A 57,671-nucleotide genomic window follows, 5' to 3' on the forward strand; every position below is an offset into this window, starting at 1 on the left:
ATTTGCAGAGTCAAACAGTGACTGCTGCAGAAAATGATATAGTAAGTTGGTTATGGCCTGAGAAAGGCATTAAAGCGGGAACTAACGATTCATTTAAAGTGAAATTCCGCTTTATTGAAAGAAATGCACCTCAAAATGAATTCCAAGGCGATAAACTTCAATTAAAATGGACATTTGAAGCGCAACAAGGCGATGGAGTGGAGAAAAAATAAGCAGAAAAAGAGACTATCAAAAATGATAGTCTCCTTTTCTGTTAAAAGGGAAATGTAAAAAGAAAGATAATTTCTTATATCATTTTATAATTCACTTTATTATAATAAAGATATAGTTCTTGATAAAGAACGAGTTGTTCGATAGGAGAGATTAAAATGCTGAAGCAACCTCGTAAATTCAAAAAGATGCTTATATTGCCATGTTTGTGTTCTATTACTTTTTATTTAGGCTCTCAAATGATGACTTATACAGAAGCAGCTTTCATTCATAAAACGAAAGTAGAGGCCACTATTTCTACAGCAAGTATTTTTCCGAAAACAGTTGATCAATTAATAGAACAAGCTAAGCAGCATAAGGAAGTTATTTTGCATGAGTACGAAGGGATGAAATCAAAATTAACTGTTAGATCCACTCAGGAATTAGAACAGGCGCTTGTTATATGGAAGCAAGGGCGTGAGAAGATAGCTACTGAGAGAGAATCGTTACAAAAAGTATATAAATCAATAGAAGAACCTTATAATCAAGTACAAGAAGAGTTAAAAGGAAATGGAACTGAATCGAATAAGCAAGTATTCTCGTATGTGAATGCTGGCTTCCAAATAGTAAAAGACAACTGTCAGTATGTCGATAAAGAAGTAAATTTACAGGCGATCGATAAACAAATTCAAGATTTTGAGAAGTTACTAGTAGATGAAACAGCAAAACAAGTGAGTGAGGCTGAGAAACAAAAGGAATTAGAAGAGAGTAAGAAACAAGAGGAAGCGAAAAAACTAGAAGAGAGTAAGAAACAAGAGGAAGCGAAAAAACTAGAAGAGAGTAAGAAACAAGAGGAAGCGAAAAAACTAGAAGAGAGTAAGAAACAAGAAGAAGCGAAAAAACTAGAAGAGAAGAAGAAACAAGAAGAAGCGAGAAAGCTAGAAGAGAAGAAGAAACAAGAGGAAGCAAAAAAGCAAGAAGAGAGTAAGAAACAAGAATAGCAATTAAAATGCAGTAACATATAGAGCGAATAGTGGTTATAAAGCCGAGTAGGTGAGAGAATATTGCGACTCACCTATTCGGCGTGCCCTCTTTATTTTAACAATCTACGTCAAAAAAAAGATATGAGAAAATTAATTGGCAATATGATGGTGAAGATTAATAATTAGTATAGATAGGGAATATTAATTAAAGTTTTTCTTTATTTCTCAATATTATTCCGAAATTTCGGAATAATATTGAGAAATAAAAATAACTGAAAATATTAATAAATATGTGTTGTATTTCTACAGTTATGTTCGTTATAATGAACATAAGGTTTTTAAAAAAGAACAAATATTAGCTAAGCTAATATAGTTTTAGTTACATCTCTTATTTTAAATAAGAGATAGCAATAAAAATATAAAAAACAGCTAGGGGGAATTGATTGTGAGTCTGAAAAAGAAATTAGGTATGGGAGTTGCATCAGCAGCATTGGGGTTATCTTTAATTGGTGGAGGAACGTTTGCATACTTTAGCGATAAAGAGGTTTCAAATAATACATTTGCAGCTGGGACGTTAGATCTTACATTAAACCCTAAAACGCTTGTGGATATTAAAGATTTAAAACCAGGGGATTCTGTTAAGAAAGAGTTCTTATTAAAGAACGACGGTACGTTACCGATTAAAGACGTTAAATTAGCGACAAAGTATACTGTGAAAGATGCAAAAGGTGATAATGCTGGTGAAGACTTCGGTAAGCATATTAAAGTGAAATTCCTTTGGAACTGGGATAAAGCAAGTGAGCCTGTATATGAAACAACTTTAGCGGAATTACAAAATTTAGATCCTGACGTTATAGCTAAAGACGTTTTTGCTCCAGAGTGGGCAGAGAATGGTGGTCTAGCACCAAAATCAGAAGACTATCTATGGGTACAGTTTGAATTCGTAGATGATGGTCAAGATCAAAATAAATTCCAAGGCGATTCATTGAACTTAGAATGGACATTCAATGCGAGCCAAACAGATGGCGAAGAAAAATAATATATAAAAAAAGCGGGAGATGCCCGCTTTTTTTTAATAAAGAAAAAAGGAGCGCTAGTTTTATAGGCTCCTTCATATATTTATTATTTTTGATCTTGCTTCCATTTTGTAAATTCAAGAAATTCACGAAACTGTTCTTTGGAGACGCCGGAGTTCATTGCATCTTTGACGAGCTGTGTCCATTCGGAGTCTAGGTTAGCTTCCTTTGTTGTTTCATCATGAAGTAAAGTATCAACTGGAATTTGTAGAACTGCTGCGATCTTTTCAAGAAACTGAATGGAAGGGTTCTTTTGTAAATTTCGTTCTATAGAACTAATGTAAGATTTAGCAACACCAGCTTTTTCGGCAAGTTCAGTTAATGAAATACCTTTTTGTAAACGCAGGCGTTTTATACGTTCTCCAATCATATTTGCGCACCTTTCTATCAATATGTCGTCGTCTTATGATGTCATTATTATAACATAAACTTCGTTAAAAAGAACAAACCTATTGAGCCTGAGTGGATGGCTTCATACGTTGGAAAAAATGTTCGATATCTTGCAGGGCGATACCAGCGTCTAGAGCTTCAAGTATTAAATCAATCCATTCTTGGTCCAGTGCGTCAGTCTTATCTTTGTACAAATGTAATTCCTCCCTAATTATCGGTCATAACTGCTGCTACAGAATACGTGATAATACAATCAGATTTTGTATTTTTATGTAGTGAATTATCAAATATTTTGTAGATAAAACAAAGATAAAATCCCCATTAAATTCCCTCTATGGCGATTATAAAGTTTCTGACAAATATTTTCAATATTTTCAGAAAACATTGTTGAATTGTGATATATTCGTATGCTAACTATGGAATTTTTACAAATATATTAAAAACATTACATAATATGACTAAATATTGAAAAAATATTGAATTTTTAATAAAATTCAATTTGTAATACATATTATTTATTAGGGGAGGAAATAAGGGATGAACAAGAAACCGTTCAAAGTTTTATCATCAATCGCTTTGACAGCTGTATTAGGTCTTTCATTCGGAGCAGGTGGCCAGTCTGCATATGCTGAAACACCTGTAAATAAGACAGCTACGAGCCCAGTTGATGATCATTTAATTCCGGAAGAACGTTTAGCGGATGCGCTAAAAAAACGTGGGGTAATTGATTCGAAGGCTTCAGAGACAGAAACAAAGAAAGCTGTCGAAAAATATGTAGAGAACAAAAAGGGTGAAAATCCTGGAAAAGAAGCAGCGAATGGGGACCAACTTACGAAAGATGCATCTGACTTTTTAAAGAAAGTGAAAGATGCGAAAGCAGAAACGAAAGAAAAATTAAATCAACCAGCAACAGGCACACCTGCAGCGACAGGCCCAGTTAAAGGCGGTCTAAATGGTAAAGTACCAACTTCTCCAGCGAAACAAAAAGACTATAACGGTGAAGTTCGTAAAGACAAAGTACTCGTTTTACTTGTAGAGTACGCTGACTTTAAACATAATAATATCGACAAAGAGCCTGGATATATGTATTCTAACGATTTTAATAAAGAACATTATGAAAAAATGTTATTCGGCAACGAGCCATTCACATTAGATGATGGAAGTAAAATTGAAACGTTTAAACAATATTACGAAGAGCAATCTGGTGGTAGTTACACAGTGGATGGAACAGTTACAAAATGGTTAACAGTTCCTGGTAAAGCTGCTGATTACGGTGCAGATGCTCCGGGCGGAGGCCATGATAATAAAGGACCAAAAGGGCCACGTGATTTAGTAAAAGATGCATTAAAAGCAGCTGTAGATAGTGGTATTGATTTATCAGAGTTCGACCAATTTGATCAATACGATGTAAATGGTGATGGAAATAAAAATCAACCAGACGGTTTAATCGATCACTTAATGATTATTCATGCGGGTGTTGGACAAGAAGCAGGCGGTGGTAAATTAGGCGATGATGCAATTTGGTCGCACCGTTGGACAGTTGGACCAAAGCCATTCCCAATTGAAGGTACACAAGCGAAAGTACCATATTGGGGTGGAAAGATGGCAGCATTCGACTACACAATTGAACCAGAAGATGGAGCAGTTGGTGTATTCGCACATGAATATGGTCACGATTTAGGTCTTCCAGATGAGTACGATACACAATATAGTGGTCAAGGTGAGCCGATTGAAGCTTGGTCTATTATGAGTGGCGGAAGCTGGGCTGGTAAAATCGCTGGAACGACGCCAACGAGTTTCTCGCCACAAAATAAAGAGTTTTTCCAAAAAACAATCGGTGGTAACTGGGCAAATATCGTAGAAGTAGATTACGAGAAATTAAATAAAGGTATCGGTTTAGCGACATATTTGGATCAAAGTGTTACGAAATCAGCAAGACCAGGCATGATCCGTGTTAACTTACCGGATAAAGATGTTAAAACAATTGAGCCAGCATTTGGTAAACAATATTATTACAGCACAAAAGGTGACGATCTTCATACGAAGATGGAAACACCGTTGTTCGATTTAACGAATGCAACGAATGCAAAATTTGATTTCAAGTCATTATATGAGATTGAAGCAGGTTATGATTTCCTTGAAGTACACGCTGTAACAGAAGATGGTAAACAAACGTTAATTGAAAGACTTGGTGAGAAAGCAAATAGTGGAAATGCCGATTCGACAAATGGAAAATGGATTGACAAATCATATGATTTAAGTCAATTCAAAGGCAAGAAAGTAAAATTAACATTTGATTACATTACTGATGGTGGTTTAGCATTAAATGGATTTGCTCTTGATAATGCTTCATTAACAGTAGATGGTAAAGTAGTATTCTCTGATGATGCAGAAGGTACACCGCAATTAAAATTAGATGGCTTTGTTGTATCTAACGGAACTGAGAAGAAAAAACATAACTATTATGTAGAGTGGAGAAACTATGCTGGTGCAGATAACGCATTGAAATTTGCACGCGGTCCAGTATTTAACACTGGTATGGTCGTATGGTATGCGGACTCTGCTTACACAGATAACTGGGTTGGCGTACATCCAGGACATGGTTTCCTTGGCGTAGTTGACTCTCACCCAGAAGCAATTGTAGGAACTTTAAATGGTAAACCGACAGTTAAGAGTAGTACACGATTCCAAATCGCTGATGCAGCGTTCTCATTCGACACAACACCAGCTTGGAAAGTTGTATCTCCAACGCGTGGAACATTTACGTATGATGGCTTAGCGGGTGTACCGAAATTTGACGATTCGAAAACGTATATTAACCAACAGATTCCAGATGCAGGACGTATTTTACCGAATCTTGGTCTGAAGTTTGAAGTAGTAGGACAAGCTGATGATAATTCTGCAGGTGCTGTTCGTTTATATCGTTAATACAGTAAAACTACCGAGAGATTTTTTTTCGGTAGTTTTTTTGTGAGCAATGAATTTTATATAAAAGAAGAAATTATATATAATGTAACTTTACGAATAGAAATTTATTATATATGAAGTCTATATAAATAATGAAAGAATTGGATAAAAATAGTGGAAGAAGGTGAACGAATGAGTGTTTCTTCTATTGTAAATAAACAAAAGGCATATTTTTATAATGGCTATACGAGAAGTATAGAAGTGAGAAAGAATAATTTGAAGAAGCTTTATGAAGGCGTTCAGCGTTTTGAAGAAGAAATATTTCAGGCGTTGAAATTAGATTTAAATAAGTCAGTTCATGAATCGTTTACAACGGAAGTTGGATATGTATTAAAAGAAATTTCCTTTCAATTGAAGCATATTTCATCGTGGAGTAAACCGAAGCGTGTTCGAACAGCGCTCACTCATTTTGGATCAAAGGGGAAAGTAGTGCCTGAACCATACGGTGTGACACTTATTATTGCACCGTGGAACTATCCGTTTCAATTAGCAATTGCACCGCTTGTAGGAGCGCTGGCAGCTGGAAATACAATCGTTTTAAAGCCGTCGGAGTTAACGCCAAACGTTTCCAAAGTGCTTACAAGGATGTTAGAGGAATTATTCCAAGAGGAGCTTGTAGCGGTAGTAGAAGGCGGGGTTGAAGAGAGTACAGCTTTGCTGAAGGAACCATTTGATTATATTTTCTTCACAGGTAGTGTGGGCGTTGGGAAAGTTGTCATGGAAGCAGCAGCAAAACAGTTGACGCCGCTTACGTTAGAACTTGGCGGAAAAAGTCCATGTATTGTACATAAAGATGCAAAAATAGATGTAACAGCAAGAAGAATTGTGTGGGGGAAGTTTTTAAATGCAGGGCAGACGTGTGTAGCGCCTGATTATATGTATGTGCATGCTTCAGTGAAAGAACAGTTAATTGAGGCACTGCGACATGAAATTGCGGAGCAGTATGGCAAAGAGCCACTGCATAATGATAATTACGTACGAATTGTGAGTGAACGTCATTTTGAACGTTTATGTACGTTTTTGAAAGATGGTAAAACTGTAATTGGCGGGAACTATAAAAAAGAAACTTTACATATAGAACCAACAGTGTTAACTAATGTTACATGGAAAAGTTCCGTTATGGAAGATGAAATTTTTGGTCCGATTTTACCAATTATAGAATATGAAAACATAGAAGATGTAATTGACACGATTCAGCAACATCCGAAGCCATTAGCGTTATATGTATTTTCTGAAGATAAAGGAGTGCAAAAGAAAGTAACGAGTAATATTTCGTATGGTGGAGGTTGTATTAATGATGTCGTCTATCATCTTGCAACGCCATATTTACCTTTTGGGGGCGTCGGAAGTAGTGGATTAGGGAGTTATCATGGGGAAGAAAGTTTTCGGACTTTTTCACATTATAAAAGCATTTTAGCCCAATCTACGGCATTCGATATGAAAATTCGTTACTCTTCTACAAAAAGTGCTTTAAAATTCATACGAAAGTTGTTAAAATGATGATGGTGTTTATCAGTAGGCGTAGCCGTATGATAATAGCCCCTTCGCAATGGAAGGGGTTTTTCTGTTCGACATTATGTATCATGCGAAAATGAATCAAACATACTACATAAAGAATAGAAGTGAACGCTTGCTAAATAACCATTTTTGTTTGGATCGAAACAAAAAATAGTCTATAGAACATAAATATTTATTCATGAATATAAAAATTAAAATTTAAGGTAGATTGGACGGGAAAATGAAAAAGATTATTAAAGTTGAAGCAGTAGAAAAACATTTTGGAAATCAAGTGATTATCCCACCGCTTTCTTTAGATATTAAAGAAGGGGAATTTTTAACTATTTTAGGACCGAGTGGTTGCGGGAAAACGACGTTACTTCGTATGATCGCAGGATTTGAAACTCCAACTAAAGGGAATCTTTTATTAGATGATGAAAAGATTAACGATTTGCCACCATATAAGCGTCATATGAACTTAGTGTTCCAACATTATGCGCTATTCCCACATATGAATGTGGAGAAAAATATTTGTTTCGGCATGAAAATGCAGAAAGTACCGGCAGCAGAGCAGAAAGAGCGTGCTGAAGAGGCAATGCGTTTAACGCAGTTACTTGAGTTCCGTAATCGTAAACCTGCAAAGCTTTCTGGTGGACAGCAGCAGCGTGTAGCAATTGCGAGAGCGATTGTAAATAACCCGCGTGTATTATTACTAGACGAGCCACTTGGGGCGTTAGACTTTAAGTTAAGAAAAGACTTGCAACGTGAATTGAAAAACTTACAACGTAATTTAGGAATTACGTTCATATACGTAACGCACGATCAAGAAGAAGCGATGAGCATGAGTGATCGTATCGTTGTTATGAATAAAGGCCATATTGAACAAATCGGAACGCCGAAAGAAATTTATAATAAGCCGAAAACGTTGTTCGTTGCGACATTTATCGGTGAAAATAATATTGTGAAAAACGGGGAAGGCTATGTAGCAATTCGCCCTGAAAATGTAAAAGTGCGTTCGGTTGAAGAGCCAATTTTAAAAGAATACCACCTTGGACATATTGAAGACATTGAGTTTGTTGGAAATATGGAAAAGCTTTATGTACGTGATGAGAAAACATCAGAATTACTAATGGCATATCAAACTGCTGAAGAAGCAGCACAGTGGAGCATTGGAGATAATGTATACGTAGGCTGGGAGCAAGAGGACGAGGTGACCTTAAATTGAAAAAAGGGAAATTACTCGCACTACCTACAGTCGCATGGCTGTTAATCTTCTTCCTAATTCCCCTTCTGTTTGTATTGGCATTTGCCTTCATGCAGCGCGGAGCATATGGGACAGTGGAAATGCAATTTACATTAGAGAACATAGCACGTGTATTTGACCCATTATATATGGGGACGTTATGGGAAACAGTGAAAATTGCGGTTATTACGACAGTAATATGTTTACTGATCGGTTATCCATTTGCATATACAATTACAATTGTTGATCGCAAATATCGTTCGATTCTTTTATTATTGGCAACGATCCCGTTTTGGATTAACTTCCTTGTTCGTTCTTACGCATGGATTGTTATTTTACGTTCACAAGGTCTTGTAAACACATTGCTATTGAAGCTAGGTATTATTAGTGAACCTTTAAATTTACTATATAATACACCTTCTGTCATACTCGGAATGGTATATTCTTTATTACCATTTATGATTTTACCAGTGTATGCAGCGATTGAGCAGCTTGATAAGCGTAAGCTAGAAGCAGCTTATGATTTAGGGGCAACACCAGTAAAGGCATTTTGGAATGTTACAGTACCAATGACGATGTCAGGGATTGCTACCGGTTCTATTTTAGTGTTTGTTTCTTCTATCGGAATGTTTGTTGTATCAGACGTTATGGGTGGATCGAAAGTAGCATTAATCGGAAACGTAATTCAAAATCAATTCTTAGGAGCGCGTGATTGGCCGTTTGGATCTGCGTTATCTATGATTGTTGTTCTATTCTCTGTTCTGTTAATTTACTTATATTATCGTGCAACGAAAGTATATAAATATGATGGGAACGGAGGGGAATAGGCAAAGATGAAGAAGTTTTTAGTTTCTTATTCTTGGTTAATTTTATTGTTCTTGTATTTTCCAATGATGGTTTTAATGGTGTATTCCTTCAATGATTCTCGCATTAATGCGGAATGGGAAGGATTCACATTCCATTGGTATACAGATTTATTTCAAAAACAAGATGTTATTGATGCGTTTGTAAATAGTATGACGATTGCGGTCGTAACGACGATTGTAACGACTGTTCTTGGTGTGATTTTCGCAATTGCATTACATCGTTATAAATATCGTTATGAAGGTGCGATTAACGGTCTTGTATATTTACCAATTTTAATCCCTGATATTTTAATGGGATTATCTTTACTTATATTATTTAGTCAATTAGGTATGGAACTTGGTAAAACAACAATTATTATTGCACACATTACATTTAGTATTTCATTTGTTGTCGTTATTTTAGCAGCACGCCTTTCTGGTATGGGACGTGATTTAGAAGAGGCTGCGAATGATTTAGGAGCAACGCCGTGGCAAACGTTTCGTTATGTAACGTTCCCAGCAATTGCACCAGGAGTTATTTCAGCTGCATTATTAACATTCACATTATCAATTGATGATTTTGTAATTAGTTTCTTCGTATCAGGACCAGGATCAACAACATTGCCATTATACATTTACAGTATGGTTAAGCGCGGAGTATCACCAGAAATTAATGCACTTTCTACAATTTTAATTGTAGCTATCGTAGGATTAATGGTTCTATCTGAAATCTTCCGTAACAAAGGTGCAGATGGTGAAGAAAACTCTGGAGGACACCTTCCTTTATAATACGAACGATCTAGAAAGTACGAGGGGGTAATAAACCGATGAAATTAATGAAAAGATTAGCCGGCGCAGCAATTAGCTTTAGCCTTGTTGCTGGTGTACTTGCTGGTTGTGGTGAAAAAAAAGAAGAATTAAACATTTATAGCTGGGCTGACAATTTTGATGAGCAAGTGCTAAAAGATTTTGAAAAGAAATATAACGTGAAAATTAACTATGATAAGTATGCAAGTAATGAAGAAATGCTTGCGAAATTACAAGCAGGTGGCGCGAAGTATGATTTAATTCAGCCGTCTGATTACATGGTTAAAACAATGGCGAAAATGGATTTATTAGAGCCGTTAAATAAAAAGAATATCCCAAATATCGAAAACATGATTTCTAATTTTAAGACACCTGCATTTGATCCGGAAAATAAATATTCTTTAGTATATACTTGGGGCGTAACAGGTATTGCATACAATAAAAAGTATGTGAAGGAAGCACCTACAAGCTGGGCTGATCTATGGAATGAGAAATATAAAGGGCATGTAACTTTATTAAATGATTCTCGTGAAGTGTTAGGAATGGGTCTTAAGAAGCATGGGTTCTCAAACAGCACGAAAGACGATGCACAGTTAAAGACAGCAGCAACTGATTTACAGAAGCTACTTCCAAACTTATTAGCATTTGATACAGATAATATTAAACAAAAATTCATTACAGAAGATGCTTGGATCGGAACAGTTTGGTCTGGGGATGCAGCATTTATCGCAAAAGATAATAAAGATGTAGAGTACGTTGTACCAAAAGAAGGCGGCACAATTTGGGCTGATACGTTAGCAATTCCAAAAGGTGCAAAAAACAAAGAGCTTGCAGAGAAGTTTATGAACTACTTACTAGATGAGAAAGTAAGTGTGAAAAACTACGAGTCAATTGGATACAGTAATCCAAATGAAAAAGCTCATCCTCTTCATAGTAAAGAATATCGTGATAACCACATGATCTTTTTAACGAAAGAAGAATTAGATCGTACGGAATGGCTTGTTGATGTAGATGATAAGTTAAAAGATTATGATCGTTACTGGACAGAGCTAAAAACAAAAGGTAAATAAGTAAGGAAATGCGGTTTCTAAAGTAGAAATCGCATTTTTTCATAGTAGGAGGAAATCGTTTGAAAAAGTTGCATCAATATGAGGTAATGTGTATCGGTTTATTATTTGCTGTATTTGGCATTGTTGCTTGGCGCGTACATGCTGGTGGTGTTACAGTGATGGATACATATGTCAGAGGGTTAGTAAAAGGATTACAAACAGAAAGTTCGCTTACATTTTTCTCACACTATACAAAATTAGGGTCTGCCATTGGAATTGTAACTGTGCTCGTTATAAGTTTATTTGTTTTTTGGAGAAAACGTTATTATGCCGCGATGATCGTGTATCCAATGGGCATTTTAATCACACATCTTGTGAATAAAGGGATAAAAGAAATTGTGAAAAGAGATCGGCCTTCGTTAAACGAAGCATTGGATGCACTTGGATATAGTTTCCCTAGTGGGCATGCAATGTTATCTATTATGACATTCGGGTTTCTCGCTTATATCATTGCAGCAAATTTGAAGAGTGTAACAGGGAAATATGTTATAACAATTTTGATGGGAATAGTAATTGTGTCGATTGGATTAAGTAGAGTTATTTTAAATGTACATTATCCAACTGATATTTTAGCTGGTTATTGCGTAGGTGGTATTTTGTTAATTATGGTGATTTATTGCCATCGTTTACTTACTGAGAGACTTGGTCTTAATAAAGAGAGATAAAAACGTCTAGAAAAACTATTATTATAGTTTTTCTAGACGTTTTTTGTTTCCATTAAGATGTGATACAGTATAAGTGACAATTGAATGATGTAAAGTAGGTGAAAATGTATGAAAACAAATGTACATAAAGTAGATAAGTGGGGAAAGTTAGGAGCTTTTTTATATCAGTTTCGTTATACAGTAATTGTAGCTTTACTATTGGTTGCGATAGCACTCGGTATATTCGCACCAAAGCTACCAGGCGTATTAGGTGGTGATGGCTTCCAAACGGAAGGGGACTATCAAAAAACGAAAGAAATTTTAGATAAAGATTTTAAGAGGTCTCAAGATACACTTCTACTCGTTTTTGAAAAAAATAAGGGCGTTTCACATGAGGAATTTCAAAAGCAAGTAGAGGTTATTGTAAAAAATGTACAAGAGAAAGAGACATATGAATCTTTCCATCATCCAGTGCAAAATAAAGAAATGTTACAAGATGATATCGGCTATGCGACAATTTTATTTTCCGGGAAAACAAATAAAGAACGAATGGAAAAGACATTACAATTTGCTGATAAAATCGAAAAGAAAAGTAATGCAGCATTAAAAGTAACACCTACAGGGTTTCCGAAAATTAACAAAGAGATTAATGAAAGAACGCAAAATGATTTAAAAGTAGCAGAGATGATTGGGTTACCAATTGCATTTCTCGTATTACTATTTTCATTCGGTAGCCTTTTGGCATCTATTTTACCAATCGTAAATGGGGCACTTAGTGTTATTAGTACGATGGGCATACTATATTTTATAGGTAGCGATAAGGAACTATCTATCTTTGTGTTAAATGTTGCACCGATGATTGGACTTGCATTATCTATTGATTTTGCGCTATTATTTGTAAATCGCTTTCGAGAGGAAGTTGCAAAGCGAACGGTAAAAGAAGCAATAGCAATTACATATCAAACAGCAGGGCGGGCAATCGTATTTTCAGGATTATGTGTATTCGTTGGCCTATCCGGTTTGTTTTTCTTTAAAATCGATTATATTCAGTCTGTCGCAATTAGTGGAATGATTGTTGTGATTATGAGTATTTTATTCTCGCTCACACTTCTTCCAGCGTTATTATCGTTAATCGGTAAACGAATATTAAAAAAGAATCAAGTAGCACATACACCGGCAAAGGCGTGGCGTACATTTGCACAATTTGTAATGAAACATCCAATTGTGATGATTATTGTTGTTACAACATTTATTGTGATTTGCTTATTACCATTACGTACAGCTAATTTGCAGTTCCCTGATGTGGAGGCTTTACCTAAACAAAGTGATACAAGAATTGCATATGAGAAGTACGAAGAGGCATTTAATGAAACTGCAAAAACACATGCCGATGTTACGTTAGTCGTAGAGACGAAAAAAGATATGAAAGAAAAGGAAAGTTTACGAAAGGTAGAAGAAGTCGTTCAAAAGTTAAAAGATGATAAGAAAGTATATGAAGTAAGAAGTTTATACGACAGTTTAAATGGAATGAAATCAGATCAAGTTGCTGGGATGTTACAGTCGCCAGAAGCTGTTAAAATAGCTCCGGTATTTGAAGCGTATACGAAAGGAAATAAGACAACAATCGAAGTCTTTTTAGATACAAAACCACGTACAGAAATTGGGAAACAGTGGGTTCGTGATTTTAAACAAAATTATAAAGAAACGAACGTTACATATTATCTAGGCGGAATGACGACGTTCCAACAAGAGTTAGAAGATGAAATTAAAGATAAAGTTGCAATTGGTATGTCTGTTATATTTGGATCGACGTTTGTTATATTATTATTTGCATTTCGATCTATACTCATTCCAATTAAGGCGATTATTATGAATATACTTAGTTTAAGCGCAACAATTGGAATTGTTGTTTGGCTATTCGAAGGTGGTCATTTTGGTTTAGAAGCAAGTCCAGTTCTATTTGTTTTACCAATCTTCATTTTCGGCCTCGTCTTTGGGCTTAGCATGGATTATGAAGTATTTCTTATTTCGCGTATCCATGAACTGTATGAAGAAACAGGGGATAACGATCAAGCGACGTTAGAAGGACTTGTTTCAACAAGTAGAATTATTACATCAGCTGCATTAATTATGATTGTTGTAACTGGTGCTTTCGCCTTTACTGATATTTTACCAGTACAGCAAATGGGGCTTGGCGTTGCATTAGCGATATTTCTTGATGCAACAATTATTCGTCTTATGCTCGTACCAAGTTTAATGAAATTGTTTGGAGACTGGAACTGGTGGTTACCATTTCGAAAGAAAAGAGAAAAATCATCGTAAAAAATACTCATCTATAAGATGAGTATTTTTTTATGAATAGCAAGACCTACATTTTGCAAATAGTATGTGATAAGAACATTACATATAAGTAGGTGAAGACAATGTTTCGTTATTTTAAATTTAAGCTAAATGATACAGTACAGTTTGCAGAAAATGATGGGCATATGTATCGCATTGTCGGTTATCGGTTAGAAAAAGGGTTTTATCCAAAAGATGAGTGGACTCATATCATTTATGAATTGCTTAGAGATTTTGATGGGTATACGATGGATGCGGAAGAAGAGGAACTTGTAAAGGTCATTCAAGTAGAGGATGAGTATTACAAAATACAAGAAGTATCGGGATATCGTTATCCGGTAAAAATGAAGCAAAAACAACAAGTGATGAAAACAGAAAAGATGGATGACTTATTAGATACGTATAACGATTATAAGAGATTGGCGGATTTCTTTAAAGATTTATCGTATGAACAAAAAGCGGAAGAAGTGTTGCAGGAAATGAGAAGGCGTAGAGCGTGAGGGGCAGTCTATTATAAGACTGTCCTCTATTTTTGACGGTGCATCAAAGTGTATTTTCCGTTACAATGAGAGAATCAATAGAAATAAGGTGATACAGTATGGAAACGAAGAAGAAGGGCGAATGGTGCGAAATTACTGTGCCAGCGAAATGGAATGGTATAAGCATTGAGTCGCTATTAAAAATAGAATGGGAAATACCGAAAAAGTTGTTACATCAGCTTCGTATGGAAAAAGGTGTTACTGTTAACGGAGAACAGAGAAGATGGAATGAGCTTTTAAAAGAGGACGAAAAGTTACAAGTTCATATGTTTATGGAGGAAGAATACGGTGTAGAGCCTGAATATGGTGAATTACATGTAGTATATGAAGACGATCATGTACTCATTGTCAATAAGCCTGAGAAGATGGATACGCACCCTGCTGAAAAAGGCGGGATGGGAACACTTGCAAATCTTGTTGCCTTTCATTTTCAAATGCAAGGTTTAGAGACGAAGGTTCGTCATATTCATCGGTTAGATAAAGATACGACAGGTGGTGTCGTGTTTGCTAAACATAGAATTGCTGGTGCAATTATGGATCGTTTATTAATGGAACGAAAAATTAAAAGAACATATGCGGCTCTTGTAGAAGGGAAAGTGAAAAAGAAGCAAGGAACAATTGACGCGGCTATCGGAAGAGATCGCCATCATGCGACGAGACGACGTGTTTCTCCAAAGGGGGATCAAGCAATCACATATTATAAAGTAGAGAAGTATTTTAAAAAACAAAATGTTACGCTCGTAACGTTACAATTAGAAACTGGTAGAACCCATCAAATTCGTGTTCATATGAGCTATAATGGTAATCCGTTAGTTGGGGATATTTTATATGGTGGAGGAACGAAATATATGTCTAGGCAAGCGTTACATGCGATGAAGATAAACTTTTTACACCCCATTACGAAAGAAGAGATTGAAGTTGATGTACCATTTCCTACAAAATTAAATGACACAATGAAAGAATTTCAAAGAGTGAATGCGTAAAGTGTAAGTTTAAATTTGAGAAAAGTAGATTTTTGCAGGAATTTCTCTAAAAGAAGCGAAGCCGTTAAGAGAAAAGAGAGGTGAGAATCACTTGATCAAATATAAATATATACTAGGAATATTTTTTGCTTGTCTTTTAGTGACTCTATGTCTCTATCCATATTTACCAGAGCATTTGGCGGTACATTGGGATGTAAATGGTCGGCCAAACGAGTTTATGAGTAAACAAGTTGTTATAGCACTTATTCCTTGTCTTATTATTTTCTTACATGGATTGATGTATATTATTTCACATAATATATATAAGTTTAATGAAGACGAGCATGTCATTATAAGTGGATTTCTAAAGACGATTACTTTATTTATGTTGTTTATCCATATGCTCATTCTCTTTATTAATTTTGGAAGCGTGATATCCTTTCAAACAGGACTAACAATAGGGATTAGTATGTTTCTTTTTATGCTTAGTAAGGCGTTTAAAAAAGTTCAGAGTATGGAAAAAGACTCAATCAAATTAACAAAGATCCGTTTAGTGAGTAGACGGATTTTTCAAGTGATGGCATGTAGTATATTGTTTTCATTGTTTTTGAACTTGAAATGGGGATTTTATGTGTTACTTAGTGTAATAAGTGGTGGATCTATTTTGTTTATGTTCTATGCTTTATACTCATACATAATAGAAAGTTATGAAACGTAAAAAAGAGTCTTCTCATTATGAGAAGACTCTTTTAATCTATTTACTTCGTAATAAATTGTTGTGTCCAGTAGTTGCCGCTTTCTACATAGCCAACACCGATGTGAGTGAAGCCGTTATTTAAGATGTTTGCACGGTGTCCAGCACTGTTCATCCAAGCTTGTACTACTTCTTCAGGTGTACGTTGGCCTTGGGCGATGTTTTCACCTGCAGATGTATAAGAAATGCCAAACTTCTTCATCATGTCAAACGGAGACCCGTATGTAGGGCTGTTATGGTCAAAGTAGTTATTTTTTTGCATATCTTCAGATTTAATGCGTGCTACTTTGCTTAATTCAGTGTCAATTTTTAAAGCTGGTAAACCTTGTTTTGCACGCTCAGCGTTTGTTAATTCAACAACACGTTGTTCGAACTCACTTAAAGATTTTGCTTCTTCAGCAGGCTTTTGCTCAGCTGGTTTTTGTTCAGCCGGTTTTTGCGTATTGTTGTTTTCAGCAGGCTTTTGAGCTTCTGGTTTTTGAGCTTCTTCAGCAGGCTTTTGCTCGGCAGGTTTTTGCTCAGCAGGCTTTTGAGTTTCTGGCTTAGCTGTTGGTTGCTCAGTTACAACATTTTCAGTAGCTTGTTGACCAGGAATAATGCAATTTGGTTGGAAGTTTCCTTGTTGCCATTGTGCTAATGACTCAACACCCATAGATTGTAAGAATGCTTGTAATTCTTGTTGGCTCATTTGCTTCATCATCACTTTTGAATGCTGAATATTTTGAACCTTTATGTTAGATGGTTGTACTGTTGCAGCTTGTGCATCTAGAGAAGATACTCCTAAAGTAAGAGCCGTTGCAGCAGCTACAGATAATAAAACACGCTTTTTCATGATGTGTGTCCCCCTATATAAAGTTTTAATTTGTTTTCACACGATTTGTTTTTGACAGCCTGTCTGACTGACAAATTCATCGTAGCATAGATTTTGTGAGAAAAAAGATGGAAAAAAATTCATAGACTTAAAATTTACCTAATTTATCCTAAGAGGGGAAAAGGGGAAAAATAAGAGAAACATAGAGTATAAAAGGAATTTTCAGCATTTTTATACGTGGTTATAAGAGGGGGTTTTTGGATAAATGTACCTATATTGAAAATGAAGAATCCTATTGTATCAATGGTTTGAGCGTTTTTTTGAGGAATATACTGGATTGTTTTTTACAAAACTGTAATGTTTCTGTTGTTCTTTTTTATAATAAAGTAACATATTTTTAATGTTGTAGCGGACAAAAAAGCGGCTATCTCTTTACATAGACGAAGGAGATAGCCGTTTTCCTATTATTACGTATGTTACGAGTTATTACGAGTTGGTTTCAATTGCTTCTAATAATAAATCAACAATGTGAATTCCTCTCATTTTATGAGAAATACCTTCTCGCTCAATGCCTAATTTCATTTGTAATAAACAACCTGGATTTGCAGTAACAATGGTTGCGGCTTCTGTTTCATGCACACGATCCATTTTATAATCTAGAAATTCCATGGATAACTCTGAATGAACAATATTGTAAATACCAGCAGAACCACAGCAGCGATCCGCATCTTTCATTTCACGGTATGTTGCGCCTTGAATTGCTTCTAGTAACATACGAGGTTCTGAAGATGTTCGCATAACATTGCGTAAGTGACATGAGTCTTGATACGTAATAACTTGTGGTGTGAGTCGTAAGTCATTACGTTTATGGAAATCTAGTTCTACTAGAATAGCAGTAATATCTTTAATTTTAGAAACAAACTGCTTTGCCCGTTCAGCCCACTGTGGATCATCTTTTAACAGGTAATCGTAGTCTACGAGGTAAGCTCCGCAACCACCAGCATTCGTAATAATATAGTCGATGTTTAAATCTTCGAATGCTTTTATATTGCGTTTTGCTAATTCTTTTGCTCCATTTTTCTCACCAGCATGCCCATGTAATGCCCCGCAGCAACTTTGTGTTTTCGGAATAACGATATCACAACCAGCTAACTGAAGCAGTTTCATCGTTGCGTTATTTGTTTCTAAAAACATTGTATCCATTAAACAACCTGTGAAGAATGCAACTTGTTTCTTCTTCGTACTTTCAGCATGTAAAAATTCAGGACGATCTTTCATTGCTTTCATTTTAGGAACCTTAGGCAAAACGAGATCCATTGTTGCAAGTGTTTCAGGGAATAACTTCATAATCCCTGTTTTATGTGTTAGCGTTTGTAAACCAGAACGCTGATAAAAACCAATTAGTCCGGTTAATGTTCTCATTCGATTTTGATGCGGGAATAATCCTTCAAAAACGACTTTTCGAACAGCTTTCACTGGCACTGAGAATTTTTTGTTTTGATTTATAATATCACGGGCTTCTTCTAATAAATGTCCATAATTTACACCAGATGGACAAACAGGTTCACAAGCACGGCAGCCGAGGCAAACATTTAATGTGTTTTCAACATCTTCATCTGGCTCAATTAAACCATCAACGACCGCTTTCATTAATGCGATACGTCCTCTTGGTGAATGTGATTCTTTATATCCAGATTGAATGTAAGTAGGGCAAGTTGGTAAGCAGAAACCACATCGCATACAGTTTAGTAGTTCATCTTCACTTAATCGTTCTTTAAATTCTTTTTGAATGTTTTCTTTATTTAATGTTGTCATCGCTCAACCACCACTCTTTTGCGAGTGTCCTTCGCGAACATCTTTCCTGGATTCATAATGTTATTTGGATCGAAGGCGTGTTTAATTCCTTGCATAGCAGCAATACCTTCTTTACCTAATTTCATTTCTAAATACGGAGCTTTCATTGCACCAACACCATGTTCACCAGTAATCGTGCCACCAAGTTCGATTGCTTTTGCAAATATTTCAGCGAAAGCTTGTTCAGCTCGGTGCATTTCTTCTTCGTTGCGAGCATCTGTCATACAAGTGGGGTGTAGGTTACCATCGCCAGCATGTCCAAACGTACAAATAGGAATATTATATTTTTTAGCAATGGCATTAATGGCTTCAACCATCGGAGCAATCTGTGATCGTGGTACCGTTGCATCTTCTAATATTGTAGTAGGCTTTAATCTTGCCAGTGCTGACAGTGCACTACGGCGAGCTGTACGAAGCGCATCGGCTTCCGCTTCATCTTTTGCAACGCGAACATCAACTGCATTCATAGAACGACAAACGTTAGCCATTTTTTCAATATCTCGATTCACAACTTCAGGCGGGCCGTCTTGTTCAATTAATAAAATTGCTTTTACATCAGTTGGTAAACCGATTTGTGCAAACTCTTCTACTACTTCAATGGTCGGCTGATCTAAAAACTCAAGTGTCGCTGGAATGATTTTATTTGCAATAATAGAAGAAACAGCACGTGCAGCTTCATTAATATCTTCATATAGTGCTAGCATCGTTTTCTTCGTTTCAGGCATAGGAACAAGTTTTAATATCGCTTCAGTCACGACGCCAAGTGTTCCTTCAGAACCGATAAATAAACGAGTTAAATCGTAACCAGCTACATCTTTTGCCAATTTACCACCAGTACGAATCATATCACCATTTGGTAAGACAAGTTCAAGACCCATCACATAATCACGTGTTACGCCATATTTTAATCCACGTAATCCACCTGAGTTTTCATTAATGTTACCGCCAATTGTAGAAATTTTCATTGAGCTTGGATCTGGTGGATAAAATAAACCTTTTTCTTCCACCGCTTTAATAATATCAAGGGTAATAACACCAGCTTGTACAGTAATTGTTAAATTTTCTTCATCAATTTCTAAAATGTTATTCATATGGCGGAAGATAAGGACGATACCGCCTTCAAGTGGACATGTCCCTGCACAAAGGTTTGTTCCAGAACCACGAACATATACAGGAATATGATGAGTGTTACATACTTTTAACACTTCAGCTACTTCATTTGTATTACGAGGAGCAATGACTGCATCAGGCATTGCTTGGAAGTTTGGAGTGGCATCATAACTATACGTTAAACGCCCCATATTGGATGTATCCACATTATCTTCGCCAACAATGGATACGAATGAATCAATAATTTGTTTTTCTAACATTGGAAATCCCCCTCAAACTGTTAACGTAATTAGTCATCATAAAAAACGTTGTCACAGTGCTTTCGTTATAATGATAAAAAAGTTGGAGGATTCTTTCTATGTATAATCATCTAAAGATTAATCTATTTTATCATTCTTTTTTGTATGATTATCTAATAAGAGGAGCGAGAAGTATAAAATGTTTAAGTCTTTGAATTGTTTCGGATCAAGTCCTGTATACTCCTCAATTTTTTTTAGTCTGTAATGCAATGTGTTAATGTGGATATGTAATTGCTCCGCTGTTTGTTTATAGGATTGGTTATAATCAATAAATAAACGTAAAGTGTGCATAAGTTCAGGCGATGATAGTAAGTTTTCGATGGTGCGCTTTAGAAACTGTTCCCGCGTTTCAGCAGAAATATCTTGTAAGCACATTTCTAAACGTAAATCTTCATTAAATACAATGTTTTTCGTTTCAAGTGATACGGAAAGAGCTTGTAATGCTTGTTCGTATGATAAGTTCATATTGCTTGGCGTAACGGATTGTCCAATCCCGATATATAAAGGAACAGAAAACAAAGTTTCACAGTCTTGTTTTAATCGTTTTAAAAATTGATACGTTTGCTCTTTGGAGTTCGTGGCTGTAAATAAAATGAATCGATCATTTCCCCAGCGAATAAATAGATGCTCCTTTGTTAATAGATTGCGTACATGTTGCCAAATCTTACGCTGAAGCATCGTGTCATTTTGATCGATAGAGAACAAAATAAGTTGTTTTTTCTTATATAAATCAATACCAAGTGTTTTGGCACGATCGAGAAAGCTTGGAGACCAGTCTGTGTTTTGAAGCCAATCAAAGACAAATGCCTCATAAGAACGGTGTTCAAGTTCTAGTTGTTCTAAAAAGTAGTTTTCATGGATGAGTAGTTCGGTCATTTTACGTAATATTTCTCCGTATTGTGAAATATTTTCAGGTTCGCCTGTGATTCCAATGACACCAATTACTTCGTCATGGAATAGTAAAGGGAGATTCATACCTGCCTTTACGCCTTGCAAACGTCGTTCATCCTCTTTTGTAATAATGACAGTTTTCTTTTGTTTTGCGCAGCGGAGTGCGCCCTCATGAAATTGGCCGATTCTTTCTATATCTGTACTTGCGATAATAACGCCTTGTATATTAATGATAATAATATTTTCTTTAATTAGCCTGCGTACTTCTCGTACAATTTTATTCGCTAAATCAGGAAAAAGCATAATTGGCACACCTCAAATTCTATTTGTTGTACATTATATATGTAAATGAAGTAGGAAAGGGAAATTTCACACTTTCCACACATTTATTTGTTATTTTACAATTATAACGAAATCATCCGAAGATGGAGGGGATCTTTTGAGAAAGTATGTTTTTCTTCTCTGTTTTTTATTTCTATTAGTAGGGTGTCAAGGAAGTTCCTATACATCGATTGCTAAAGATAAAAGTGTTATTATAACAACGAATATAAAAGAAGGTAGTATTAGTTTTGTAGATAAACATACTAAAAAGTTAATTACGACATGGGAACTTAACGAACCAATGGCAGGGATTGCACTACTTCCAAATGGTGAGGACATACTTGTATATGGTAAGCAGTTAGAGTACATGTATGTATATTCACTAGCAGAAGGAAGGCAAGTGGGAAAATATAAAACAGGAAAAGGCATTGTAAATGTAGTCGTATCAGAAGATAAAAAGCAATTATTTGCTGCCGATCAAAATGCCCAAAAGATAAGGTTCTTTACGATTAATGGAAAAGAAACAGGGAATGTTTCGACAGGAAAAGGACCAATAACGATGGTAGAGTACCATAACCAGTTATCTGTATTAAACTTTTATGATACGAAGCTAACGACAATTGATACAAAGAAAAAAGAAGTAATACAATCCTTTATGATTCCACCAGCGTCAACGGGAGCAACAATTAGTCCAGATGGGAAAGAAATATGGATTGGCGGACATGGTGATGGAAATCAGGTAAATGAGAAAGTATTAGTGTATTCTTTGCAGAGCGGAGAAATGGTACGTTCTTTACACGCTCCGTTTATGCCTGTGAATATTACGAAGGATAATAAGTATGTATATGCATTAAGTCACGGTTCGAATACGCTTAGAAAGTTTGATGTTAGCACGTATAAAGAGGTGGCTTCTGTAGAAGTAGGATCAAACCCATTTGCATTTTTGAAGAGCGGAGCAGAAGGATACGTAGCAAGCTATGATAGTGATGAAGTGTGCGTCATGGATATGAAGAATTTGAAAATAAAACAAACAATTAAAGTCGGAAAAGGACCGTTTCAACTCATAGAGAGAGAAGGGAAGGACAATGAGTAAATATAGGGTGCTAGTTGTAGATGATGAAAGTGATATGAGGCAACTTGTTGGAATGTACTTAGATAATTTCGGATACGAGTGGGGAGAAGCTGAAAATGGAAAAGAAGCTCTAAAAAAATTAGAGACAAATCATTATGATTTCGTTGTATTAGATATTATGATGCCAGAGATGGATGGACTTTCAGTTTGTAAAGAAATTAGAAAAACGTTAGATGTACCAATAATATTTTTAACAGCAAAAGGTGAAGAGTGGAATAGGGTGAACGGCTTACGTATGGGAGCAGATGATTATATTGTAAAGCCATTTAGTCCTGGTGAATTAATTGCTCGTATGGAAGCTGTATTAAGGCGTTATACAAAGCAAGAGCAACAAGAGGAATTTCAGTTTGGACCGATCCGTATTAATGAAAAAAGTAGGAAAATTGAGGTGGATGGTGAGCCAATTTCTCTTACAGTAAAAGAGTTTGATTTACTCTATTTTCTTTGCCAACATACGGGACAAGTATTTAGCCGAGAACAATTGCTAGAAAAGGTATGGGGATATGATTATGCCGGAAGTACAAGAACCGTAGATACGCACGTGAAAACGATGCGTTTGAAGCTTGGAGAAAGTGGAAACTACATTCAAACTGTTTGGGGTGTAGGCTATAAATTTGAGGTGTAATGTATGTTTACGATGGTACAGAAGCTTTGGCTGACAGTAGTATGTGCAGTATTTGTAACAGTTTCTTTTCTTTATTTCGTATCTTTATACTCGTATGAAAAACTATACGTTGATAATTTAAAAGATTCATTAGTAATGGAAGGGAAGCGTCTTTCTGCGCAATATGATAAGCGCGAAGGAATATCAATTTTTGAAGAGAAAGTAAGAGCATTTAATCAAATATCTAGTTCAGACGTTCTTTTCGTATCAAACCCACGTGATTTAAGCGCATGTTTACCATTTGATGTGCACCATCATTCTCTTATAAGTGAAGGGGACAGGCAAACATTATTAGATGGAAAAACTGTGACAAAGATAGGATACGAGGAACATTTTGACCGTAATATTATGGGGGTTGTCATCCCTGTTTTAGAAAATAAAAAATTAGTTGGTATTGTATATTCTTATATTCCTTTAAAAAGTATAAAAGACTTAATATATGATATGGGTCTTATTTTAGCACCGTTAGCACTTGCTATAACTTTACTGACAATATGGATTGGTAGAAAAATTATTATTGCTATTACGAAACCACTTTCGCAAATGGAACGAGTTGCCAATCATTTGGCTACGGGGGATTTCTCAGAACGAATTACAATTTCTTCTGAAGATGAAATTGGGCGATTAGGAAAAGCATTTAATAAAATGGCAAATTCTTTGGAGACAGAAGACGTAAAGCGTAAGGAGTTTTTAGCTAACGTTTCGCATGAACTAAGAACACCGCTTAGTTATATAAAAGGATATAGCGAGGCTATTTTAGATGGTGTAGCGAAGGGACCACAGCAGGAAAAAGTAACACAGCTTATTCATAAAGAAGCAGATCGTATGCAGCGTCTCGTTCATGATTTATTAGATTTGGCACAATTAGAAGGGGAACATTTTCCGTTAAAGAAACAACCTATCGTTTTTTCACAACTAATTGAAGATGTGTTAGATACGTATGAGATTAAGTTTATAGAAAAGAAAATTCGTATTTCAACAAATTTAAATCCAGAAATCATTGTAATGATTGATGAGGATCGTATGCAACAAGTGCTTCATAACGTGTTAGATAATGCGATACGGTATACGAATCAAAACGGGGATATTATGGTAACGCTCAGACAGATAGATGATTATTGTGAATTGAACATAAAAGATACGGGGATCGGTATTGATACAGAGCATTTGGAAAACCTTGGCGAGCGTTTTTACCGAGTTGATAAAGCGAGAAGTCGTCAACATGGTGGAACAGGTTTAGGCCTGGCAATTGTAAGACAAATTGTTCATATACATGACGGACAGTGGCGGATTGAAAGTGAAAAAGGGAACGGTACGACGGTTAGTATTAAATTGAAAGTACAGGATGAGGAGAGCATGTTCTAATTTTTAGGGCATGCTCTTTATATGGAAGACAATAATTATACGTAAGATATAAATTAATATGTAATAAATATCGGAATTTTGACGATTTTATGAACAAAACATTTGTACTTCTTACTAATTCGTTCTAAAATAGTTATGATGCAAAGTTCTTATAAATCGTTTCAATTGTTGTTTGGAAGATACTGAGGTGATTTAACTGGAGTACAAATCTATTAAACCGAAAAAGATTTACGAAGAAGTATCTGAAGCTATTTTAACAATGATTAAAAATGGTACGTTAAAACCTGGTGACAAACTACTTCCTGTACATCAATTAGCTGAGCAGTTTCAAGTTGGTAGATCTGCTGTTCGTGAAGCGCTAAGTGCGCTAAGAGCAATGGGCTTAATTGAGATGAAACAAGGAGAAGGTACATATGTGAAGAACTTCGATTCTTCTTCATTAACAAAATCATTAAACAATAGATTATTGATGAAGAAAGAAGATATTTTGAATTTATTAGAAGTACGAAAGGTGCTTGAAGTGGGGGCAGTTCGAGCAGCTGCGGCAAAACGTACGGAAGATAATTTGCAAAATATGAAGCATTGGTTAGATGAAATGGCAAAGAGCGTTGGAGATGAAAAAGCTGGTGAAAAAGCAGATTTTCAGTTCCATATGGGAATTGCGGAGTCTTCGCATAACAACATTTTGCTTGAACTTATGAATCATGTTTCAGAGATGATTGCTGAAACGATTGGTGAATCAAGACGCATTATTTTATATGGTGAACAAACAACATCAGAACGACTTATAGAAGAGCATCAAGTTATATATGATGCAGTGTTAAAGCAAGATGTAGAATTAGCGCAGCAAGCAATGCTAGATCATTTAACAAATGTAGAACATATTGTCACAGGTAGAAACGATATAAATTCTTAATTTAATCTTTTAAAAATCTAATTTTCTGATAAAATAGAGAGAGATTAAGTAAGCGTTTTCTTTAGAAGAGGGAGAGGATAGGCCATGGTTGAGCCTATTTCTTCTCTCCTTAGTCATCTGATGACCATATGTTTTGTTGGTGGAGTTGTAAAAAGGGGGAGTAATAATTATGAAAGTTACTTTATTTGTTACTTGTTTAGTCGATATGTTTGAAACAAATGTCGGCAAAGCAACAGTTGAGGTGTTGGAGCGTTTAGGTTGTGAAATTGAATTTCCAGAAGCACAAGTTTGTTGCGGCCAGCCTGCTTATAATAGCGGCCATGTAGAAGCGGCAAAAGAAGCGATGAAACATATGATTGAAACTTTTGAAGATGCAGAATATATCGTTACGCCATCTGGTTCTTGTGCGACAATGTTTCATGAGTATCCGCATGTTTTTAAAGATGATCCGAAGTGGGCTAAACGTGCACAAAAAGTTGCTGATAAAACATATGAATTTACACAATTTATTGTAGACGTTTTAAAGGTTACTGATGTTGGTGCAAGTTTACCAGGGATTGCTACTATTCATAAATCATGTCATATGACACGTATGCTTGGAGTAACAGAGGCACCAGGAATTTTATTATCTAATGTAAAAGGGTTAACAGTGAGAGAGTTACCAAATGTACAAAATTGTTGCGGGTTTGGGGGAACGTTTTCAGTGAAGATGACTCCAATTTCTGAGCAAATGGTAGATGAAAAGGTAGATAGTGCAATGGAAACAGGCGCTGATTATTTAATCGGTGCAGATTGTGGGTGTTTGTTAAACATTGGCGGACGTATTGAGCGTTTAGGAAAAGAAATAAAAGTCATGCATATTGCTGAGGTACTGAATAGTCGCTCATGAAGGGGGAACATAAGCTATGTCTATGAAAATCAGTGAGAAAAAATTTAATGATCGCGTTGGCGATGGAATTCAAGATTCGTTTATGCGCGGAGCAGTATCTTCTGCACAAACACGCTTATATACGAATCGCTTAAAAGCAGCGGATGAATTAGGAAACTGGGAAGAATGGCGTGAACTCGGTGAAGAAATTCGTCAACATACGTTAGAAAATCTTGATTATTATTTAATGCAGTTAAGTGAAAATGTATCAAAAAGAGGCGGACATGTGTACTTTGCGAAAACGAAGGAGGAAGCAGCAAAGTATATTCAAGACGTTGCAAAAAAGAAGCAGGCAAAAAAGGTAGTAAAATCAAAGTCAATGGTAACAGAAGAAATTAGTATGAACCATGCGCTTGAAGAAATCGGTTGTGAAGTGTTAGAAAGTGATCTAGGAGAGTATATTTTGCAAGTAGATAACGATCCACCTTCACATATTATTGCGCCTGCTCTTCATAAAAATAGAACGCAAATTCGTGATGTATTTAAAGAAAAGCTTGGCTATGAAAATTCTGATGATCCATACGAAATGACAAAGTTTGTTCGTAAACAACTTCGTGAAAAATTTATGGATGCAGAAATTGGTGTGACAGGTTGTAACTTCGCTGTTGCAAATACTGGCTCTCTTTGTTTAGTAACAAATGAAGGTAATGCTGACCTTGTTATGTCGATTCCAAAAACACAAATTGCGGTTATGGGTATGGAACGTATGGTTCCGACAATGGAAGAATTAGATGTTTTAGTTGGTTTACTATGTCGTAGTGCAGTAGGTCAAAAGTTAACAAGTTATGTAACGGTAGCGGGACCAACTCAAGAAGAGGAAGTAGATGGCCCAGAAGAATTCCACTTAGTTGTGGTTGATAATGGTCGTTCTCAAATTCTTGGATCTGAATTCCGTCAAGTGTTGCAATGTATTCGTTGTGCTGCTTGTGTGAACGTATGCCCTGTATATCGACATGTTGGTGGACATTCATATGGCTCTATATACTCAGGACCAATTGGGGCGGTATTAACACCACTTTTAGGTGGATATGATGATTACAAAGAGCTTCCTTATGCTTCTAGTTTATGCGGAGCGTGTACAGAAGCTTGTCCAGTAAAAATTCCATTGCATGATTTATTATTAAAACATCGTCAAGTTATCGTTGAGCAAGAAGGGCGTGCTCCACTTGCAGAAAAATTAGCAATGAAAATGTTTAGTATGGGTGCATCTTCAGCAGCTTTATATAAAATGGGATCAAAGATGGCGCCAGCAGCAATGAGTCCATTTACATCTGGTAACCGTGTATCAAAAGGTGTTGGGCCACTTAAAAACTGGACAGATATTCGTGAATTCCCGGCTCCAAGTAAAGAACGATTCCGTGATTGGTATAAAGATCATAAGAAAGGCGGGGACAAATAATGACAGGATTAATTCAAAACCGTGATTCCTTTCTAGAGAATATTGCAAAAGAACTTGGACGCGCGCGTAAAACGGATGGTGTAAAACGTCCAGTATGGAAAAATAATGTGAATAAAGAAACGTTAAAAAATTATTCACAAGAAGAATTGTTAGAAGTATTTAAAAATCAATGTACAAACATTCATACAACTGTTGTGGAAACGACAAACGACCGTTTACGTGAAGATATTCAAAAAGTAATCGTTGAAAACGGCGGGGGACCTATTATGTTATCGGCAGATGAACGTTTTGATTCTTATGGGTTGACTTCTTTATTTAAAGAAGAACTTCCAAAGCAAAATGTTGAAGTGAACGTATGGGATTCTGAGAAAAAAGAAGAGAATATGCGTATCGCGGAAAGAGCGAATATTGGAATTGTATTTAGTGATTATACTTTAGCTGAATCTGGTACGATCGTTGTACAAAGTCATAAAGGCCAAGGTCGTTCTTTACACTTTTTACCGACTGTATACTTTGCTATTATTCCACGTGAAACACTTGTGCCTCGTATTACACAAGCAGTTGAGGATATGAACAAGCGTGTAGAAAATGGCGAGACAGTGGCATCTTGTATTAACTTTATTACAGGACCTAGTAACTCGGCAGATATAGAAATGAATCTTGTTGTCGGAGTACATGGACCATTAAAAGCAGTATATTTCATCGTATAAAATAGGGGAAAGCAGGCCAGAAAATGGCCTGCTTTTTTAATAGAATAGAGATAATATGAAGTAGAAGTTCTCTCCTTTTTTTGCTATGTTCTTCTGGAAAGGAGAGGAAGGGATGTTCACTTATGTATATGCATTGTTAGCGGGGATGGTGTTTGGTTCTTTTTTTATGGTAATTGCGATGAGAGTTCCGCTAGGGGAGTCTATCATAACCCCGCGTTCATATTGTCATTATTGTAAGTATGTGCTAAAGCCAAAAGAATTGATTCCAATCATTTCTTTTTGTATACAAAGAGGACGTTGTACGAATTGTAAGAGGAAAATTTCAACTTTGTACGTAGTATTTGAACTTATAACTGGAATGATATGTCTTCTTACTGTATATATGATTGGGGTGGAACGAGAGCTTATTATCGTTTTATCACTTTTTTCGTTACTTCTTATTATTTCAGTTACAGATTACATATATATGTTAATTCCAAATCGTATTTTAGCTTGGTTTGCTTGTTTACTCATTTTAGAATGTGTTTTTGTACCGTTAGTCACTTGGATAGATAGTATAGTTGGTAGTTGCGTTATATTCATTTTGTTATACTGCATGCAAAAGATATATCCAGGAGGGCTTGGGGGAGGTGATATAAAATTACTTTCGTTACTTGGATTTATAGTGGGACTGAAAGGGATTTTTATCGTTTTATTTTTAGCATCTTGCTTTAGTCTTTGTTTCTTTGGAGCTGGTCTCGTATTAAAACGTATGAAAATGAGGACTCAAATACCGTTTGGTCCTTTTATTAGTCTTGGAGCAATATGTTACATGTTGGTCACGTATGCAAAATAGAGAGGGGATAGAAAATGAATGTATATATGGATGATCAAAGAAGTTGTCCGTACGGTTACGTGCTCGCAACTACAGTAGAATGTGCTTTGCAAATGGTACGAGATTATGAGGTGAATGTTCTTTCCCTTGATTTCAATATGGGATGGGGAGAAAAAAGTGGATTAGATTTTGTAGAGGCTTTTTGTAAAGAGGGTCTATATGTGAATGAAATACATTTTCATACGAATGATGTCATCGGTATGCATAAGATGAAACAGAGAATGAATAAGGGAAAGGAAGAAGGAGAGATTAACCCTAATCTTGTTGTTAAATATGTGGGGAGCTAAAAACTCCAAAGTAAAACTTTGGAGTTTTTAATGTTTCATATGCGCTTGCAACGGAATGATTTCTTCTTGTTGAGCTGCTCCTAATTCAGTTTCTTCTTGTTTCACGTCAGGTACTTTCTTTGTTAAGTAATGGTATACCATACCGACAAATATAGACCCGCCAATAATGTTACCAATTGTAACTGGAATTAAGTTATGAATAGCACCTGCAAAAGAAATTGTCTCCGGATGCGGTGAAACTAAAGATAAAGCAAACAGCGATAAGTTTGCGATGCTATGTTCGTAACCAGATAAGAAGAATGTGAAAACGAGCATCATCATCATCATAATTTTTGCTGTATCACCTTTAACTTGAGAAGGTAAGAAACAAGCAAGACATACAAGCCAGTTACATAAAATTGCTTTAAAGAATAGTTGCATTGTAGGTGTATTCATTTTTCCTTCTACTACTTTATTCATGAAATGACCGTGATCAATTGCTTCAAAAATGCCAGTTGCATAAAATAGTAAGGCAAAGAATAAAGCACCAGCTAAATTCCCTGCATAACAAGCGATCCAATTACGAAGTGTATCAGCAATTGTTGTTTCTTTTCTTAAAGTTGCTACAGTGAAGTACATTGTGTTTCCAGTAAACAACTCAGCACCACCATATATAATAAGTACAAGGGCAATTCCGAAAAACATAGAAGCAGCTAAATAAGTTGCTGGTGAATCTGCAATGTGAAAAAAGTTACCTAATTTAAAACATAGTACAATAATAAAACCGATATAAATACCCGCAAGTGTGGCACGTATGAAATATTGCATCGGGTTTGTATCTAGCATTTGTTTTTTGCTCTTAGCCAGTTTGACAACATAATCTAATCCTTGTTCTAGCATGAGTAATACGCTCCTTTAGTACATCATCTATAAAGTGAAACTTTAATCAGTGGGGGGGTTCTTCATCTCCCACTGATTATTAGTTGAACCAATCGGGCTTTTATGGGCAGTTGATCCCCACCTAACTTCTTTGTTTTCGCTGAATTTTGAGGTGGGGGTCTTACTGCCCATTAAAGCGGGATAAATACTCCTTATATGAATAAAGTACATCGATTCTGTCTTAGTTTCAATAAGTTTGTGCAATATTTCACAAAAAGGACATACATATATTAAGAAAACGTTTACAAAAAATAGTATAATAGAATTTTTTCTGGACATTGAGTGGGGGAAGGGTAAAAAGAAAAAGCGCTGTAATTACAGCGCTTTTTCGTCTAAATTCTTTTCTACTTTTGTTTCTACTTCTTTTGAGAAGAACCAACCACCAGCTGCGATTCCAACTAATACAATCCAGAATGTAAGCTTCCATGGTGTAGATTCTGGGAATGAATGCGGAATTACATTTAATGCAGGATGTGCTAACGTATAAACTGCTAGTTTCACACCAACCCAACCTACAATTAAGAATGCCGCAGTTTCAAGTCCTGGTTTACGTTTTAAAATTTGTACGAAAGCAGTTGCTGCAAATCGCATAATGATTAATCCGATAAGTCCACCTACAAAGATAACAACGAATTGCCCAGTATCAAGACTACCAATTGTACCTAATCCTGTTTTTGGTAAAGTCATTGCTAATGCAACAGCAGCTAAAATAGAATCAACTGCGAAGGCGATATCTGCAACTTCAACTTTAAATACAGTCCACCAAAAGTTCTCTTGTTTTTTCTTTGCTTCTTTTTCTTCTGTTTCTTCATCTGTATTCTTTTTAACATACGTTTTAAATAAGTGATTACCAGCGATAAACATAAGGTAAATGGCACCGATTGCTTGCACTTGCCATACGTCGACTAGGAACGAAATCATAAATAACGATCCAAAACGGAAAACAAATGCCCCTGCTAATCCATAAAATAGTGCTTTCTTTCTTTTTTCTTCTGGTAAATGTTTTACCATAATTGCAAGAACAAGAGCGTTGTCAGCCGCTAAAATCCCCTCTAGTGCAATTAGAATGAGTAATACCCAACCATACTCCAATAATAATGATACATCCATGTACATTCTCCTCTCATTTCTATAAGTACTAAATAAGTGAAGAAATCCCCACTATTTAGTTTCCCCATACTCCTGCCTATTAACTTTGGAAGAATTTGGAAATGGATGCAAAAAAGACCTCTGCCGTTAATAGGCAAAGGTCTTGCTAGACATATGTAATAAAAATGCCAACAAAGCCGGAAGAACTAAGTTCTACGTAATGACGACTTTGTTTCCAAGAAATATTCTTGGACGCTACTCCCCTTTGGAGATATGCTATTGTACTCTCATTATATGGATAATTTATACGGTTGTCAACCTGTTAAAATGTCTTCATTCGGATATTTTATTTTCCGGTTCTTTTTACGTGCAAATGAAAAAGCTAATGTTAAAGGTCCCATCTTCCCAAAAAACATCATAAAGATAATAATAGCTTTTCCAATCATCGTTAAGTGTGGTGTAAAATTCATACTGAGACCGACAGTCCCAAATGCTGAAAATACTTCGAAAGCACTCATCAATAGAGGAACTCGCTCAGTAATGCTTAAAATTAAAATAGCAAAAAAAATAAATGAAATAGAAATAATAGCGATGGTCAATGATTTGACAATGAGGGTATCTTTAATGGATTTTTTAAACACGACAATATCATCTTGTTCTTGTAAAAATTTAAATACCCCAAAAAACATGATTAAAAATGTTGTCAACTTAATCCCGCCACCAGTTGAAGCACTACCAGCGCCAATAAACATAAGGAGCATCATTAATAGTAGGGAAGGCTTCGATAAAGCAGAAATATCAACTGTATTGAAACCGGCAGTACGCGTTGAAACTGCTTGAAAATAAGCGGCCATGCCTTCTTCAAATGGGGTAAAGCCTCTCATAGAAAGAGAATTGTGAAACTCGAATATAAAAATAAAAACAGTCGCAATAATATTGACGATTAGAGTAGAAGAGAGCATAAGTTTTGAGTGTAATGTAAGGTTTTTAAAATTTTTCTTTCTTTTTATATCTACGATTACTGTAAAACCAATCCCACCTAAAATAATGAGGGAGGAAATGACGAGATTGACAAGAATGCTGTGAGAGTGGGACATTAAATTATCGCTCCAAACAGAAAAACCTGCATTGTTAAAAGCAGAGATGGAATGAAAAAAGCTATAATAGATCCCCTTAGCAATCCCATATTTCGGAACCCATTCAAAAGAGAGAATGAAAGTAGCGATACATTCGACTGTAAAAGAGAATAAAAATAATGCTTTGGCCAGACGAATGACCCCGCCTATATTCGTTTGATTTAATGCTTGTTGCAGTAAAATTCGGTTTTGAAGGCCAATTTTTCTGCCGAGCATAATCGCAATTAAAACGGCAAAGCTCATAATGCCAAGTCCGCCCACTTGTATAAGTGTTAAAATGACACATTGGCCAAATAAGGTAAATACTTTCCCTGTGTCCACAACACCAAGCCCTGTAACCGTACAAGCAGAAACGGTTGTAAATAAAGCATCGAGCCATGAAATAGACGTCGTTGTAGCAATTGGCAATTTTAATAAGCATGTACCGATAATTGATAACATAATAAAAGACAAAGTAAGAACACGGGGAGGACTCATGTGAATGTTAATCCGTTTCATGTTACATATCGTTCCTTTCAGTTTGCTTTTACTAGTATGTGAAAAAGCACCATTATGTATGTTAAAAATAGAAAGAGGCAGAGAATATCTGCCTCTAAGCCATATGTTATATTGTTATCCACGTAATTGTTGTTGAGCTAAAGAAACAAGACGTTTTGTTACTTCACCGCCAACTGATCCGTTAGAACGAGATGCTGTATTAGACCCTAAGCTTACGCCGAATTCTTGTGCAATTTCATATTTAAATTGATCAAGTGCTTGTTCAGCACCTGGAACTAGTAATTTGTTTGTTTTTGCCATGATGATACACATCCTTATGAGTAATCCAGTTCAGCTAAGTATGTATCTGAACTGGTACCGTTATTTTATGTGGAACCGGCGTGCTCATACGCGGAAGTAATCGGTGTGATTAGAAGTTATTGGATAGAAAAAAGAGTAGCAAAAATTGCTACTCTTTTTTTAGTATTGTCGCTGTACCTTCCACGACAATATCATCCGATTGATTATATATATTTGTTTGCAACGTAATGATTTTTTTATCGTCACGTTTTTTGATGACCTCTGCCACAACGCGAAGTGTATCGCCGATTTTGACAGGAGCGCGGAATGAAACGTTTTGAGATAAATAAATCGTATTTTTACCCGGGAGTTTCGTTCCAAGGATGGTAGAAATAAAACTTGAAACGAGCATACCATGAGCAATACGTTCTTTAAACATTGTCGTTTTTGCAAAAGAGTCTAAAATATGAATAGGATTCACATCTCCAGTCAATTTTGCAAAATTGATAACGTCCTCATCCGTAATCGTTTTTGTAAGTGATGCTTGATCACCGACTTGAATCTCATCATAACGAAGCTCCGGGACGGTTTGTGCTTCTTGAAATGGATTCATTTTGTCCTCCTTCTTTTCCATATCGAAAAATGCTAGCCATCTTGATGTAGTAGGAGGAAGAAAGAGTTTTGTTTGTGCTGCAGTTAGCTCCCACATTTTTCTTACTTGATGGAAGTAAATAGATTTTTTGAGTTTTCCTCGAACTTTTTTGCGAGTTCCAACTGTTTTGTCTTGAAATCTTCCAAAAAACCTTCTAACTGTTTTTGAGCCTCTTCACGTTGTAATTGCTGCTGTTCAATAAATTGCTTCGTTGTTTCTTCAAATTGACCGCTTGTTTGAGTAAGGATAGACAAAGATGTTTTTGTAGGAGAAACAGTTAGCTGTTGCATATGAGCAGAAAGTTCTTTCCACTTGTCTTGCCACTCGTTAATTTGATCATTTAAGGAGTTTCCAGTCAATTGCTTCACATAATCTGTATATTGATTATTGAATTGAGTAGTAAATTGTTGCAGTTCTTTTTCCAGTTCATCTACTCCTGATGTTAATTTATGCAAAGCGTCTTGTTGTTGTTTTAATGTTTCTAAAGTAAGTTGCTCTAATTGTTTCCCAGCTGAAGAGAAAAGGGAAAGAGATTGAGACCAGTTTTTCCAAAATGCATCGACCAATTCGTATGGTTTAGTTTCCATTGTTTGACCCCCAAATGTTTTTTTGCATATTGTGAACGCAGATTACTCTGCTGTACCACCAGGTGAAGATGAAGAATCCTTTTCATCCTTTTCTGGAGAAGTGGCAAATGGAAAGAATGCGTTCGTATATAACGTGAAAAACGTTCGCAGCATATTTTGGTAATGCTCAAAAGAAGTTGCACATGTTGCTAAATATTTCTCTCCATATTCAGTTAAAGAATAAATTCTTTTTGCTGGCCCTCCTTCGCTTGTATCCCAAGTAGAAGAAATGAGGTTTTCTTTTTCTAATTTGCGTAGTGTTCTATAGACATTACCTTGGTCAACAGAAGAAAAGCCGATATCCATTAGCATTTGAATAAGTTTGTAACCATGAAGACTCCAGTCTTTTAGACATAGAAGTAAGAAGGGAACTAAGAAGTTTTTTGGCATGGAGTTTGGTTGTTTTGCTTGGTTGTTCTCCAAACTTTCGCGTTGTTCTGGTTCATTATGTAGCATGATTGTGCATCACCTCATGAATCAGTTAGATGGAATTTTTTGCTTATAAGTGCAATTTACACCTATCTGTTTTTAAAGTCAATACATTTGTTAGAAAATAGAAAAAAATAAAATATAGACTTGAAGTTTTATTCAGAATATTAGAAAATAATGAATAGGTTGAATTGTTTCAAAAACGAAAAAGGGAGTGTAGGTAAAGTGATTGATCAAAAATTCGATCCACTACAAGCATGGAAAAATGCTTATGAACAAACCGAAACATTTTGGGGAAAAGCGCTCAATGAAACAATTAAAACAGAAGAATATTCTGCTTGGATGGGCAGCGTTCTAGATTTGAATTTGTTTTATCAAAAAGCATTAAATGATACGACAAAAAATTATTTAGAGCAGGTGAATATGCCTACGAAAGAGGATATCGCTAGAGTGGCTACGCTTGTTATTAACTTAGAAAATAAAGTGGATAACATTGAGGAGTTTCTAGAAGATAAGGTAGAGTCAGTAGGACAAGCTCCTACATTAAAGCGCGATGTTACGAAAGTAAAACAAGATATTCGCACATTAGAAACGAAAGTTGATCAAATTTTAGAATTGCTAGAAAAGCAAAACGCAGTACTAGCAAAACTACAAGAACCTGTAAAAGAAGAAGTAAAACCTACGAATAAGCCAGAAAATAAAAAGTGATAATAGCGCTTGTTTATAACATATGAAAGAGAAAGGGAGAATCTCTTTTCTATGTATAAACAGCGAAACATAATTATATAGGGACTCCATAGTATGAGTACCAAAATGATTCATAATAGTCGTTCACAAATTCATTTAAGGGGGAAAAGAAATGGTTCAATTAAATGGCAAAGTAGCAATCGTAACAGGTGGGGCAAAAGGAATTGGAAAAGCGATCACAGTAGCGTTAGCACAAGAGGGCGCAAAAGTTGTTATTAACTATAACAGCAGTAAAGAGGCAGCTGAAAACTTAGTAAATGAACTAGGAAAAGAAGGACATGACGTTTATGCAGTTCAAGCAGATGTTTCTAAAGTAGAAGACGCAAACCGACTTGTGGAAGAAGCAGTGAATCATTTTGGTAAAGTTGATATTCTTGTTAATAATGCTGGTATTACAAGAGATCGTACATTCAAAAAGTTAAATCGTGAAGATTGGGAACGCGTAATTGACGTGAACTTAAGCAGTGTGTTTAATACGACAAGCGCGGTACTTCCATACATAACGGAAGCGGAAGAAGGTAGAATTATTAGCATTTCTTCTATTATTGGTCAAGCGGGTGGATTTGGACAAACAAACTACTCAGCAGCGAAAGCAGGTATGCTAGGATTTACAAAATCATTAGCATTAGAGCTTGCAAAAACAAATGTAACTGTAAACGCTATTTGCCCAGGATTTATTGATACTGAAATGGTAGCAGAAGTGCCAGAAGAAGTACGTCAAAAAATCGTCGCTAAAATCCCGAAAAAACGTTTTGGTCAAGCTGATGAAATTGCAAAAGGTGTAGTATACCTATGCCGTGACGGTGCTTATATCACAGGTCAGCAATTAAACATTAACGGCGGATTATATATGTAATGAAGTAAGAAAAAAGTGCATATCCATAGCAGGAATGCACTTCTTTTTTTTAGAAGGAAATTGACCAAAAAGGAGATAGAAAAATGACTACATTCGCAACAGAATGGGAAAAGCAATTAGAGCTATACCCAGAAGAGTACCGAAAAGCATATCGCCGAGTGAAAAGGGCGAGTGAAATTTTATTACGTGAACCAGAGCCACAAGTAGGATTAACGCCGAAAGAGGTTATTTGGACGAAGAATAAGACGAAGCTTTATCGCTACATTCCAAAACAAGAAAAAACACAAAGAGTTCCAATTCTATTAATATATGCTCTTATTAATAAACCATATATTATGGATTTAACTCCTGGAAATAGTTTAGTGGAATATCTAGTGGACCGTGGTTTTGATGTGTATATGCTTGATTGGGGCACATTTGGTTTAGAAGATAGTCATTTGAAATTTGATGATTTTGTGTTTGATTATATTGCAAAAGCAGTGAAAAAAGTAATGCGAACTGCAAAATCGGACGAGATTTCTTTACTTGGTTATTGCATGGGGGGAACGCTAACTTCTATTTATGCGGCACTTCATCCACATATGCCAATTCGTAACCTAATCTTTATGACAAGTCCTTTTGATTTCTCTGAAACAGGATTATATGGTCCTTTATTAGATGAGAAATACTTCAATCTAGATAAAGCGGTTGATACATTTGGAAATATTCCGCCAGAAATGATTGATTTCGGAAACAAAATGTTAAAACCAATTACGAACTTTGTTGGTCCATATGTTGCTTTAGTAGATCGTTCAGAGAATGAGCGCTTCGTTGAAAGCTGGAGGTTAGTTCAAAAGTGGGTTGGCGATGGCATTCCGTTCCCAGGTGAATCATACAGACAGTGGATTCGTGATTTTTATCAAAACAATAAATTGGTTAAGGGTGAACTCGTTATTCGCGGACAAAAGGTAGACCTTGCAAATATTAAGGCGAATGTCTTAAATATTTCAGGGAAACGTGATCATATCGCCCTGCCATGCCAAGTAGAAGCGTTGCTAGATCATATTTCTAGCACAGATAAACAATATGTATGTTTACCAACGGGACATATGTCGATTGTTTACGGTGGAACAGCGGTAAAACAAACGTATCCGACGATTGGAGATTGGCTTGACGAGCGCTCTAAGTAAAAATAAAAAGATCCAACTAGCATATGTTAGTTGGATTTTTTTATGTAAAATAACAAAACATAGGAAGGAGAAATTTATATTTTAGGAGTATAATTATGAAGCTTATGATTGGTAAGTTGTTTTGGGATACAAGAGCTTCTATGCCTTGTTATCCATCGTTAGAAAATGATATGATATGTGATGTGCTTGTAGTTGGAAGTGGCGAAGCAGGTGCTCAAATAGCGTATTCGTTAGCGAAAATGGGAATGCGCGTTACACTTATTGAAAAAAATATGATTTCATGTGGTAGCACAGCTGCTAATACAGGGTTATTACAATTTCTTCATGATAAATCGTTAACCTCACTTATCCATACATTTGGCGAAGAAAAAGGGGTGCGAGCATATAAGCTTTGTTACGAAGCGTTACGAACAATGGAGAAAGTTGTACCGACTCTCGATATTGATCCCCAGTTTATTCCGCGAAGTAGTTTATATTATGCAAGTAAAAGTGAAGATGTCTCATTTTTACAAGAAGAATACAAAACGTTACAGAATTATGAGTTTCCAGTTGAGTATTTTACAGCATCTGATATTAAGGAACGGTATCCTTTTACAAGACAAGCGGCATTATATACACATGGTGATGCTGAGGTAAATCCGTATTTATTAGCGCATAGCCTTTTGCATAAAGCAAATCAAATGGGTGCTACTATATATGAACATACAGAGGCCATACATATAAAAAAACGTCAAAATGATTTAATTTGTTATACGAAAACAGGAAATCAAATTGTAGCAAAGAATATTATTATAGCGACGGGTTATGAAGCACTTTTCGGAAAGAAAGAAAAAAATACAACAGTGGAAACATCATATGCAGTTGTGACAAATAAGGTAGATTCATTTGAAGGCTGGTATGAGCAATCATTAATTTGGGAAACAGCAAGGCCTTATTTATATTTTAGGACGTATGAAAATCGTATTATTGTAGGTGGATTGGATGAAGTAATGAAAATTCAAACAATCGGTGATACGAAATTATTGCATAAGCGTGACGTCCTTATTAACATTATAAAAGAGATGTTCCCGCAGTATAAAGATATACAGGCGGAGTATTATTGGGCGGCGGCATTTGGCGGTAGTCACGATGGTCTCCCTATTTTAAAAGAAGATAATAAGATACATAATTTATTTTATGCATTGCCATATGGAGGTAACGGAACTGTGTATGGAATGGTATTTGCTAAAATATTTGAGCAGTTATTTACAAATAAAGAAAGTGAAGATTTTTCTTTATTTAATCGATAGAAAAAAAGGTAGCGAAGTGATGGAATGAGAGATATAAAAAAGTTTTTACAAAAATTGCGTCCTGTACAACTCATTGTTTTGTTTTATTTATTAGCAGTAGTTGTATCGGTAATATTACTTAGTTTACCGTTTGTTACAAAGGCTGATGTGAAATGGACATTTATCGATGCCCTCTTTACATCTGTTAGTGCGGTAAGTGTTACGGGACTGTCTGTTGTTACGATTTCAGATACATTTACTACGGCAGGAATTATTATTTTAGCCCTTATTTTACAATTGGGCGGCTTAGGAATTATGGCGCTAGGTACATTCGTTTGGATTATAACAGGAAAAAAGATTGGTTTGCAGAGAAGAAGACTGATTATGGCAGACCATAACCAAGGGAATTTATCAGGTCTTGTAGAATTGATGCGTTCTATTTTAATTGTAATTATTTCAATAGAGCTTATTGGAGCAATATTATTAGGTACAAGATTCTTACTTTACTTTCCAACTTGGCAAGAAGCTTATTTTCACGGTTTTTTTGCAGCTGTTAGTGCAACTACGAACGGCGGATTTGATTTAACAGGACAATCGCTAATTCCGTATAAAAAAGATTACATTGTTCAAATGATTCATATGTTACTTATTATTTTAGGAGCAATCGGCTTCCCTGTATTAATGGAAGTGAAACAATTCCTTAGTAAAAGGAGACAGCAACTATTTCGTTTTTCGTTATTTACAAAATTGACGACAACAACATTTTTTGCGCTCGTGGTCGTTGGAACGATTATGATTTTTTTACTAGAACGAAATCATTTTTTAGCAGGAAAGTCATGGCATGAAACAGTTTTCTATACACTATTCCAATCTGTGACGACGCGAAGTGGGGGACTTGCTACAATGGATATACTTGAATTGTCACAACCGACGCTTTTATTTATGAGTATATTAATGTTTATAGGAGCATCTCCAAGTTCGGTTGGGGGCGGGATACGTACAACAACATTTGCTGTTAGTATATTGTCACTATACACTTTTGCAAGAGGCGGGAGAACGGTTAGAGTCTTCAAACGTCAGCTACATGAAGAGGACGTGCTGAAAGCATCTGTCGTTATGACAATGGGGATTTTATTATGTGCCACAGCACTATTTATTTTATCTATTACGGAAAATGTACCGCTTATGAGTTTAATTGTTGAAGTCTGTTCTGCTTTCGGGACGACAGGACTATCGACAGGTATTACGCCAGATTTAACAACTGTTGGTAAACTTGTACTCATTGTACTTATGTTTATCGGGCGTGTAGGTATTTTAACATTTATACTAGCTAGTGGTGGAAGAGAACAGCCACCTCGCTATAAATACCCGAAAGAGAGAATTATTATTGGATAGTATGAAACCATTCTACCTATGTTAGGTAGAATGGTTTTTTAGTCGTTAATGCCAAATTGCGGATGCATAAAAGTATCCTTCTTATTATCTCCTTCTTTTTTTAGTAACTCTTGATTTTCTTCTGAAATCCACCCAATATCATTTGTAGGATGGATCCATTCTTCTCCAGCCATAATGGCAGGGTCTACATCATCACTCCAATTGTGAAGTGGACTGTTCTCGGAATCATATTTACTATCTCCGATTACGACGTCATATTGATTTATGAAAGGTTGTTGCATCTTCTTTCCTGTTCCTTTAAAAGATGGGAAATTCATTTGATGCGGGAGCGTTTCATCTAAAATGGGTGACTGGATTTTATCTTTCTTCTTCAAAATAAGAGCTCCTTTTTATTATGATTTCTTCATATGTAGTATTTCCATCTAGCAGTTCTTATGTACTTGTTAACACTTGCCAGTAATAATTATTTTAGCTTGCTTCAAACTAGAGTAGAAAGTGAATTTTTGAGAGCAGGTGAATGTATTGGTAAAAAGAAAAGTGAAACAAAATGCGGCAATCAACAATAATAAAACTCCGAAAGAAAGCTTACCAGATGCAGAATTTGCATTAGAGTATGAAGGAGAAAATAGCGCGAAGTATGCAAATCGTAATTCAAAAAAAGGTAAACAAAAGTGAGGCGTTTTTTACAAACGCCTCACTTTTTTGTGGGATTATAAAGGTTTTTTTAATTATTTGTAAATTTAGTGTTCATTATTAGCAGAAAAATGCGAAAAAACATAGAAGTAGCAACGTATTACACAAAAACAAACAACAAACAAAAGATTAATGTTGGTTTAATACTGCTTTTACACTAGTTGTTTATATTTGAGTTGTACATAAGATTTGTAAAAGGAGAGAGAGACAGTGAAAAAAACAATCTTTAAAGCTGTAGCAACTGGAATGGTATTTTCGTTATTAATGGGGTGTGGTGCAAAGAAAGAAGAAAGTGCTGGGGCAAAAGTAAAAGATGATAAATTATCTGGATCATTAACTGTTTACACAGCAATTGAAGAAGAACTTGTACCAATTTATCTTGATTCTTTTAAAAAGAAATATCCAGATGTGAAGCTGAATATTGTTCGTGATTCAACTGGAGTTATTACAGCGAAATTGCTAGCTGAAGGAAAAAATACACAAGCAGATGTTGTATGGGGAACTGCAGCTTCAAGTCTATTAGCTTTAGATAAAAAAGATATGTTAAAAGGATACTCTCCAAAAGGAGCGGATCGCGTTTTACCGCAATTTAAAGATGATAAACAACCAGAAAAATGGGTAGGAAATACTGCATTTATGACGGGGATTGCTATAAATAAAGAAGAATTAAAGAAGAAAAATTTACCGATGCCAGAATCATACGAAGACTTAACGAAACCAGAGTATAAAGGAACGCTTGTTATGCCACATCCAGCATCTTCTGGAACAGGATTTTTAACAGTTTCTGCATGGTTACAAATTATGGGTGAAGATAAAGGCTGGGATTACATGAAGAAACTTCATGATAATATGGCAACTTATACTCATTCAGGTTCAAAACCAGCGAAATTAGCGGGTGCGGGTGAATATCCAGTTGGTGTATCGATGGTTTATAGTGCTTTGAAAGAGAAACAAAAAGGTGCACCAGTTGAAGTTGTATTGCCAAAAGAAGGATTAGGTTGGGAAGTAGAAGCGAACGCACTTATTAAAAAAGATAATGCAAAAAATGAAAAATTAGCGCAAGCATTTTTAGATTGGGCAATTACTGATGATGTAATGAAGTTATACTTCGAGAAAAATGGATTTGCGACAATTAAAAATGATTATAAACTTCCAGACGGATTCCCTAAAGATGTGACGGAAAAGTTATACAAAAAGAACGACTTTAAGTGGGCAGCAGAAAATCGCGACAAAATTTTAGAAAAATGGGAAAAAGAGTTTGGCCAAAAAGCAGAACCGAAAAAGTAAGTGAGTGGGAGAGAGAAAAAATGAGCGAATATTTATCAATTCAACACATTCAAAAACAGTTTGATGCATTTACAGCGTTAAAAGATATTTCTTTTACTGTGAAAAAAAATGAGTTTGTATGTTTATTAGGCCCAAGTGGTTGTGGGAAAACAACATTGCTTCGAATTTTAGCAGGGCTAGAAGAGGCGACAACAGGTAGTATAGCTGTGAATGGAAAAGATATTACAGCATTACCTCCTGGAAAGAGGAATTTCGGAATGGTGTTTCAATCCTATGCGTTATTTCCGAATTTAACAGCACTTGAAAACATTGAATACGGCTTAAAGACAAAAAAGTATGGAAAAGCAGAAGTAAAAGAGAAGGCGCTATCGGCGTTAGAACTAGTTGATTTACTGAATGTAAAAGATAAATATCCTGCTCAAATGTCTGGTGGACAACAGCAGCGAGTAGCACTTGCACGTGCACTCGCTCTGTCTCCGGATATTTTGTTACTCGATGAGCCGTTATCTGCTTTAGATGCAAAAGTACGTGAAAAGTTACGTAGAGAAATGCGTGATTTGCAAGAAAAAGTAGGAGTGACAACTATTATGGTCACGCATGATCAAGAAGAGGCATTAACGATGGCTGATAAAATTGTTGTAATGAATCATGCGGAAATTATGCAGATTGGCACACCAGAGGAGATTTACCAAAGGCCAGCCAATCCATTTGTGGCAGATTTTATTGGTTCTATTAATTTCTTTTCGAAAAATAACGAAGAACATGCAATTCGTCCGGAACATGTAACAGTCGTACAAAATAATGGTATGAAAACAATTGTAGAAAGCATGGAGTTTCGCGGATCTGTATACCGGACAGAAGTGCGCGTTATAGATGAGGAAACGCATCTATATAATGAGAAAATCGTTGTAGATATATTGGCATCAGAAGTAGAAAAAACAGCTATTAGGAAAGGAAAGCCGATTCAAATCTCTTTCTCAGAAAATCATATGTTGTCATATGGAAAGAAGGTTGTTGTATAGATGGAGATGTTAGAAAATTTAAAGGTAGAAAGTACGAAAAAAAAGATTAAGAGACGTATCGGTAAAGAAGAATGGATACAAAGACTATTAATTATTGGTATGATTCTTGCCTTTTTGATTATGCTTGTATTGCCACTATTACAATTGTTTACACAAGCGTTTTATGATAAAGATGGAGCTTTCATTGGTGTTGCGAATTTCAGTAAATATTTCACAACCCCAACATTAGTTCAATCATTACAAAATACGATATGGATTTCGGGCGCGACAACAATTATTGCAGTGACACTTGCTTTCGCTTACGCCTATGCGATCGCTCGTACGAATGTATTTGGAAAGCGTGTATTTCAATATGTCGCATTGTTACCGTTATTCGCACCAACGATGATGCATGGTATCGCACTTACATATTTATTTGGTAATCAAGGATTAGTAACGAAAGGGATGTTTGGTTTATTTGAAGGCATACAAATCCCTTTATATGGACCAGTAGGAATTGTAATGGCTGAAGTCATGTATACATTTCCGCAAGCATTTCTTATATTATTAATTGCTTTCCAAGGTTCTGATTATCGTTTATACGAAGCTTCTAATATGTTGGGAGCGAGTAAAACAAAGCAATTTCTCACTGTTACTTTACCTAGTGTAAAGTATGGATTAATTAGTGCGATGTTTGTTGTGTTTACACTTAGTTTTACTGATTTTGGTGCACCAAAAATTGTTGGTGGGCAATATAATGTACTTGCTACTGATGTATACAAACAAGTAATTGGACAACAAAATATGCCGATGGGTGCAACTGTCGGAATGATTTTATTAATCCCAGCTATATTTGCGTTTGCAGTTGATCGTATTACGCAAAGAAAGCAGGCAAATTTCTTATCTTCAAAAGCAGTGCCATATAGAATAACGGCTAATAAGAAAAGAGATGTAGCCTCGTTCATATATTGTAGTGTGATTACATTTATGATTATTCTTTTATTTGTGGCAGTTGGTATTGCGGCAAGTGTGAAAGTATGGCCATATAATATGAGTTTTACATTTGAACATTTTAATTTTTCGAGTTTAACAGGAGATGGACTTGAAGCATTTAAAAATAGTGTAGTTGTATCAGCGGTAACAGCAGTTATTGGGGCAATTTTAACATTTATGTTCGCATATGCGATTGAAAAAATAAATCAGCTAAAGTTTTTCCGAAAAACAGGCTATTTTTTCTCAATTGTACCTTTAGCAATCCCAGGTCTAGTACTTGGATTGGGATACGTCTTTTTCTTTAGTCAACCAACGATTCAAATACTTGGATTATCAGTAACGAATCCGTTTCATTCTTTATACGGAACAATCGCTGTGTTAGTACTAGTCAATATCATTCATTTTTATTCTGTAACATTCGTTACGGCAACGACTGCTTTAAAGAAATTAGACCGAGAGTTTGAGCTTGTTTCGCAGTCGATGGGCATTCCGTTTTATAAAACATTCTTTAGAGTAACGGTACCAATGTGCTTACCAGCAATTTTAGAAATGGTCATGTACTATTTCGTAAATTCGATGGTAACTGTGTCAGCGGTTGTATTCTTATACGCAGCTGATTTTAAACTAGCGGCCGTATCAATCGTAAATATGGATGATGCAGGAAATGTAGCGCCAGCAGCTGCAATGAGTGTACTTATTGTTGTTACAAATATTGTAGTAAGAGTTGTATATGAATGGGGAACGAAAGCACTTCGTAACCGAACTTCACAATGGCAAAAAAGATAAAGTGAAACTTTAATCAGTGGGGGGGGTTCCTCCCCCACTGATTATTAGTTGAACCAATCGGGCGTTTACGGGCAGTTGATCTCCCACTTAACTTTTTTGCTCCAGCCGAATTTTGAGGGGGAAATCTTACTGCCCGTTAACGCGGGATAAATAAGAAGGGTGATGGATTGTATGAAAATAGAAGCAGTTATTTTTGATTGGGCAGGTACGACAGTTGATTACGGATGTTTTGCACCACTGGAAGTATTTATGGAGATTTTCCATAAACGCGGTGTGGTAATTACAGCAGAAGAAGCCCGTAAACCAATGGGATTATTAAAAATTGATCATGTAAGGGCGCTAACAGAAATGCCTCGTATTGCGAGTGAGTGGAATCGCGTTTTTGGACAATTACCAACAGAAACAGACATTCAGGAGATGTATGAAGAATTTGAAGAGATTCTCTTCACTATTTTACCGCGCTATGCGTCGCCAATTCATGGAGTAAAGGAAGTGATTGCTTCTTTGCGTGAAAGAGGAATTAAAATTGGTTCAACGACTGGTTATACGAGAGAGATGATGGACATTGTAGCAAAAGAAGCAGCGCTACAAGGATATAAACCTGATTTTCTTGTAACACCAGATGATGTTCCTGGTGGGCGTCCATATCCGTGGATGTGCTATAAAAATGCGATGGAACTTGGTGTATACCCGATGAATCATATGATAAAAATTGGAGACACGGTATCAGATATGAAAGAGGGAAGAAATGCTGGTATGTGGACAGTTGGTGTAATTCTTGGTAGTAGCGAACTCGGCTTAAGTGAAGAGGAAGTGGAGAATATGGATCCAGTAGAGCTTCGTGAAAAAATAGAAGTAGTTCGTAATCGCTTTGTTGAAAATGGAGCGCACTTTACGATTGAAACGATGCAAGAACTTGAAACCGTAATGGAACATATTGAGAAACAACAACTTATTATTTCATAAAAGGGGAAGAGGATCATGACTGAAAATCACTACTTATTATTAACGCCAGGACCATTAACGACAACAAAAACAGTAAAAGAAGTTATGCTATACGATTGGTGTACGTGGGATGTTGAATATAACACGATGGTGCAAGATGTAAGAGCTAAACTTGTATCGTTAGCAACGAAGGAAGAAGAGAAATATACGACTGTTCTTATGCAAGGAAGCGGTACGTTTTCAGTTGAAGCAGTAATTGGTTCTGTTATTCCTAAAAATGGAAAGGTGCTTGTTTGTACAAATGGTGCGTACGGTAAGCGAATTGTACAAATGGCAGAGATGTTACATATAGATGTGGTGGTAAGTCAAACAGAAGAGTGGGAGCCTACTAATGTTGTAGAAGTAGAAAAGATATTACAACAAGATAAAGAGATTACACATATTGCAATTGTCCATTGTGAAACAACGACAGGTATTATTAATCCAATTGTAGACGTATGTAAATTAGGGAAGCAATACGGAAAAGTAACACTAGTTGATGCAATGAGTAGTTTTGGTGGTATTGAAATAGATATCGCTGAGTTGCAAATTGACTTTCTAATTAGTAGTGCGAATAAATGTATTCAAGGGGTTCCAGGGTTCGGATTTGTTATTGCAAAGCGCGATGAATTGTTGAAATGTAAAGGGCAGGCACGTTCATTATCTTTAGATTTATACGATCAATGGGAAACGATGGAAAATCAAAATGGAAAATGGCGTTTTACATCACCTACACATGTTGTACACGCTTTTTATCAAGCACTACTTGAATTAGAAAAAGAGGGCGGAGTAAAAGCACGTTACAATCGATATGATAACAATCAAAAAGTATTAGTGAATCGAATGAGAGAAATCGGATTTAAGCCACTAGTAGATGAAAAATATCAATCACCTATTATTACATCTTTCATTTATCCAGAAGAATGGTTTGATTTTGAGCAATTATACAATGAATTAAAGCGTGATGGATTTGTTATATATCCAGGTAAAATTTCAAAGGTAGATACATTCCGCATTGGAAATATCGGTGATGTACATGAGGCAGATATTCATCGCTTAGTTGATAGTATCGCTAAAGGAGTTGTTATAGGTTGAAAGTATTTTGCTTAGGTGGAGCAGGTAAAATTTGTCGTGAAGCAATTTTAGATTTAGTGCAATTTTCATCTTTTGAGACGATTACAGTAGCAGATTTTAACGAAGAAGAGGGGCTTAAAGTAGTAGAATGGCTCAACGATCCTCGCGTTGATTTTGTGAAAGTAGATGTAACGAATCATGAGGATACGGTTGCAAAAATGAAGGGCTATGACATTGTAATGGATGGTACAACAATTAAGTTAAATGGATTATCTACTCGATGTATTGCAGAAGCAGGTTGTCACGGTGTGAATTTAAATGGATTTGGTGAAGAAAATGATTCGCATTCTATATTTGTTCAAAACGGAAAAACATGTTTACCTGGGTTTGGTATGACGCCAGGTGTAACGCAAATGATGGCGATGTATGCGGCAAATCAGTTACATACTGTAGAGTCAGTTCGTGTAAGTCATGGTTCGTATCGTTCCATTGCTTTTTCTGCATCCATTACAGAAACAACGACATATGAATATGATCCACATTTGCCATCGCGTACAGTGTATGAAGATGGTGAGTTTAAGCAAGTGCCTCCGTTTGCGCGTCCAAGAGAAATTGAATTACCGGCGCCTTATGGTAAGACAACGCAGTATATCATACCGCATTCTGAAACGATTACGTTAGCAAAAGCATTAGAAAATAAAGGCGTTAAACTAATAGAGACGAGAGGAACTTGGCCAAAGCAAAATATGCAGCTCGTACGTGCATTGTATGATTACGGTATATTGCGTAATGATCCAGTTGAAATAAATGGAAAAGAAATCGGCATAATGGATTGTATTGCGAAGTATTTATTGCAATCGAAAGAAGGACAAGAAACAGAGATTTACGGTTATGCACTTCATGTAGAAGTAATAGGTATGAAAAATAATGAGAAACAAAGACGTGTATTATATCATACACACCCGTTATCTGATGGATCTGTTGTAGGATGGGAAAAATTAAGAGCTTATACGAGAAACGTCGGTATTCCATTTGGGATTGCTACAGAGCTAATCGCAAAAGGGAATGTAAATAAAGTTGGTGTTGTGACACCCGAGGAAGCTTTTGTCAAACCACAAATTATTTTTGATGAACTAAAAAAGCGTGGTATTCATATTCACGAGGAAGTTTTCGTTGAAAAGGAAAGTTATAACTTTGTATAAGTAAGGCAGTGTATGAGGTAGAAATCAATGGGGTGAGGTTATGTCTGTAGTAGGTGAAGAAAGAAAGCGAACCATTCTTGAGAAGGTAGAGTTTAAAGGGAAGGTAAAAGTTTCAGAATTAGCGAGAGAGTTTGCTGTATCAACAGAGACGATTCGTCGTTATTTAGAAGAATTGGATCGTGAAAAGAAGTTGAAGAAAGTGTATGGTGGAGCCGTCCAACTTCCGGGAGCTGGAATAGAGGCACCAATGTTAGAACGAGAGATGCTACATATAGAAGAGAAGAAGCGAATTGGGTATAAAGCAGCAACATTTGTAGAAGATGGAGATGTTATTGCGATTGATGACGGAAGTACACCACTTCAAATGGTACCATATCTTGTACATCGCAAAAATTTAACGATTGTAACAAGTTCATTTCCAGTAGCGACACAATTAATTTCTTCTATTAATAAAAAGATGTTTCACGGTGAAGTTTTATTTATTGGTGGAAAAGTTTCTCCAAAACATTCACGCGTATCAGGATCTATTTCGCAGCAAGTTATCCAGCAATTTCATTTTCATAAAGCATTTGTTTCGATTGATGGATTATTACCTGGTTTTGGAGTTTCTAGTTTTGAATTAGAAAAGGCGAAACTGTCAGAAGCGATGATGAAATTAGCAGAGAAAACATATATTTTATGTGATCATACAAAGGTAGGCGTAAAAGGAAATTACCGAATAGCAGCGTTTTCGCGCATTCAACATGTAATTTGTGATAAGAAAATGCCCTATAGTTTTGAAGAGGAAGTTAAAAGGCATAATATTCAATGGACAATTTGTTAAATACGTAGAACTCCCACCTGATTGTGAGGTGGGAGTTCTACTGCCTGCAAATAGCGGGATAAAAGTTTTGTATTTATGCAAAAAAAGTGGACACATTTTCCCATCTCTTTCATATAATTTACCAATACAAAAAAAGTTGGTCGAAGGAAAGAAGGGGAAGTATGTCAGAACGGATATATAATAAACTTGTCTTGTATGCAAATATTTTGCAAAAAATTGGTGTCATCAATGAGAAGGAAAAAAATGAAATTCTTCATACGATAGGTAAAAAAGCTCTTTGAATAAAGGGCTTTTATATTTTTTACCTTTAAAAATATAAATTTAATGTAATATTCTCGTTGACATCGATAATGATATTCATTATCATTTATTTATGAGTAATTGATAATGTTTATCAATTATAAAGATTATATATGATAGGGGATATTATTTTGAAAAAAAATTATATGAAGGCGCTAGTAGTAGCGACAACATTAGCAATTCCATTTGCTGCATACTCTACTCCAGCGTTAGCAGCAATAAAAATTGAAGCAAACCAATCGGTAGCGGCAGCTAGTGAACGTACATACGATACTGAGATTAAAATATATAAGGATCAAAAAGATGAGCCATCTATGGTTTCTCAATATATAAAAGATCCTAAAGTAACGATTGCGGACGGGAAAAAAATTGTAACTATAACAATGCAAGATAGCGATTATTTTCAATACCTTAGAATAGAGGATAAAAACCAACCTGGCGTATTTCATGATGTAAAAGTTTTGTCAGAAGATAAGAGGAAGAATGGAACGAAAGTAGTTCAATTTGAAATTGGCGAGTTTGAGAAGAAGCACAATATGCAAATGCATATACTTATTCCGGCTATTGGATATGATCACAAATATCAAGTTCAATTTGAAATTAAAGATCCAACTGTAGGTGACAAAGAAACAGAGAAACCAGATGATAAATCTAATTCCGGCAATACGGAGACGGATCATCCAGTTGATAATCAAAATATGATAACAGATAATAAATTAAGAGAACTTGTTAATAAAAAGGTATTTAATAGAAAAGATTTAAATACACCAATCACGAAAGAAGAGTTATTACAAGTAAAGGATTTGTTTTTAAATACGAATGAGATACTGGATTATAGTGCATTAAAATATATGCCAAATTTAAAATCTTTAACAGTTGCGAATGCGAAGATAAAAGATCCATCATTCTTTACGAGCTTAAAACAATTGAAACATTTAGCTTTACGTGGTAATGAATTTTCAGATGTAACACCAATTGTTAAGATGGATAATTTAGATTCTCTTGATTTAAGTAATAATAAAATTACGAACGTTGCACCACTAATTGAAATGAAAAATGTAAAAAGTTTATATTTATCAGGCAACCAAATAGAAGATGTAACAGCATTAGCGAAAATGGAACAACTAGATTACTTGAATTTAGCAAATAATAAAATTACGAATGTTGCGCCATTAAGCGCGTTGAAAAATGTAACATACTTAACTTTAGCAGGTAATCAAATTGAAGATATTAAACCGTTATATTCATTACCTTTAAAAGACTTAGTATTAACACGTAATAAAGTAAAAGACTTATCCGGTATTGAGCAAATGAAGCAATTAGAAGAATTGTGGATCGGGAAAAATGAAATAAAAGATGTTACTCCTCTAAGTAAGATGACACAGTTAAAACAATTACACTTACCTAACAATGAGTTAAAGGATATTACTCCATTATCAAGTCTAGTAAACTTACAAAAGCTTGATTTAGAAGCGAATTATATTTCAGACTTAACACCAGCTAGCAATTTGAAAAAGTTAGTATTCTTAAGTTTTGTTGCAAATGAAATTCGTGATGTTCGACCAGTTATAGAACTAAGTAAAACAGCCTATATCAATGTTCAAAATCAAAAAGTATTTTTAGAGGAAACAGAAGTAAATAAAGAAGTAAAAGTACCTATATACGAGAAAGATGGTAAAATCTCTACAAAAATTCGTTTAAAGAGCGAAGGTGGTACGTATAGTAATGATGCAGTTAAGTGGAGTACACCAGGTGAGAAAGTATATGAATTTGGTGTAAAAGATCCATTTGCGGATACAGGAATCTTCTTCACAGGATCTGTGATTCAAAATGTGGTAGAAAGTAAAGAAGACAATAATTCTAAAGAAGATGAAAAAGTAGAAGTAGTAGAATTTAAAGATGTACCAAAAGGACATTGGTCAGAGGAAGCAATTCATTATTTAGCGAAAGAAAATATTTTCAAGGGATATGGAAATGGACAATTTGGATTTGGGGATCGTATTACTCGTGGACAAGTTGCGTCTTTAGTACAAAGGTATTTGAAATTAGAAAATAAAGTAGAGCAGAAAGAGAGATTTACAGATACGAAAGGACATATGTTTGAGCAAGATATTGCTACAGTTGCGCAAGCTGGAATTATGCAAGGAGATGGTACTGGGGAGTTTCGTCCAGATGGAGTATTAACTCGATACGAAATGTCTGTAGTATTATATAAAGTATTTCAGCTAAAAGAAGATGAAAATAATAAAGTGAACTTTAATGATGTACCAACTGGTCATTGGGCAGAAGAATATGTGAAAGCGTTAGCGGACAATAACATATCAAAAGGTGATGGAAAAGGAAACTTTTTAGGTGATGATTTTGTAACACGTGAACAATATGCACAGTTCTTATATAACGCAATGACGAAATAAAAGATGAGAAAATACGTTATTCTTTGATTGAAAAAGAATAACGTATTTTTTATGTATAAAATGAAATAGTCAATATACAGGAGTATAGACATATGAATAGCCCTTTTTAAAGAAGAGACGTGAAACTATATTGACAAAAAGGCGTTCTCATGTGATAATTCAATTAAATTTTTAGAATAATCAAAAAATACTCCTTTTACATAGAAAGGATTCGAACATTATATGAATATTACGCCGGGGGTGACGAAATGTTATTTTTTCTAAAGAAATGGAATGAATTAAAAGATGTGAAATCTGAACTAGCACTTCGTGATTGGTTTTATGGTACAAAAATTAGCTTATCACTTTGTACGTCAAAAGAGCCGTTAACTTTTTTAGTAAACGTTGAAGGAAGAGATAAAGGGTTATTTTCAGAAGAAGATTTTATTGTTGTAAACTGTATGTGTGAACCAGTATTTGAAAATGAAGAAAAACCAGCTGCGGAATCATTTATGCATGCAGATATTTATAAAAAAAGTAGTGCAGAATGTATTTTACAAGTACAGACTGTAGATAGTCATTTAATATCAGAGTTGTATGGAGAAAAAGGGGAAGTAACATTCGATAAACGTAGCGTGGAACGTGTTTTTGGAAAAGAAGGTATAACAGAAATGACAATTCCCATTGTAGAAGATGAGAAAAAATTCGCTGATTTATTAGAAAATAATGTGCCGAATTTTAGTGAAGGTGGAGGAGTAGTTCTCGTTCATAATTATGGCATGATTGTGTGGGGAAAAACTCCAGAATACGCGAAAAAATGGTTGGAGGGTATAGAATATTTAATGAACTACCATGTAAAATTGTTAATGATAAAAGGCGCAAAGAGTTCTGTTATATGAAATGTTTGTGATTTCGTTACAAATCCACAAATGAATGAAAGCGTTTTAAAAAATAATTTTACTCATAAAATATAGGTCTCCTTATTATATATAGATTACATGTTGACATGTAAGGAGGAACATATTTTGCGAGTTAAATATCATTTTCTGCCAAAACAGCAAGTAACATTTTGCAAAATGAACGATTCAGGTAAGAAGGCTCTGCAAATTATGAATGAAACGGGATTTCGAGCAATCCCTGTATTAGCAGAAGATGAAAAGAAATTCATGGGGATTATTTATAAAGTGGATCTTTTAGAAAAGAAGTGTAATGGTGGATTAGAGGAATTAAGTACGGAACATATGCTAGAAGATTCCGCTGCATTTATTTTTGAAAAGGACTCTTTTTTCAGAGCATTTTATGTTATTCGTCGTTTGCCGTTTTTAGCGGTACTAAATGATTATAATGAATTTGTTGGCATCTTAACTCATTCCAATATATTTGATGTTATTGAGGATTCATTTGGTATGCGGACGGGTGGTTATATATTAACGATTGCAACACAAGATTGTAAGGGAACGATTAAAGAACTTGGGACATTGTTGAAAGCATTTCATATCGGTGGACTATTTACGCTAGATAACGGCGATCAATATATTCGCCGCGTTATTGTCAATATAACAGATGAGTTAAATGAAAAAAGATTAAAGCAATTAATCGAAAAAATAGAGAAAAAAGGATTCAGGGTGAGTCATGTAGATTATATTTAAGATGAAAAGGAAAGGGAGCAATTTGCTATATGCAGATTGCTCTCTTTTTTAGTTTGAGTCATGAATCTTATTTTGAAACAGGAGGCGGAGATAATGCTAAATCGGATAAAAAAATAAAATCTGCATGTTCACGAATTTTAGGAATAGAGGTTTCTATAACACGTGATGTAATTTCACCTGGAGGCCCAACATGTCCGATAGCTACCATAATCGGTTTTTCTTGAAGTTTTTTAATGAGTAATTGGGCTTGTTTTGAAATATGTGCCGCTGTGTACACGTCATCAAAAAATAATTGATTTTCAATAATTGGCACTCCTAATTCTTTCCCGATTTTTGGGACGACACTCTTAGGATTTGTTTTGCTATCTAAATAAAATAAACCGTGTTTTTTACAAGCTGCAAGTATAAGTCGTACAATTCTTTCGTCTGCAGTCACTTTTGATCCCATATGATTATTCATCCCAATTGCATGTGGCACTTCTTGAATCGCTTGTTCGAGTCGATTATTTATTTCTTCGTCGCTTAAATCAGTTGTAATTGCTTTTGGTCCAAGCCATTCTTTTTTACCTTTAATCGGTTCCATTGGCATATGTATAATAACTTCGTGTCCTTTCTTATGAGCCGCTATCGCATCTTCCTTTGTGGAAGGAAGAAAAGGCATAACAGCAACAGTTAGTGGAATAGGAAGTGATAACATTTTATCAGTTCCTTTCATATTATTGCCGAAGTCATCAATGACAATAGCTACTTTATTTGTATGAGCCTTGGCCTCAACAGGAAACAAGAAAGATGGTAAAAACATAGTCAAAATAAGCAATGCAATCGTATATTTGCGCATATAACTATTTCCTTTCTATATTATCAATCACCATTATGGTTTGCGTTTTTATATAAATTAAACAAAAAATGTCGAAGAAAAGTATATGGAAAATAGGGAATCCGCTATTTAATTGGTGTTTGTAAAAAAAGAAGATGAAAAAATTGTCTATTATTGCGAATGTATTTACAAAGATAGAATAATTTGTAATAATTCTCAAAGTGAGGGTAAAGATTTGTAAATTACAGGGAGAAAATGTTGAATTTTCTGATTCTTCAAATTCAAATATGATAAGCAGTTAAAAGTTCAATGGAGAAGTGAAGTAGAGAGCATGGAAGTATAATAAGGGGGATATGAATGTTTACTGTAAAAAGGAAGTACACATTAGAAAAGCTTTCACGTGATATTCATATGAAACGTGAAGAGATGATTCAATTAGGTTTAACGAGTGGGTTAAATAGTACGGAGACGATTCAAGTGAGTCAAGAATTGGACAAGCTTATTTTACAGTACCAGTGTTATAAAGAAAAACAAACACCAAAATGGTTATCAATTATAAAGGTACCTATTTTTCAAATTGGGTATGAAGGGAAATCAAGTAATTTTTGGCGAATGCTTGTGGCTGGTTTTATGAAATAAGTATAATTACCCTTTAGGGATAAGGATAATTATACTATGTGTAACGGAATTTCGATATGAACTGTCGTTCCTTCGTTTTCTATACTGTTAATAAAAATATGCCCGTTGTACATCTCTATAATTCGTTTACATATGACAAGTCCAAGACCTGTTCCAGTATCTTTATTAGTAAAGAACGGATGAAAGAGGTGTTTTTGAATATGTTTTGGAATCCCTTTTCCAGTATCTATAATTTGCAATTGTGCGTGTGTTTCATTGTTTGTTACGAAAATAGTTAGTGTATCGCCAGAAGTCATAGCTTCAATTGCATTTTTTGTAATGTTTAAAACCACTTGTTTCATATGGTCTTTTGAGCACCGGATATGAACAGGACGGTCTGGCAAATGTAAATGGAATACAATATTATGTAGATTTGCCTCAGATTGAATAATTAATGCTACCTCATTTAGAATGGTTCTCACATCATATGTTTGTTCGATGATTGCAGTTGGCTTTCCAAGAATAAGAAATTCACTTACAATTTCATTAATTCGTTCTATTTCTTGTTCGATGATGGAAAAATAGAACTGATCTTGTTCATCTTTATATTTCTCTTTTAATAGAGCGACGAGCCCTTTAATTCCGGTAAGTGGATTACGGATTTCGTGGGCTGTACTAGCTGCAAAAGTTCCAACTAATTCAATTTTTTGTAGTTCATTTTGTTGTCTTTCCAGTTTTGTTTGTCGTTTTAACAACATATATTGAGCGAGTAAAAATAAAATTGACATTAAAAATAAAGTAGCTATACATTCTATGGCAACCCACTGGTTTAAAGTTTTTTGATGAATAGGTAACGGAGAAACAGAGACCTTCCAATCTAATCTTTGGAGTGGAGTAGTAAGCATATTAGAATGAGCATCACTTGTTTCGTTATTATCATCGTTTAGAAAAACTACATTATACTTATCAGTTACTTCAAAATGGTATTGTGGCTTAATGGCATTTAAAGATGATGAAATGTAGTCAAAGCGTAAACTTGCTAACAATAAGCCTGAGAGCTCCTTCTGTTTATTAAAAATGGGGGAAGCAATCATAATAGCTTGATGGCCAAGAACACGATCTGTAATGACGGATGATACAGTTGTTTTCTTAGTTTGTAATGCGTTTTGAATATATTTACGATCTGAGACATCAACAGGTGGTCGGTCACCTTCCGATGCGATTGTAATGATACCTTCTGGTGTAGCGTAATATAGACCAGAAAAACGTGCATCGTTTCCATCTGTATCATGTACAATTTCTTTCATCCCATTAATATTTCCAGTCTCGGTTCCTACGACCTTTGCGAGCATTTCTAGGGCAGAAATTGCTTCGCCAAGGTGGTGATCTAAATAGTCTCTATATAAAAAGAGAACCGTATGGGCAACTTGTTTATTTTCTTGTTTCATTTTATACGAATGATATGAATAAAATGTAGCACCAATCCCTGTTGTTGGTAGGATAACAAGCAATATATATAAAACTATGCTGTGGAATTTGAATTTCAAATTTGGTACTCCTTCTTTTTTATTATCATTATATATAAACTATGTTAAAATTGTCATGTTTTTATTCAAGAATCATTCATAATATATTTGGGGAGAGATAATGAATGAGTGAATACTCATTCGGAATTTATATGAAGTACTATTTTGTTCTTTTTATTATTGAGAATTTAAGTGAAGGGTTGAAAGTTGTATGACATCAAATAATGAACGAGAAGATATTTCTCAATCTTTAAAAGTATTTATTGCATTATCTCGTGTGCATCGTTCTGTTATGGATACGACAAATAAGTCTATACAAAGTAACGGTTTAAATCCAACTGAGTTTGCTGTATTAGAACTGCTATATCATAAAGGCGGTCAACCACTTCAGCAAATTGGTGAGCGTATTTTAATAGCTAGTGGCAGCATTACATATGTTGTAGATAAGTTAGAGAAAAAGGGACTAGTAAAGAGAATTCCATGCCCGAATGACCGACGTGTTATTTATGCACAATTAACTGAATCTGGAGAGAACTTTATTTCTTCTATTTTTCCAG

General features: G+C 35.4%; 57 protein-coding genes and 1 riboswitch (2 of these 58 only partly in view). Of the genes, 41 read left to right on the forward strand and 16 right to left on the reverse strand.

Translation table 11 applies throughout. From position 1 onward, the window contains the following. From ACTFRN_RS08275 to calY, 3 genes are all read left to right on the forward strand, one after another. Positions 1 to 212, forward strand: partial view of a TasA family protein gene (locus ACTFRN_RS08275; protein WP_000172845.1) — the 3' end only. The gene continues 379 nt to the left of window position 1, outside the view; only the last 212 of its 591 coding nucleotides appear in the window; its start codon lies beyond the left edge, outside the window; it ends in the stop codon at positions 210 to 212. Positions 213 to 368: 156 nt separating this feature from the next. Further along, a complete protein-coding gene (locus ACTFRN_RS08280) occupies positions 369 to 1,190 on the forward strand; it encodes a DUF4047 domain-containing protein (RefSeq protein ID WP_088106556.1) in 822 nt (273 codons plus the stop codon). Positions 1,191 to 1,617: 427 nt separating this feature from the next. Continuing rightward, the gene (gene calY, locus ACTFRN_RS08285) at positions 1,618 to 2,211 is read left to right on the forward strand and encodes a biofilm matrix protein CalY (protein ID WP_000053741.1); all 594 of its coding nucleotides are present in this window, start codon (positions 1,618 to 1,620) and stop codon (positions 2,209 to 2,211) included. Between the two features lie 83 nt (positions 2,212 to 2,294). On the opposite strand, the gene ACTFRN_RS08290 is transcribed toward calY, so the two are convergent. Beyond that, positions 2,295 to 2,618, reverse strand: coding sequence for a helix-turn-helix domain-containing protein (locus ACTFRN_RS08290; protein WP_000578877.1), 324 nt, complete (start codon positions 2,616 to 2,618; stop codon positions 2,295 to 2,297). A gap of 79 nt (positions 2,619 to 2,697) precedes the next feature. After that, positions 2,698 to 2,832 carry an anti-repressor SinI family protein gene (locus ACTFRN_RS08295; protein ID WP_000276218.1) on the reverse strand — a complete coding sequence of 45 codons (135 nt, stop codon included), beginning with the start codon at positions 2,830 to 2,832 and terminating at the stop codon, positions 2,698 to 2,700. Between the two features lie 343 nt (positions 2,833 to 3,175). Here ACTFRN_RS08295 and inhA1 point away from each other — a divergent pair, with 343 nt between their 5' ends. The 11 genes from inhA1 (at position 3,176) to ACTFRN_RS08350 (ending at position 16,309) form a co-directional block, all read left to right on the forward strand. Beyond that, positions 3,176 to 5,566, forward strand: coding sequence for a M6 family metalloprotease immune inhibitor InhA1 (gene inhA1 / locus ACTFRN_RS08300; protein WP_088106557.1), 2,391 nt, complete (start codon positions 3,176 to 3,178; stop codon positions 5,564 to 5,566). Between the two features lie 153 nt (positions 5,567 to 5,719). Then, positions 5,720 to 7,105, forward strand: coding sequence for an aldehyde dehydrogenase (locus ACTFRN_RS08305; RefSeq protein WP_074567594.1), 1,386 nt, complete (start codon positions 5,720 to 5,722; stop codon positions 7,103 to 7,105). 238 nt (positions 7,106 to 7,343) lie between these two features. After that, the gene (gene potA, locus ACTFRN_RS08310; RefSeq protein ID WP_000720319.1) at positions 7,344 to 8,327 is read left to right on the forward strand and encodes a spermidine/putrescine ABC transporter ATP-binding protein PotA; all 984 of its coding nucleotides are present in this window, start codon (positions 7,344 to 7,346) and stop codon (positions 8,325 to 8,327) included. Beyond that, the gene (potB, locus tag ACTFRN_RS08315) at positions 8,324 to 9,172 is read left to right on the forward strand and encodes a spermidine/putrescine ABC transporter permease PotB (RefSeq protein WP_000715494.1); all 849 of its coding nucleotides are present in this window, start codon (positions 8,324 to 8,326) and stop codon (positions 9,170 to 9,172) included. The genes potA and potB overlap by 4 nt, the downstream gene beginning before the upstream one ends. Before the next feature lie 6 nt (positions 9,173 to 9,178). Then, a complete protein-coding gene (gene potC, locus ACTFRN_RS08320) occupies positions 9,179 to 9,979 on the forward strand; it encodes a spermidine/putrescine ABC transporter permease PotC (RefSeq protein ID WP_000714205.1) in 801 nt (266 codons plus the stop codon). A 38-nt stretch (positions 9,980 to 10,017) separates the two neighbouring features. Beyond that, positions 10,018 to 11,067: a spermidine/putrescine ABC transporter substrate-binding protein PotD gene (gene potD, locus ACTFRN_RS08325; protein ID WP_000772496.1), complete on the forward strand. Its 1,050-nt coding sequence runs from the start codon at positions 10,018 to 10,020 to the stop codon at positions 11,065 to 11,067. Between the two features lie 86 nt (positions 11,068 to 11,153). Further along, positions 11,154 to 11,771 carry a phosphatase PAP2 family protein gene (locus ACTFRN_RS08330; protein WP_014893200.1) on the forward strand — a complete coding sequence of 206 codons (618 nt, stop codon included), beginning with the start codon at positions 11,154 to 11,156 and terminating at the stop codon, positions 11,769 to 11,771. Positions 11,772 to 11,879: 108 nt separating this feature from the next. After that, a complete protein-coding gene (locus tag ACTFRN_RS08335; RefSeq protein WP_000856437.1) occupies positions 11,880 to 14,072 on the forward strand; it encodes an MMPL family transporter in 2,193 nt (730 codons plus the stop codon). Between the two features lie 101 nt (positions 14,073 to 14,173). Continuing rightward, positions 14,174 to 14,590: a hypothetical protein gene (locus tag ACTFRN_RS08340; RefSeq protein ID WP_000490293.1), complete on the forward strand. Its 417-nt coding sequence runs from the start codon at positions 14,174 to 14,176 to the stop codon at positions 14,588 to 14,590. Positions 14,591 to 14,688: 98 nt separating this feature from the next. Next, a complete protein-coding gene (locus tag ACTFRN_RS08345) occupies positions 14,689 to 15,612 on the forward strand; it encodes an RluA family pseudouridine synthase (RefSeq protein ID WP_000448337.1) in 924 nt (307 codons plus the stop codon). A gap of 91 nt (positions 15,613 to 15,703) precedes the next feature. Then, the gene (locus tag ACTFRN_RS08350) at positions 15,704 to 16,309 is read left to right on the forward strand and encodes a DUF1648 domain-containing protein (protein WP_014893199.1); all 606 of its coding nucleotides are present in this window, start codon (positions 15,704 to 15,706) and stop codon (positions 16,307 to 16,309) included. Positions 16,310 to 16,349: 40 nt separating this feature from the next. On the opposite strand, the gene ACTFRN_RS08355 is transcribed toward ACTFRN_RS08350, so the two are convergent. From ACTFRN_RS08355 to ACTFRN_RS08370, 4 genes are all read right to left on the reverse strand, one after another. Then, positions 16,350 to 17,177, reverse strand: a complete 828-nt coding sequence (locus ACTFRN_RS08355; protein WP_074567593.1) for a CAP domain-containing protein — start codon at positions 17,175 to 17,177, stop codon at positions 16,350 to 16,352. A 465-nt stretch (positions 17,178 to 17,642) separates the two neighbouring features. Next, the gene (locus ACTFRN_RS08360) at positions 17,643 to 18,971 is read right to left on the reverse strand and encodes a (Fe-S)-binding protein (RefSeq protein ID WP_074567592.1); all 1,329 of its coding nucleotides are present in this window, start codon (positions 18,969 to 18,971) and stop codon (positions 17,643 to 17,645) included. Beyond that, positions 18,968 to 20,380, reverse strand: coding sequence for a glycolate oxidase subunit GlcD (gene glcD / locus ACTFRN_RS08365; RefSeq protein WP_000890737.1), 1,413 nt, complete (start codon positions 20,378 to 20,380; stop codon positions 18,968 to 18,970). The genes ACTFRN_RS08360 and glcD overlap by 4 nt, the downstream gene beginning before the upstream one ends. Before the next feature lie 117 nt (positions 20,381 to 20,497). Beyond that, positions 20,498 to 21,613, reverse strand: a complete 1,116-nt coding sequence (locus tag ACTFRN_RS08370; RefSeq protein ID WP_000898629.1) for a CdaR family transcriptional regulator — start codon at positions 21,611 to 21,613, stop codon at positions 20,498 to 20,500. 136 nt (positions 21,614 to 21,749) lie between these two features. Between ACTFRN_RS08370 and ACTFRN_RS08375 the strand changes: the two genes are divergently transcribed. The 9 genes from ACTFRN_RS08375 (at position 21,750) to ACTFRN_RS08415 (ending at position 29,906) form a co-directional block, all read left to right on the forward strand. Next, on the forward strand, positions 21,750 to 22,724 hold the full coding sequence (locus ACTFRN_RS08375) for a YncE family protein (protein WP_074567591.1): 975 nt from the start codon (positions 21,750 to 21,752) through the stop codon (positions 22,722 to 22,724). Continuing rightward, positions 22,717 to 23,388 carry a response regulator transcription factor gene (locus ACTFRN_RS08380; RefSeq protein WP_074567590.1) on the forward strand — a complete coding sequence of 224 codons (672 nt, stop codon included), beginning with the start codon at positions 22,717 to 22,719 and terminating at the stop codon, positions 23,386 to 23,388. The genes ACTFRN_RS08375 and ACTFRN_RS08380 overlap by 8 nt, the downstream gene beginning before the upstream one ends. A 3-nt stretch (positions 23,389 to 23,391) precedes the next feature. Continuing rightward, on the forward strand, positions 23,392 to 24,792 hold the full coding sequence (locus tag ACTFRN_RS08385) for a sensor histidine kinase (protein WP_074567589.1): 1,401 nt from the start codon (positions 23,392 to 23,394) through the stop codon (positions 24,790 to 24,792). 226 nt (positions 24,793 to 25,018) lie between these two features. Then, entirely contained in the window at positions 25,019 to 25,708 is a 690-nt protein-coding gene (locus ACTFRN_RS08390) for a FadR/GntR family transcriptional regulator (protein WP_254912616.1), read from the forward strand. 169 nt (positions 25,709 to 25,877) lie between these two features. Continuing rightward, on the forward strand, positions 25,878 to 26,597 hold the full coding sequence (locus tag ACTFRN_RS08395) for a (Fe-S)-binding protein (RefSeq protein ID WP_000869149.1): 720 nt from the start codon (positions 25,878 to 25,880) through the stop codon (positions 26,595 to 26,597). A gap of 16 nt (positions 26,598 to 26,613) precedes the next feature. Continuing rightward, positions 26,614 to 28,035, forward strand: a complete 1,422-nt coding sequence (locus ACTFRN_RS08400; protein WP_000061915.1) for a LutB/LldF family L-lactate oxidation iron-sulfur protein — start codon at positions 26,614 to 26,616, stop codon at positions 28,033 to 28,035. Then, positions 28,035 to 28,745, forward strand: coding sequence for a LutC/YkgG family protein (locus tag ACTFRN_RS08405; RefSeq protein ID WP_000147200.1), 711 nt, complete (start codon positions 28,035 to 28,037; stop codon positions 28,743 to 28,745). The genes ACTFRN_RS08400 and ACTFRN_RS08405 overlap by 1 nt, the downstream gene beginning before the upstream one ends. A 112-nt stretch (positions 28,746 to 28,857) precedes the next feature. Next, on the forward strand, positions 28,858 to 29,580 hold the full coding sequence (locus ACTFRN_RS08410; protein WP_074567588.1) for a prepilin peptidase: 723 nt from the start codon (positions 28,858 to 28,860) through the stop codon (positions 29,578 to 29,580). Positions 29,581 to 29,594: 14 nt separating this feature from the next. Continuing rightward, a complete protein-coding gene (locus ACTFRN_RS08415; protein ID WP_001103780.1) occupies positions 29,595 to 29,906 on the forward strand; it encodes a cyclic-phosphate processing receiver domain-containing protein in 312 nt (103 codons plus the stop codon). 27 nt (positions 29,907 to 29,933) lie between these two features. On the opposite strand, the gene ACTFRN_RS08420 is transcribed toward ACTFRN_RS08415, so the two are convergent. The 7 genes from ACTFRN_RS08420 to phaQ all read right to left on the reverse strand — a co-directional run bounded on the left by ACTFRN_RS08420 (position 29,934) and on the right by phaQ (position 35,560). Next, positions 29,934 to 30,785: a formate/nitrite transporter family protein gene (locus ACTFRN_RS08420; protein ID WP_000893051.1), complete on the reverse strand. Its 852-nt coding sequence runs from the start codon at positions 30,783 to 30,785 to the stop codon at positions 29,934 to 29,936. A 354-nt stretch (positions 30,786 to 31,139) separates the two neighbouring features. Further along, positions 31,140 to 31,934 carry a TerC family protein gene (locus ACTFRN_RS08425; protein ID WP_000383322.1) on the reverse strand — a complete coding sequence of 265 codons (795 nt, stop codon included), beginning with the start codon at positions 31,932 to 31,934 and terminating at the stop codon, positions 31,140 to 31,142. 89 nt (positions 31,935 to 32,023) lie between these two features. Further along, a riboswitch (yybP-ykoY riboswitch) is annotated at positions 32,024 to 32,189 on the reverse strand. 38 nt (positions 32,190 to 32,227) lie between these two features. Next, positions 32,228 to 33,547 (reverse strand): TrkH family potassium uptake protein, encoded by a 1,320-nt coding sequence (locus ACTFRN_RS08430; RefSeq protein WP_000822322.1) that lies wholly within the window; start codon positions 33,545 to 33,547, stop codon positions 32,228 to 32,230. A 114-nt stretch (positions 33,548 to 33,661) separates the two neighbouring features. Further along, positions 33,662 to 33,847, reverse strand: coding sequence for an alpha/beta-type small acid-soluble spore protein (locus ACTFRN_RS08435; RefSeq protein WP_001140707.1), 186 nt, complete (start codon positions 33,845 to 33,847; stop codon positions 33,662 to 33,664). 148 nt (positions 33,848 to 33,995) lie between these two features. Then, positions 33,996 to 34,439, reverse strand: coding sequence for a MaoC family dehydratase (locus ACTFRN_RS08440; RefSeq protein WP_001067916.1), 444 nt, complete (start codon positions 34,437 to 34,439; stop codon positions 33,996 to 33,998). 101 nt (positions 34,440 to 34,540) lie between these two features. Then, positions 34,541 to 35,065, reverse strand: coding sequence for a polyhydroxyalkanoic acid inclusion protein PhaP (gene phaP, locus ACTFRN_RS08445; RefSeq protein ID WP_000448589.1), 525 nt, complete (start codon positions 35,063 to 35,065; stop codon positions 34,541 to 34,543). Positions 35,066 to 35,107: 42 nt separating this feature from the next. Continuing rightward, the gene (gene phaQ / locus ACTFRN_RS08450) at positions 35,108 to 35,560 is read right to left on the reverse strand and encodes a poly-beta-hydroxybutyrate-responsive repressor (RefSeq protein WP_000903021.1); all 453 of its coding nucleotides are present in this window, start codon (positions 35,558 to 35,560) and stop codon (positions 35,108 to 35,110) included. Positions 35,561 to 35,758: 198 nt separating this feature from the next. Between phaQ and phaR the strand changes: the two genes are divergently transcribed. The 5 genes from phaR (at position 35,759) to ACTFRN_RS08475 (ending at position 40,968) form a co-directional block, all read left to right on the forward strand. After that, positions 35,759 to 36,241 carry a polyhydroxyalkanoic acid synthase subunit PhaR gene (gene phaR / locus ACTFRN_RS08455; RefSeq protein WP_049111288.1) on the forward strand — a complete coding sequence of 161 codons (483 nt, stop codon included), beginning with the start codon at positions 35,759 to 35,761 and terminating at the stop codon, positions 36,239 to 36,241. Positions 36,242 to 36,392: 151 nt separating this feature from the next. Then, on the forward strand, positions 36,393 to 37,136 hold the full coding sequence (locus ACTFRN_RS08460; protein WP_000250412.1) for an acetoacetyl-CoA reductase: 744 nt from the start codon (positions 36,393 to 36,395) through the stop codon (positions 37,134 to 37,136). An 83-nt stretch (positions 37,137 to 37,219) separates the two neighbouring features. Next, positions 37,220 to 38,305, forward strand: a complete 1,086-nt coding sequence (gene phaC, locus ACTFRN_RS08465; protein ID WP_000206335.1) for a class III poly(R)-hydroxyalkanoic acid synthase subunit PhaC — start codon at positions 37,220 to 37,222, stop codon at positions 38,303 to 38,305. 95 nt (positions 38,306 to 38,400) lie between these two features. After that, positions 38,401 to 39,594 (forward strand): NAD(P)/FAD-dependent oxidoreductase, encoded by a 1,194-nt coding sequence (locus tag ACTFRN_RS08470; protein WP_014893196.1) that lies wholly within the window; start codon positions 38,401 to 38,403, stop codon positions 39,592 to 39,594. A 24-nt stretch (positions 39,595 to 39,618) separates the two neighbouring features. Beyond that, positions 39,619 to 40,968 (forward strand): TrkH family potassium uptake protein, encoded by a 1,350-nt coding sequence (locus tag ACTFRN_RS08475; protein ID WP_001204696.1) that lies wholly within the window; start codon positions 39,619 to 39,621, stop codon positions 40,966 to 40,968. Positions 40,969 to 41,006: 38 nt separating this feature from the next. Here the strand turns inward: ACTFRN_RS08475 and ACTFRN_RS08480 are convergent, their stop codons facing one another. Further along, positions 41,007 to 41,342: a DUF3905 domain-containing protein gene (locus ACTFRN_RS08480; protein WP_000725962.1), complete on the reverse strand. Its 336-nt coding sequence runs from the start codon at positions 41,340 to 41,342 to the stop codon at positions 41,007 to 41,009. A gap of 148 nt (positions 41,343 to 41,490) precedes the next feature. Here ACTFRN_RS08480 and ACTFRN_RS08485 point away from each other — a divergent pair, with 148 nt between their 5' ends. The 11 genes from ACTFRN_RS08485 (at position 41,491) to cbpA (ending at position 54,153) form a co-directional block, all read left to right on the forward strand. Then, the gene (locus tag ACTFRN_RS08485) at positions 41,491 to 41,643 is read left to right on the forward strand and encodes a hypothetical protein (protein WP_000240799.1); all 153 of its coding nucleotides are present in this window, start codon (positions 41,491 to 41,493) and stop codon (positions 41,641 to 41,643) included. A gap of 228 nt (positions 41,644 to 41,871) precedes the next feature. Next, a complete protein-coding gene (locus ACTFRN_RS08490; protein ID WP_000750887.1) occupies positions 41,872 to 42,948 on the forward strand; it encodes a putative 2-aminoethylphosphonate ABC transporter substrate-binding protein in 1,077 nt (358 codons plus the stop codon). Between the two features lie 20 nt (positions 42,949 to 42,968). Then, positions 42,969 to 43,970 carry a putative 2-aminoethylphosphonate ABC transporter ATP-binding protein gene (locus ACTFRN_RS08495; RefSeq protein ID WP_000006185.1) on the forward strand — a complete coding sequence of 334 codons (1,002 nt, stop codon included), beginning with the start codon at positions 42,969 to 42,971 and terminating at the stop codon, positions 43,968 to 43,970. After that, entirely contained in the window at positions 43,971 to 45,728 is a 1,758-nt protein-coding gene (locus tag ACTFRN_RS08500) for a putative 2-aminoethylphosphonate ABC transporter permease subunit (RefSeq protein ID WP_049111281.1), read from the forward strand. A 171-nt stretch (positions 45,729 to 45,899) separates the two neighbouring features. Then, positions 45,900 to 46,694, forward strand: a complete 795-nt coding sequence (phnX, locus tag ACTFRN_RS08505) for a phosphonoacetaldehyde hydrolase (RefSeq protein WP_074567587.1) — start codon at positions 45,900 to 45,902, stop codon at positions 46,692 to 46,694. Positions 46,695 to 46,709: 15 nt separating this feature from the next. Then, positions 46,710 to 47,807 (forward strand): 2-aminoethylphosphonate--pyruvate transaminase, encoded by a 1,098-nt coding sequence (gene phnW / locus ACTFRN_RS08510; RefSeq protein ID WP_000138247.1) that lies wholly within the window; start codon positions 46,710 to 46,712, stop codon positions 47,805 to 47,807. Then, on the forward strand, positions 47,804 to 48,988 hold the full coding sequence (locus ACTFRN_RS08515) for a saccharopine dehydrogenase family protein (protein WP_014893195.1): 1,185 nt from the start codon (positions 47,804 to 47,806) through the stop codon (positions 48,986 to 48,988). Before phnW ends, ACTFRN_RS08515 begins: the two co-directional genes overlap by 4 nt. Positions 48,989 to 49,028: 40 nt before the next feature. Then, positions 49,029 to 49,811, forward strand: coding sequence for a DeoR/GlpR family DNA-binding transcription regulator (locus tag ACTFRN_RS08520; protein ID WP_000117662.1), 783 nt, complete (start codon positions 49,029 to 49,031; stop codon positions 49,809 to 49,811). Positions 49,812 to 50,224: 413 nt separating this feature from the next. Continuing rightward, positions 50,225 to 52,525, forward strand: a complete 2,301-nt coding sequence (locus ACTFRN_RS08525; protein ID WP_074567586.1) for an NEAT domain-containing leucine-rich repeat protein — start codon at positions 50,225 to 50,227, stop codon at positions 52,523 to 52,525. 248 nt (positions 52,526 to 52,773) lie between these two features. Next, positions 52,774 to 53,403 (forward strand): class II aldolase/adducin family protein, encoded by a 630-nt coding sequence (locus tag ACTFRN_RS08530; RefSeq protein WP_000895997.1) that lies wholly within the window; start codon positions 52,774 to 52,776, stop codon positions 53,401 to 53,403. Positions 53,404 to 53,529: 126 nt separating this feature from the next. Continuing rightward, positions 53,530 to 54,153 carry a cyclic di-AMP binding protein CbpA gene (gene cbpA / locus ACTFRN_RS08535; RefSeq protein ID WP_001264217.1) on the forward strand — a complete coding sequence of 208 codons (624 nt, stop codon included), beginning with the start codon at positions 53,530 to 53,532 and terminating at the stop codon, positions 54,151 to 54,153. Between the two features lie 67 nt (positions 54,154 to 54,220). Here the strand turns inward: cbpA and ACTFRN_RS08540 are convergent, their stop codons facing one another. Then, a complete protein-coding gene (locus ACTFRN_RS08540; protein ID WP_001234123.1) occupies positions 54,221 to 54,991 on the reverse strand; it encodes a divergent polysaccharide deacetylase family protein in 771 nt (256 codons plus the stop codon). 336 nt (positions 54,992 to 55,327) lie between these two features. Here ACTFRN_RS08540 and ACTFRN_RS08545 point away from each other — a divergent pair, with 336 nt between their 5' ends. Continuing rightward, a complete protein-coding gene (locus tag ACTFRN_RS08545) occupies positions 55,328 to 55,609 on the forward strand; it encodes an aspartyl-phosphate phosphatase Spo0E family protein (protein WP_000495540.1) in 282 nt (93 codons plus the stop codon). Between the two features lie 29 nt (positions 55,610 to 55,638). Here ACTFRN_RS08545 and ACTFRN_RS08550 read toward each other — a convergent pair whose 3' ends face one another. Beyond that, positions 55,639 to 57,135: a DUF3149 domain-containing protein gene (locus ACTFRN_RS08550; protein ID WP_000669147.1), complete on the reverse strand. Its 1,497-nt coding sequence runs from the start codon at positions 57,133 to 57,135 to the stop codon at positions 55,639 to 55,641. 190 nt (positions 57,136 to 57,325) lie between these two features. Between ACTFRN_RS08550 and ACTFRN_RS08555 the strand changes: the two genes are divergently transcribed. Then, positions 57,326 to 57,671, forward strand: the 5' portion of a protein-coding gene (locus tag ACTFRN_RS08555) for a MarR family winged helix-turn-helix transcriptional regulator (protein WP_000203342.1). Its footprint extends 101 nt past the window's final position; 346 of the gene's 447 nt are visible here — the first part of the coding sequence; its start codon is at positions 57,326 to 57,328; its stop codon lies off the right edge, out of view.

The sequence above is a fragment of the Bacillus cereus group sp. MYBK245-2 genome (genome assembly GCF_051916145.1).
Lineage (GTDB): Bacteria > Bacillota > Bacilli > Bacillales > Bacillaceae_G > Bacillus_A > Bacillus_A pacificus.

Excerpts from the sequence above, each read along its gene's own strand:
- ACTFRN_RS08410 (WP_074567588.1), top strand. The coding sequence starts at position 28,858 with ATGTTCACTTATGTATATGCATTGTTAGCGGGGATGGTGTTTGGTTCT.
- ACTFRN_RS08425 (WP_000383322.1), bottom strand. The coding sequence starts at position 31,934 with ATGGATGTATCATTATTATTGGAGTATGGTTGGGTATTACTCATTCTA.
- ACTFRN_RS08520 (WP_000117662.1), top strand. The coding sequence starts at position 49,029 with ATGTCTGTAGTAGGTGAAGAAAGAAAGCGAACCATTCTTGAGAAGGTA.
- ACTFRN_RS08540 (WP_001234123.1), bottom strand. The coding sequence starts at position 54,991 with ATGCGCAAATATACGATTGCATTGCTTATTTTGACTATGTTTTTACCA.
- ACTFRN_RS08440 (WP_001067916.1), bottom strand. The coding sequence starts at position 34,439 with ATGAATCCATTTCAAGAAGCACAAACCGTCCCGGAGCTTCGTTATGAT.
- ACTFRN_RS08340 (WP_000490293.1), top strand. The coding sequence starts at position 14,174 with ATGTTTCGTTATTTTAAATTTAAGCTAAATGATACAGTACAGTTTGCA.
- ACTFRN_RS08460 (WP_000250412.1), top strand. The coding sequence starts at position 36,393 with ATGGTTCAATTAAATGGCAAAGTAGCAATCGTAACAGGTGGGGCAAAA.
- ACTFRN_RS08405 (WP_000147200.1), top strand. The coding sequence starts at position 28,035 with ATGACAGGATTAATTCAAAACCGTGATTCCTTTCTAGAGAATATTGCA.
- ACTFRN_RS08435 (WP_001140707.1), bottom strand. The coding sequence starts at position 33,847 with ATGGCAAAAACAAACAAATTACTAGTTCCAGGTGCTGAACAAGCACTT.
- ACTFRN_RS08400 (WP_000061915.1), top strand. The coding sequence starts at position 26,614 with ATGTCTATGAAAATCAGTGAGAAAAAATTTAATGATCGCGTTGGCGAT.
- potD (WP_000772496.1), top strand. The coding sequence starts at position 10,018 with ATGAAATTAATGAAAAGATTAGCCGGCGCAGCAATTAGCTTTAGCCTT.
- ACTFRN_RS08290 (WP_000578877.1), bottom strand. The coding sequence starts at position 2,618 with ATGATTGGAGAACGTATAAAACGCCTGCGTTTACAAAAAGGTATTTCA.
- phnX (WP_074567587.1), top strand. The coding sequence starts at position 45,900 with ATGAAAATAGAAGCAGTTATTTTTGATTGGGCAGGTACGACAGTTGAT.
- ACTFRN_RS08475 (WP_001204696.1), top strand. The coding sequence starts at position 39,619 with ATGAGAGATATAAAAAAGTTTTTACAAAAATTGCGTCCTGTACAACTC.
- ACTFRN_RS08370 (WP_000898629.1), bottom strand. The coding sequence starts at position 21,613 with ATGCTTTTTCCTGATTTAGCGAATAAAATTGTACGAGAAGTACGCAGG.
- ACTFRN_RS08330 (WP_014893200.1), top strand. The coding sequence starts at position 11,154 with ATGTGTATCGGTTTATTATTTGCTGTATTTGGCATTGTTGCTTGGCGC.
- phaQ (WP_000903021.1), bottom strand. The coding sequence starts at position 35,560 with ATGCTACATAATGAACCAGAACAACGCGAAAGTTTGGAGAACAACCAA.
- ACTFRN_RS08345 (WP_000448337.1), top strand. The coding sequence starts at position 14,689 with ATGGAAACGAAGAAGAAGGGCGAATGGTGCGAAATTACTGTGCCAGCG.
- phnW (WP_000138247.1), top strand. The coding sequence starts at position 46,710 with ATGACTGAAAATCACTACTTATTATTAACGCCAGGACCATTAACGACA.
- potC (WP_000714205.1), top strand. The coding sequence starts at position 9,179 with ATGAAGAAGTTTTTAGTTTCTTATTCTTGGTTAATTTTATTGTTCTTG.
- ACTFRN_RS08500 (WP_049111281.1), top strand. The coding sequence starts at position 43,971 with ATGGAGATGTTAGAAAATTTAAAGGTAGAAAGTACGAAAAAAAAGATT.
- ACTFRN_RS08280 (WP_088106556.1), top strand. The coding sequence starts at position 369 with ATGCTGAAGCAACCTCGTAAATTCAAAAAGATGCTTATATTGCCATGT.
- ACTFRN_RS08495 (WP_000006185.1), top strand. The coding sequence starts at position 42,969 with ATGAGCGAATATTTATCAATTCAACACATTCAAAAACAGTTTGATGCA.
- ACTFRN_RS08545 (WP_000495540.1), top strand. The coding sequence starts at position 55,328 with ATGTTTACTGTAAAAAGGAAGTACACATTAGAAAAGCTTTCACGTGAT.
- ACTFRN_RS08470 (WP_014893196.1), top strand. The coding sequence starts at position 38,401 with ATGAAGCTTATGATTGGTAAGTTGTTTTGGGATACAAGAGCTTCTATG.
- ACTFRN_RS08420 (WP_000893051.1), bottom strand. The coding sequence starts at position 30,785 with ATGCTAGAACAAGGATTAGATTATGTTGTCAAACTGGCTAAGAGCAAA.
- ACTFRN_RS08395 (WP_000869149.1), top strand. The coding sequence starts at position 25,878 with ATGAAAGTTACTTTATTTGTTACTTGTTTAGTCGATATGTTTGAAACA.
- phaP (WP_000448589.1), bottom strand. The coding sequence starts at position 35,065 with ATGGAAACTAAACCATACGAATTGGTCGATGCATTTTGGAAAAACTGG.
- ACTFRN_RS08525 (WP_074567586.1), top strand. The coding sequence starts at position 50,225 with ATGATAGGGGATATTATTTTGAAAAAAAATTATATGAAGGCGCTAGTA.
- ACTFRN_RS08355 (WP_074567593.1), bottom strand. The coding sequence starts at position 17,177 with ATGAAAAAGCGTGTTTTATTATCTGTAGCTGCTGCAACGGCTCTTACT.
- inhA1 (WP_088106557.1), top strand. The coding sequence starts at position 3,176 with ATGAACAAGAAACCGTTCAAAGTTTTATCATCAATCGCTTTGACAGCT.
- ACTFRN_RS08430 (WP_000822322.1), bottom strand. The coding sequence starts at position 33,547 with ATGAAACGGATTAACATTCACATGAGTCCTCCCCGTGTTCTTACTTTG.
- ACTFRN_RS08380 (WP_074567590.1), top strand. The coding sequence starts at position 22,717 with ATGAGTAAATATAGGGTGCTAGTTGTAGATGATGAAAGTGATATGAGG.
- potA (WP_000720319.1), top strand. The coding sequence starts at position 7,344 with ATGAAAAAGATTATTAAAGTTGAAGCAGTAGAAAAACATTTTGGAAAT.
- ACTFRN_RS08530 (WP_000895997.1), top strand. The coding sequence starts at position 52,774 with ATGTTATTTTTTCTAAAGAAATGGAATGAATTAAAAGATGTGAAATCT.
- ACTFRN_RS08360 (WP_074567592.1), bottom strand. The coding sequence starts at position 18,971 with ATGACAACATTAAATAAAGAAAACATTCAAAAAGAATTTAAAGAACGA.
- ACTFRN_RS08415 (WP_001103780.1), top strand. The coding sequence starts at position 29,595 with ATGAATGTATATATGGATGATCAAAGAAGTTGTCCGTACGGTTACGTG.
- glcD (WP_000890737.1), bottom strand. The coding sequence starts at position 20,380 with ATGTTAGAAAAACAAATTATTGATTCATTCGTATCCATTGTTGGCGAA.
- ACTFRN_RS08335 (WP_000856437.1), top strand. The coding sequence starts at position 11,880 with ATGAAAACAAATGTACATAAAGTAGATAAGTGGGGAAAGTTAGGAGCT.
- ACTFRN_RS08385 (WP_074567589.1), top strand. The coding sequence starts at position 23,392 with ATGTTTACGATGGTACAGAAGCTTTGGCTGACAGTAGTATGTGCAGTA.
- phaC (WP_000206335.1), top strand. The coding sequence starts at position 37,220 with ATGACTACATTCGCAACAGAATGGGAAAAGCAATTAGAGCTATACCCA.